This is a genomic window from Zongyangia hominis (assembly GCF_014385095.1).
GTDB classification, from domain to species: domain Bacteria; phylum Bacillota; class Clostridia; order Oscillospirales; family Ruminococcaceae; genus Zongyangia; species Zongyangia hominis.
Genome location: NZ_JACRTC010000004.1, coordinates 115,344 through 173,014, shown reverse-complemented (window position 1 = coordinate 173,014; position 57,671 = coordinate 115,344). Strand labels below are relative to the sequence as shown.

The following is a 57,671-nucleotide window of genomic DNA, read 5'->3' as shown; positions in this document are numbered from 1 at the left end:
CGAGCGTCGCGGCGGCAGTTTGTACAACATATTGGGCGCGATAACCTCCGGCTGCCGCCGGAGGCGGACGGGATTTCCACAGGGAAAAATTGCACCGTTTCCACCGCTATTTTTTCCAGCGTCTTCCCTTTCCACTTTTTAAACAGACTTTTCCCCATATTTTACACATTGCACCGCCTGTTTTTCACCGCGATGTGCAAAGTACAGGGAAAAATCAACCTCTCCACTTTTTGATCACAACCCCTTCCCCAAAAGAAAAAAGGAATTTTTGGCTTGTCCTCGGGCTTATTCTTCCTTTTCCACATTTTCACGGCCTCTACGACTATTACTATTTTATTATATTTACCTATCCTATCCTTTCTTTTGTTTTTGCGATTACGCCAAAGCAAAAAAAGCGAATACCATGAAAAAGGAGTGTCTGCGCCATGCAAATTACCTGTGATAAAAATGAACTCAACCAAGCGGTGAGTAATATCTCCCGGGCGGTCTGTTCCAAATCCTCCATCAGTGCTTTGGAAGGCATCCTCATTGAAGCAAAAACAGGAAGCGTCAAGTTTTCCGCTTACAATCTGGAAATGGGGATGACCACCACCATCGAGGCGGCGGTCAAGGAGCCGGGCTCCATTGTCTTGGGCGCCAAGATCTTCTTTTCCATGGTCAGCCGCCTGCCTGCCGACCAGGTGGAAATTAAAACCGATGAAAATTTGATGACCACCATTGTCAGCGGCGCCAGTGAGTTTTCCATTATGGGCATCACCCCGTCTGAATTTCCCGAGATGCCCAGTATTACCGACGGCAGCACCGTGCAGGTGCCCAAGTTTAAACTCAAGGGCATGATCGACCAGACCCTCTTTGCCGTGGCGCAGAATGATTCCAAGCCCGTCTATACCGGTTCCCTGTTCGAGACCCAAAACGGCGAACTGACCGTTGTCTCCGTGGACGGCTTCCGGCTTGCCATGCGCAAGGAAAAGATCGACTCCGACGAGGAGATGCATTTTATTGTTCCGGGCAAGACCTTGTCTGAAGTGAGCAAGCTCATCGACGACGGCGAAGAGGATGTGACCATCCGCTTTTCCAGAAAGCACATTATCTTTTCCATCGACAGCTATCATGTGATCTCCCGCCTTTTAGACGGGGACTTTCTCGACTATAAAGCCACCATCCCCCAGGGGGAAAAGACCACGGTCCTGGTGGAGACCAGAGCCTTCAGCGACGCCATCGAGCGGGTGAGCCTCCTCATCAGCGACCGGCTCAAGAGCCCCCTCTCCGTCAAATTTGAGGACAATCAAATCGACCTCAACTGTGTCACCGCTATCGGCAAGGCCTCCGACTCCCTCGCTTGTGAAATAGAGGGCGAGGACGTGACCATCGGATTTAATAACCGCTACCTGCTCGACGCTCTCAAAGCCACCGGCTGCGACAAGGTCAAGCTCCTCCTCTCCGGAAACCTCTCCCCCATGAAGGTGGTTTCTTTGGAGGACGACAGCTTCCTGTTCCTAGTCCTGCCTGTCCGGCTCAAAAACGCCTAGCACCTGCCGGTGCGCCGGCTGCCGCCGGAGGTTATCGCGCTCTTGGCTTCGTCCGCAACAACAGTGCGGGTGACGCGGCGATGTTGCGAATATAAACGCGAGCGCCGGCTCCCGCCGGAGGTTGTCGCGCTCTTGGCTTCAACCGCAACAACAGTGCGGGTGACGCGGCGATGTCACGAATATAAACTCGAGCGCGTCATGCTCGCCGCTAGGCGGGGAGGAGATGAGTGAAATAGAAAAACATACCATTCGTATTGAAACGCCCTTTATCCGTTTGGACCAGATGCTTAAATTCTGCGGCATGGCGGAAACCGGCGGCCACGCCAAGGAAATAGTGGAGGAAGGGGTTTGCCTGGTCAATGGGTCGATCTGTTTGCAGCGGGGTAAGAAGCTCTTCCCCGGCGACACCTTGCTGGTGGACGACATCCTCATCGAGGTCGACGGCCTGTGAGAATCGAGACGCTTTCTTTGCAGCATTTCCGCAATCTCGAAACTATGGAGATTGCCTTTGACCCTAAGGTCAATTTGATCTGTGGGGACAATGGCCAGGGAAAGACCAATCTGATCGAAGCCATCTGGCTCTTGACCGGGGCGCGGAGCTTCCGGGGGAACCGGGACGGGGACCTCGTCCGCTTTGGGGAGGAACGGGCCAAAATCGAGGCCAAGTTCTTTAGCCAAATGCGGGACCAGGAGATCAGCATCCAACTTGGACCAAAGCGGCAGAGCTCCCTCAACGGAGTGGCCGTTCAGTCGGGCGGGGAGCTCTCCGAGAATTTCGGCGCGGTGGTCTTCTCCCCCGTCCATCTGGAAATTGTCAAGGAAGGACCCCAACAGCGCCGCCGTTTTCTAGATACGGCCATTGGCCAAATCAAGGAGCGGTATCAAAAGTACCTGCAAAACTTAAACCGCATTCTCTTACAGCGCAATAACCTTCTGCGGGACGTCCCTTTTCACGGCGAACTGCGGGGACTCTTGGACGTCTATGACGAGCATCTGGCCCAAACGTCCGCCGTCATCACGGTGATGCGCCGCAGCTATATAGAAAAGCTTAAAATACAGGCGGAGGATATTTACCGGGAAATATCCGGTGGTCGGGAGGCGCTTTCCCTGCGGTATATCCCCAGCATCGACGGCCCCATTGAGGGGCTTTCGGGGGAGGAGCTCAAGGAAGTTTATCTCGCCGCCATACAAACGGCCAGGGAAAACGACATCGCCTATAAGACCACGTCCGTCGGTCCCCACCGGGACGACCTGGAAATCACCCTGGACGGCCTTTCCGCCCGCTCCTTCGGCAGTCAGGGCCAGCAGCGGTCCTGCGTCCTCGCCCTCAAGCTCAGCGAGGGGCGGATTCTCAAAGAGGTCTTGGACGACAATCCCGTTATATTGCTCGACGACGTGCTCAGCGAGCTGGATGCCAAGCGCCAGGCCTATCTTTTGCGGGAGATGACGGGCATGCAGGTGTTCATCACCTGCTGCGACCCCCATGTCCGGGAGCAGATGGAGGGCGGCGCCCTCTTCTTCATTGAGCGGGGGGCCCTCACCCGGGAACAAAAGGAAAAGGAGTAACAGCCCATGTATCTGCATTTGGGACAGGACACGGTGGTCAAGCTAAGCGATGTGGTGGCCATCTTTGATTTGGAAAACGCGTCCATTGCCAAGAGCACTAAGGGGTATCTGGCCCAGGCACAGAAAAAGGGCCGGGTGGTCAATGTGTCCACCGAGATGCCCAAGTCCTTTGTGGTGTGCGAGAATAAGGAACGGGGCATCACCGTCTATATCTCCCAAATTTCCTCAGCCACCTTAAAAAAGAGAACCAATTTCGTCAAAGAAATTTCCATATAGAGAAAGCCCTTGGGGCTTTGAATCCAACTGGAATACGGAGGTAATCATTCGTGAGCGAAAGAGAACAAACGCCTGCTTATGACGGCAGTCAGATACAGGTCCTGGAAGGGCTGGAAGCGGTCAGAAAACGGCCGGGCATGTATATCGGTTCCACCGGTCCCAAAGGGCTGCATCATCTGGTCTATGAGATCGTGGACAATTCCATCGATGAAGCGTTGGCAGGTTACTGCGACAAGATCAGCGTCGAGATTCTCCCCGGCAATATTGTCCGGGTGCGGGACGACGGACGCGGCATCCCCGTGGGCATCCAGCCCAAATTGGGCATCCCCGCGGCCACCGTCGTCTTTACCGTGCTCCACGCGGGAGGCAAGTTCGGCGGCAGCGGTTACAAGGTATCGGGCGGCCTCCACGGCGTGGGCGCCTCGGTGGTCAACGCTCTTTCCACCTGGCTGGAAGTGGAGATCTGCGATGGACAGCACCGCTATCAGCAGCGCTTTGAAAAGGGCGTCGCCGTGGGAGATCTGACCATTGTCGGGGACACCGACGCCACCGGCACCCAAGTCACCTTTGCCGCGGATCCGGAGATCTTTGAGGAGGTCGTCTACGACTACGAAACCCTCATGACCCGGATGCGGGAACAGGCCTTCCTCAACGCCGGCGTCTACATCGCTATGGAGGACAAACGCCCCGGCCAGGAGCGGGAGGACCATCTCCAATACGAAGGGGGCATCCGCTCCTTTGTGGAGCACATCCACAAGAAGCGGGGCTTAGACGTACTGCATGAGGAGATCATCTATCTCTCCGCTGTGGATGGGGACACCACCGCCGAGGTGGCGCTCCAATATAACGACAGCTATAACGAGCTGATTCTCTCCTTTGCCAACAACATTCCCACCACCGAGGGCGGCACCCATGAAATGGGCTTCAAAAACGCGCTGACCCGGGTCTTTAACGACTATGGCCGCCGCTACAACATCCTCAAGGATGGGGAGAAGCTGGCGGGCGACGACGTAAGAGAGGGCCTCACCGCCGTCATCAGCGTCAAACTCACCGACGCCCAGTTCGAGGGCCAGACCAAAGCAAAGCTGGGCAACACCGACATCCGCTCTTTGGTGGAAGGCATGGTGTATGAGAAGCTGGGGACTTTCTTTGAGGAAAACCCGGCGGTGGCCCGGTCTATTCTGGATAAATCTATCAACGCCTCTAAAGCCCGGGAGGCCGCAAGGCGGGCCAGGGAGCTCACTCGTCGGAAATCGGCGCTGGAAACCGCCGCCCTGCCCGGCAAGCTGGCCGACTGCTCTTCCAGGGACAATGTTTATACCGAAATTTACATCGTCGAGGGAGATTCCGCCGGAGGCTCGGCCAAGATGGGCCGGGACCGCCGCTTTCAGGCCATCCTTCCTTTGTGGGGCAAGATGCTCAACGTGGAGAAGGCCCGGCTCGACCGGGTCTACGGCAACGACAAGCTGATGCCGGTGGTCACAGCGCTCGGCTGCGGCATTGGGGACGACTTCGACATTGAAAAGCTCCGTTACGGCAAGGTCATCATCATGGCCGATGCCGATGTGGATGGCAGCCACATCCGCACCCTGCTGCTGACCTTCTTCTTCCGCTTCATGCGGCCCCTCGTCGAAAACGGCAATATTTATTTAGCCCAGCCTCCCCTCTTCAAGCTCTCCCGGGGCAAACAGGTGCGCTATGCCTTCTCCGATGAGGAGCGGGATGCCTACATCGCCCAGCTCGGCGGGCCCGAGGGGGCGAAAGTGGATGTCCAGCGGTACAAAGGTCTTGGCGAGATGAACCCGGAACAGCTGTGGGAGACCACCATGGACCCGGAATACCGCACCATGCTCCGGGTGAGCATGGAGGACGCCCAGCGGGCGGATGAAATTTTCACCATCCTCATGGGCGACAAGGTCCTGCCCCGCCGGGAGTTTATTGAGCAAAACGCCAAATATGTCAATAATCTGGATATTTAGTTCCTTTTTTCGCACAAAATGCCTAGATGTTCACACCTCAGAAAAAGAAAAATGTTATGATGGAAAAAAACACAGGAGGAAAGAAAAATGAAAAAGATCGTTGCACTGTTAATGGTTCTGGTCATGCTCTTTACCATGGCGAGTGTCAATGCCTTTGGCCTGGTGGCTATGGCGGAACCCGCGGAAACTGTGGAAGTGAAAGCGAACCCCGGCACCGGTGATAACAGTATTCTTCCCTGGGCCATCGGCGGCGGCGTCATCGCTGTCGGCGCGGCGGTAGCAGCCCTGGTGCTCGGCAAAAAGAAAAAATAGCCAGCTGCCGCTGGGGGACAACGCGCTGTTACGCGAAGGAAAACATGGATGCGGGTGACGCGACGATGTTGCGAAGAAGACCAAGGGCGCGATACCCCCACCGGTAGGTGGCGCGGGTGACGCGAAGGAACTATAAGTGCGGGTAACGCGGCAATGGTTTGTACAAAGACAAGGGCGCGACATGCTGACCGCAGGTCCACCGGCAGGTGGCGCGAGCGACGCGACGATGTTGCGATGAAAACGCAGTGCGCGACGTCCTCGCCGGCAGGCGCGCGGCCGGCTCTGCCGGGGGATACCGCGCTGTGACGCGAAGGAACTATAAGCGCGGGTAACGCGGCAATGGTTTGTACAAAGACAAGGGCGCGACATGCTGACCGCAGGTCCACCGGCAGGTGGCGGAAGGGAGAGAGATGCCAATGAGCGAAGAAAAAGCAGAGAAAGTGGAACAGGAGGTCCTGTTCACACTCAAGCATCACATTGATTTTGATTGCTATTTGGAATTTAACCACTTGATGGTGGAGGATATGGCCACAGTCAAGCAAAAAAAAACCACGATCATGGGTTTGATCGAGGTTATAGTCGGCGCGCTGTTTTTGTTCGGCAGCCTGTTTACGGGACAAAAGACCAGCTGGCTCTACCCCATTTTGGCGGTGATTCTCATTGTCATGGGCTCTTACGGCCTGCTTTTTTACCGGTTTATCTTCCCGGCACAGCTGAAAAAAGCGGCAAAAAAACAGTACGCGCAAAACGAGTATCTACAAAATGATGTGGAGCTCCAATTTTGTGACGACACGTTCCGCGAAATAGCGGCGGCAACGGACAATACCGTGGAGTGGAGCGAGGTCCAACGCATCAAATATACGGACCACTTGATTGCCATGATTTTGGAAAATCAGCGCTGTGTCATCATACCCAAAACCAGCATCCGCAATTTTGAGCCAGATTTTCTCAAGTATTTGGAGCGGCAGATTCAGCGATTTGAAATCACCGCGGTCCACAGAGAAAAAACCGCCGGCTAATTTCCGGTGCGGGAGGCAAAACCATGGAACCAATTGTCATCTCCTTTGCGCTGAGCGAAGAGGACATCAAACGAAGTCTCCGGGAAGTCTGGAAACGAAAGAAGCTGTGGAAGACGGCGATTTTTGCCGCGGTCTTTCTATTGCTGTGCGCGGACTTCTTCTGGGTGGGCAATTTCTTTGTGGGGGCCGTCTGCCTGGTGGCGGGCGTTGCGGTCGTTTGGGTGCCCCTTGCCGGTATCAACAAAGCCGCGGCCCAATCGGCGGCGGCGAATCTCCACTATGAGATCACCCTGCAAAAGCCGGAATGTACCATTGATGTCCGCTCCCCCTATGAGGAGGAGGCGCACCCCTATAACGTGGGCTACGAAAGCCTTTATGCCCTGTATGAGACGGATGACTTTTATATCCTTTGCATGACAAAGGAAAAAATCATCCCCTTGCCCAAAAGGGCGCTCAGTCAAGAAGAAAATGAGCGGACGGCAGCCCTCTTGGAAGCAGTCTTCAGCGATAAATGGAAGAAAAAATGATCGGTTGCGGGTGCCGGATGGAACGCGCCGGGTTTTTTGCGCGCTTTTTCGTCTCCCCTACTTTGGATACCATCGCGCACAAGCAACGAGGGGCAGCTCACGCCCCGCTGAAAAGCTGCAAGCATAAAGCGAAAGGACATAGCGCCGCGGCGGGTTTCCTAGCAGAGGAAGAAGCGCAAGGCAGCTATTTTCACAGAACCGGCGCCGCGTATGCGCCAGCAGGAGGATAAAGCATGGAAGAAAAAAAAGAGGTCGGCCAGGCGGAAGAAAAAAATTCCATTCAACTGGACGATCTTTCGGAGGAAGACAAGCAGCTTTTGGCTGAAATTGACGCCGAGGACATGAGCGAAGAGGACAAAGAGGCGGTCGCCATTCTGGGAGATAACGAATGGATTCATGCCGACTATGTTATCGATTACGACAGCGCCTTAGAAGGACTCAATTTAGCGGCAAAAATTAAATTGGGGGCACAGCGGGGCTTGCAGACCATCGGTCTAGGACTGGTCGCCTGCTGGTTTGTCTGGCCTGCCATCAAGGGATCCAAGGGCCAGGATACGGCCCTGCTCATCGTGGGCATTTTGGTCATCCTCTTGTGCGCTTACGGCATGTACGCCGTTTGGCATTTCCCCAAAAAGCACCGGCTGCAAAACGCCAAAAAATATGACGAGGAAAAGACCCCCTGCACCCTGGAAGTTTTCCGCGACCATTTGGTGGTCAGAGAGGGAGAGGAAACCACGGTGCTTGAATATGACAATAAAACACTGATGTGTTATAACTCGGATAACGTCCTGCTCATTACGTATAACCGGCTGGACATCATCATTATCCCCAAAGCCCAGCTGGGGGACCAGCTCGATCGCATCTGCGGCGTGCTCAAGGCTAAGTTGATGGCCCACTACCTGATCAAGGGAAAACAGGAAGAAAAGCCCTTTGACAAGGTCAAGAAGTGGTTTAACAAAGCAAAATAATTCCTTCCTTCTCATAGAAATAAACGAAGATTTAGGGTGAAAAAACCATGAACAACAATGACTCCAAAGTCATCACCGTTGACATCGAAAAGGAAATGAAAAAGGCCTATCTGGAATATTCTATGTCGGTCATCGTCGGACGGGCGCTTCCGGATGTCAGAGACGGGCTCAAGCCCGTCCATCGCCGGATTCTCTACACCTTCCACGAAAACGGCCTGGGCCCAGATAAGGCCTACCGCAAGTGCGCCGACACCGTCGGTTCCGTGTTGGGCCGGTACCATCCCCACGGCGACGCCTCGGTCTATGACGCCATGGTGCGTTTGGCACAGGATTTCTCCATGCGCTATCCCCTGGTGGACGGCCACGGCAACTTCGGTTCTGTGGACGGCGACCCACCGGCCGCCTACCGTTATACCGAGAGCCGCATGAGTAAAATTGCCACCAAACTCCTGACCGATATCGAAAAAGAGACGGTGGACTTTGTCCCCAACTACGACGACCGCCTCAAAGAACCGGCGGTCCTCCCCTCCCGCTTCCCCAACCTCCTGGTCAACGGCTCCACCGGTATCGCGGTGGGCATGGCCACCAATATCCCGCCCCACAACCTCAGAGAGGTCATCGACGGGGCCTGCTATCTCATCGATAACCCCGAATGTGACCTCATCGACCTCATGGAATTTATCCACGGTCCCGACTTCCCCACCGGCGGCATCATCATGGGCCGGGCCGGAATCCGGGCCGCCTATCAGACCGGCCGGGGTCGGCTGATCGTCCGGGCGAGAGCCTCCATCGAGGAGGGCAAAAAGAACCGGATGCGGATTGTGGTCACCGAGCTTCCCTATATGGTCAACAAGGCCCGGCTGATCGAATCCATCGCCAATTTGGTCAAGGAAAAACGCATCGACGGCATTTCCGATCTGCGGGACGAATCGGACCGGGAAGGCATGCGGATTGTCATTGAGCTCAAAAAGGACGCCAACGCCCAGGTGGTCCTCAATCAGCTCTATTCTTTCACCCAGCTCCAGGACACCTGCGGGGTCATCATGTTGGCGCTCCACGACGGCGCGCCCAAGGTCATGGGCCTCAAAGAGGTCCTGACCCACTACATCCACTTCCAGTTTGAAGTCATCACCCGCCGCACCGAGTACGATCTGCGCAAGGCAAGGGAACGGGCCCACATCTTGGAGGGCCTCAAAATCGCGCTGGACTTTATCGACGAGGTGGTGGCCCTCTTGCGGGCGGCCAAATCCATCGCCGAGGGAAAGGAGCAGCTCATGGAGCGCTTCGGGCTCACCGAGGTGCAGGCCGCGGCCATTGTGGCCATGCGTCTGGGACAGCTCACCGGCTTGGAGCGGCAAAAGATCGAGGATGAGCTGGCGGCGCTCAAAGAGAAGATCCAGGAACTCATGGGTATCCTGGCTGACGAAGACAAGGTCTACGCCATTGTCAAAGAGGAGCTCCAGGAGATCAGGGATAAATTCGGCGACGAACGCCGGACGGAGATCCAATCGGTGTCCGGAGAAGTGGACATCGAGGACCTCATCCCCGAAGAGGACTGCGTGGTCACCCTGACCCACTTCGGCTATATCAAGCGCCAAGCGGTGGATTCCTACCGGACCCAGCGCCGTGGCGGCCGTGGCATCTCGGGTATGACTACCCGGGAGGAAGATTTTGTGGAGGATCTCTATATCTCCTCCACCCACGATTATCTCTTGTTCTTAACCAGCAAGGGACGGATGTACCGGCTCAAATGCTATGAGATCCCGGAGAGCTCTAGGACCTCCAAGGGTGTGAATATCGTCAATCTCCTTCCCTTAGAAGGAGACGAGAAGATCGCTTCCATGATCAAATTGGATTCTCCCGATCAGGACGGGTTCTTGGTCATGGTCACCCGCCACGGCATCATCAAGCGCACGGCCATCAGCGCCTTCCGCAATATCCGTAAGTCCGGTCTCATCGCCGTCACCATCGACGAAGGCGACGAGCTGGCTTGGGTACGGCTCACCAGCGGTCAGAACGACCTCATTGTGGCCACCAAGAACGGCATGTCCATCAAATTTAACGAGAACGATGTGCGGCCCATGGGACGAAGCGCCCGGGGTGTCAAAGCCATTACCTTGGACGAAGGGGACGTGGTGGTCGGCATGGCCCGGATCCGGGAGGGCGCTACCCTCCTCACCGTCTCGGATAAGGGACTGGGCCGCCGCAGCCGTCTGGACGATTACCGGATGCAGAGCCGGGGCGGCAAGGGCATCAAGAATTATAAGGTCAGCGAACAAAAGGGCCATGTGGCAGGGGTCAAGGTGGTGGATGACGACGACGATGTGATCATGATCACCGACGGCGGCGTCATTATCCGCATCCCGGTCAGCCAAATCCCGGTTCACTCCCGGTACGGCACCGGCGTCAAGTGCATGCGTGTCACCGACGACACCAGTGTGGTCACGTTGGCCCGGGCTCCCAAGGAGATGGAGGTCGAGGAGGAGGAAGCTCCTTCCGAAGAGGCCGAAGGTTCTGAGGAAAGCGCGAGCGCCCAAACGCCCACAGAGGAAGAATAGATCAACAAAGGCCGTGTCCTTCTTGGGACACGGCCTTTTCTGCGCCTACCGGCGAGGCAGACGCGCCCTAGGTTTCCTTCGAGCCACTGCCGCGGCGCCCGCGCTTTTGTTGCCACGCCAAAAGCGCGTCATGCCCCAGCGGCAGCTGGCGCGGACCTCCGGTCGGGCAGACGCGCCCTAGGTTTCCTTCGCGCCACAGCCGCGACGCACGCGCTTTTGTTTCCAACGATGCCAAGACGCGACTTGCTCCGGCGCAGCCGGTGTTCATATTTATGACGTTTTTTTTGGGAAACACTTATGATATAATAGAATCCAATTCATCTTTATGGTCTGTGGATGGGAGGTGTTAAGCTTGGACAATCCTTATAACCAGCCGGGTTCTGGACCCAATGGGCATCCTATGCCTACTTACGGCCCTCAGGATGATGAATATACCTATGTTTCTGGTTTTGGCTTTGTTCCCACGCCCCCGGATGTGGCGGAGAAGCAGTCGCTGCGCTCCCACGGCAGTGCATTGGGCATCACCTTTGTGATTTATCTGCTCTTTTTGAGTTTTGCTCCCAGAATCATCACCCTGTTTTTTGCGGCGCTTCTTAAAAATGCTATGATTACCAGCGACGGATTGCTGGTGGCCCATCCCGCCGTCTATCAGATCATCAATATCGTCATCTCGGTGGTCGTTTATTTGGTGCCGTTCCTTTTCATCTACCGGCTGTCGGTCAAGGAAAAGAGGCACAACGTCTATCCCATGCGGGTTACCAGCCGCGGTATTATGATTCTTTCCATCCCGGTATCCCTGGCCATCGCGATGGTGTCCATGGTGGGTACCAATGTACTGATCGAACTCTCCTCTCTGCTCGGGGTCAATGCCAGCAGTGAGCTGGCCGTGGTTCCGCCGGCGGAACCGGTGGCCCTCACCCTTTTCATCATCAACATGACCGTGGTCCCCGCCGTCATGGAGGAATTGGTCTTCCGCGGCGTGATCATGCAGTCCCTGCGCAAATTTTCCGACCCCATGGCCCTGTTTGTCTCGGCTTCCCTCTTTAGCTTGGCACATATGAGCTTTGTCAAAATTCCCTATACCTTCCTGTTGGGACTGTGTCTCGGCTATTTTGTCATGCGCACGGGGAGCCTGCTCACCGGTATGCTCATCCATTTTGCCAATAATGCCTATGTCCTTGCCGTGAAACTGGTTGGCAGCAACATGCCATCGGCGGTGGTGCCCATTTTCGAAAATATCATGAGCATCGTCCTCATCATTGTGGGCTTTGTGGCCTTGCTCCTGCTCATCAACCGCTATGACAATATGTTTACGCTGCGGCCCAATCACGGCTATCTGCGGGTCTATGAACAGCTGCGGTCCTTCGCCGCCGCGCCCGCCATGGCCATTGCCGTGATCATGCTGGTCATGCTGATCAGTTATCCCTATTTTGTCGCCATAGGCTAAAGGAGTGCCCCATGGAAAGTCAAAAAGCATTGGATGAGAAATATATGCGCCTCGCCTTGGAAGAGGCGCAGAAGGCCGCAGAATTAGGCGAGGCGCCCATCGGCGCGGTAGTGGTGCGGGAGGATGAAGTCATCGCCCGGGCCCACAATTTGAGAGAGACGCAAAAAAACGCGCTGGCCCACGCGGAAATCCTGGCGATTGAAAACGCCTGCAAGGCGCTGGGCGGCTGGCGGCTGACCCGCTGCACCCTCTATGTCACTTTGGAGCCCTGCCCCATGTGTGCGGGCGCGATGGTGAATGCCCGGCTGCCCCGGGTGGTATTCGGCGCCAAGGACGCAAAGGCCGGGGTCTGCGGTTCGGTGTGTTCTCTCTTTGCCATGCCCTTTAACCACCGTCCGGCGGTGACAAGCGGCGTGCTGGAAGAGGAATGTACCGCAATTCTATCTCAATTTTTCCAAAAATTACGGGAAAAAAGACAAAAAGATAGGATAAAATGAGAAATAAAACTGTTAATGATTTTCATGATTTTTGTTTTAACTTTGTTCATCACAGTTTTCTGCAAGCTGATATAATGAAAGTGTAGAGAACATCAGATTTTATTGCTGGGTTCTCTGTCAATCCCCCTCCTTTATAATTAACTCCATACTACCTTTACTTGCGACGGGTTTTTTAACCCGTCATTTTTTTGTCCCCAGCTGCCGCTGGAGGATGGCGCGGACCTCCGGTCGGGTAGACGCGCTCGAAATTCCCTTTCAAACCACCGTCGCGTAGCTCACATTTCTATTGCCAACGCGCCACAGCGCGGTGCGGGAGCGGGCGCCGCCCGCCGCCGGCAGGCGTGGGGAACGCGGCAGCGCGAAGAAAATGAAGAGCGCGACAAGTTCCGGCGGCAGGCGGCGCCTATACTTTTTGTAAAGAGGGGGACGAAAGTCCCCCTTGATTTTTCAACTCCGCGAAATTTTTAGTTTCCACATTTTTAACAGGGGTTCTGGGGAAAATAAAAACGGATGTTCCTAGAAAAATCCTGATATTTTCAAGGTTTTTGTGGGGCAAGCCCCGCCACCTTTAAACAGTTTCCACCGAGTTATCCACGGGAAAATCTCAATTTTGAGAAAAACAGTGGAAAAGTCGGTGGAATATGTTTAAAACCCAAATTTAATACGTTGGGTAGCATATCCACTATTTCTTGATTTTTTAGAGAAAAAAACTACAAGATCTTGAAGAATGGCGGGTTTTGCAAATAGTATAATTTTTTGTGGGCGTCCTCTTGATGGCCCGCCTATAAATGGAAAAAGGATGGGCTTCCTTACAAATTAGCACTCTATTATAGCGAGTGCTAATTTTTACAGTTTGGCAATAATTTACCCACGAAATCTTCATGTCTAGCCGGTATACTTAAATTCGTGAGAAAAGCTATTCTTGACGATCAGGGCCGGCCGGCCCGCAAGGAGGGAACCATTTGATGAATGCACAAAAATTTACCCAGAAGTCCCTGGAAGCCATCCAGGAGGCGCAGCAAATTAGTATAGAGAACCAGAATATGCAGATCACCCAGGAGCACCTGCTTTCGGCGCTCTTGGGGCAGGAAAACGGCCTCATTCCTGAGCTTTTGCTCAAAATGCAGGTGGACGTGGAGGGGATGAAGTCCAGATTACAAAGCATGATCGCTTCCATGCCCCGGGTGACGGGCCCGGGCCGGGACCCGGAGAAAATCTATGTGGCTCCCGATGTGGACGCCGTCCTCATCCAGGCGGAGAAGCTGGCGGACAACATGAAGGATGAATATGTCTCGGTGGAGCACATTTTCCTCTCCCTGCTCTCCCAGGCAAACAGCAACTTGCAGCAGCTTTTTAAAGACTACCATATCCAAAAGGACCATGTCCTCAAAGTGCTGGCGGGGGTACGGGGCGCCACCCGGGTGACCAGCCAGAGCCCGGAGGAAACCTACGACGCGCTGAAAAAATACGGCGACGACCTGGTGGAACGGGCCCGCAATCAGAAGCTGGACCCCATCATCGGCCGGGACGACGAAATCCGCAACGTCATCCGCATCCTCTCCCGCAAGAGCAAAAATAACCCGGTCCTCATCGGCGAGCCGGGCGTCGGCAAGACCGCCATCGCCGAGGGCTTGGCCCAACGGATTGTGCGGGGCGACGTCCCCCATTCCCTCAAAGATAAAACCATCTTCTCCCTGGATATGGGCTCCCTCATCGCGGGCGCCAAATACCGGGGCGAGTTTGAGGAGCGCCTCAAAGCGGTGCTCGCGGAAATTAAAAAGAGCGAAGGCAAGATCATCCTCTTTATCGACGAGCTGCACACCATTGTGGGCGCGGGCAAGACCGAGGGCGCCATGGACGCGGGCAACCTGTTAAAGCCCATGCTGGCCAGGGGCGAGCTTCACTGCATCGGCGCCACCACCTTAAACGAATACCGCCAGTACATCGAAAAGGACCCGGCCCTGGAGCGCCGGTTCCAGCCGGTGCTGGTGAGTGAACCCACGGTGGAGGACACCATCGCCATCCTCCGGGGACTCAAAGAGCGGTACGAGGTCTATCACGGCGTCAAAATCCAGGACAACGCCATCATCGCCGCCGCCACCCTCTCCAACCGCTATATCACCGACCGTTTCCTCCCCGACAAGGCCATTGACCTGGTCGACGAGGCCTGCGCCATGATCCGCACCGAGATCGATTCCATGCCCACCGAGCTGGACGTCATCCAGCGCAAGATCATCCAGCATGAGATCGAGGAGGCGGCGCTCAAGAAAGAGAAGGACGCCCTCTCCCAAGAGCATCTGAAAGAGATCCAGAAGGAACTCAGCGACATGCGGGAGCGTTTTAATGCCATGAAGGCCCAGTGGGACAACGAAAAGGCCTCCATCGGCAAGGTCCAGAAGCTCCGGGAACAGCTGGAAGAACTCAATCAGCAGATCGAGAAGGCCGAGCGGGAGTATGACCTCAACAAAGCCGCCGAGCTCAAATACGGCAGGCTCCCCGCCCTCAAAAAACAGCTGGAGGAAGAGGAGGCCGCGGCCCGCACCGAGAAGAAGGACTCCCTGCTGCGGGACAAGGTCACCGAGGGAGAGATTGCCCGGATTGTGGAGCGCTGGACCGGTATCCCGGTGGCGCGGCTCATGGAGGGAGAACGGGAGAAGCTCCTGCACCTGGACGATATCCTCCACAAACGGATCATCGGCCAAAACGAGGCCGTCTCCCGGGTCACCGACGCCATCATCCGCTCCCGGGCGGGCATCCAGGACCCGGACCGGCCCATCGGCTCCTTCCTGTTCCTGGGGCCCACCGGCGTGGGCAAAACCGAGCTTGCCAAGGCGCTGGCCGAGTGTCTCTTTGACGACGAGCGCAACCTTGTGCGCATCGACATGAGCGAGTATATGGAGAAATACTCCGTCTCCCGCCTCATTGGAGCGCCTCCGGGATATGTGGGCTATGAGGAGGGCGGCCAGCTCACCGAGGCGGTGCGCCGCAAGCCCTACTCGGTCATCCTCTTTGACGAGGTGGAAAAGGCCCACCCGGACGTCTTCAACGTCCTCCTGCAAGTCCTCGACGACGGGCGCATTACCGATTCCCAGGGCCGTACGGTGGACTTTAAAAACACCATCATTATCCTGACTTCCAACCTGGGGAGCCAGTACCTCTTGGACGGCATCGACGAGGACGGCAACATCACGCTGGAAGCGGAGGAACAGGTGGAGGAGCTGCTGCGACGCTCCTTCCGGCCCGAGTTCTTAAACCGTCTTGACGAGATCGTCTTCTATAAGCCGCTGACCAAGGCCGATATCACCCAAATTATCGACCTGCTGGTGGCGGACCTGAATGGGCGGCTCTCCGACAAGCAGCTCTCCTGCGAGCTGACACAGGAAGCTAAAGACTTCATCATTGACAGCGCCTACGACCCGGTCTACGGCGCGCGGCCCCTGAGAAGGTATGTCCAGCACCATGTGGAGACCCTCATTGGCCGTCAAATCATCGGCGAGGACATCCTGCCCGGCTCCCGTCTGCGCATTGTATTAAAAGACGGCGCCTTGGCGGTGGAGGTCCTCTCCCCCGCCCCCCTGGAAACAGTGGAATAAGAAAAAAGCGCGAGCTTTAAGCTCGCGCTTTTTTTATACTTGGACCTGGGCGCAGGGTAGCCACGCCCGATGCGCAAAAGAACAGCTGTGAAAGCAGCTGTTCTTTTTATGTATCAAATCAGCCTTCGCCGCCGGCGCCCAGAAGCTTGCTCGCGGCGGTGCAGTCAACTCTCTCGACCTTCCAGGTCTTGCCGTCGGAGCCCAGGCACTTGATCATTTCCAGCGCCTTTTCCATGTAGGCCTCCTGGATATACTGCCAGATGTTGTACGCATTGGCCCCGGAGAAATCCCGTTTCGCCAGATCCTTGACGATATGATCCATAAAGTCGAAGCCCATGTTGACCTTGTTGATGCCCACGGTACTGGCCTGATGCAGGTCTTCGTGGCTAACGCCGGAGCTGCCGTGGATGACCAGGGGCAGGCCGCCCACTTTCTTCTTAATGGCCTTGATGCGGTCATAGTCCAGCTTCGGGGTGGAAGTATAGACGCCGTGGGCGGTGCCGACGGCGACGGCCAGGCAGTCGATGCCGGTGCGGTCCACGAAATCTTTGGCCAGGGCGGGGTCGGTGTACATGGAGGCGCCGTCCTCCGCATAATTGGACCCGGATCCCACATGGCCCAGCTCGGATTCCACCGTCACGCCCATGGAATGGGCAATTTTGGCGAGGATGGCGGTCTCTTTGACGTTCTCTTCATAGGGGAGGGAAGAGCGATCCACCATGACGGAAGTAAAGCCCGCTTTGATCGCGCACATAATTTCGGTGGTGACCTCTTCAAAGGATTTGTGGACATCGCCGCCGTGATCCAGATTCACAGCGACAGGGACTGCGGTCTGTTCGGCAATCTCCACCAGGTTGTGGCCGGTGACAACGATATCCTTGGTCGATCCCACGCTCAGATCGATGATCATGGGGGACCCCAGCTTTTCCGCCGCCGCAATGGCCGCCCGGGTATCCAGTTCGCTGAAAACATTGGGTGCGACCACCGCATAATTGCCGGCGCTCGCGCGGTCCAGGATTTCCTTCATGGTGACTAACATTTCTTATACCTCCTCATGTCTATGATGACCTTGCTTATACTCAGTATATCCCTGCCGCCAGCCCCCGTCAAGAATTTGGACCCGCGCATTGTAGATGGCACAAGTATTTATTTTTTCGATACGCAGACGAGACCCGCCGCAGGCGCGCCCGAGGTTTTCTTCGCGCCGCCCGCGCCACCTACCGGTGGGGGACGCCGGACAGTCGCGGCGGTCACGCCGCCTCAAAGCACACGGAGGAGAAAACAAGGCGTTGTCAGCGCCATCGTCACGCCTTGGCAGGGCCCGCTGCCATGTCGCGGTGTCCGCACTAGAATTATTGCTATCGCGTTACAGCGCGGTATCCCCCACCGGCGGGTGGGCCATCTTTTCATAGAGATCGGGGAACTTGCGCTTCATATTGATGGGCCGGAAGGTGGCGGCGTCCACCCAGGCGTGGGTGGTGGAGCCGGTGTTGCAGGGCCTCTCCTCCCCCACGTGGTAGATTTCATAGCAAAACTGGATGCGGGCCGGGGTGAGCCGCCCGATGGTCACCCGGACCACCAGCTCGTCCTCGTACCGGGTCACCCCGTGGTAGTGACAGGTAAGCTCGATGAGGGGGGTCATGACGCCCATGCGCTCCATCTCGGAATAGGTGATGCCCAGTTGCTTGATGAAGTCCGTCCGGGCCACCTCGTACCAGATGGGATACACCGCGTGATGGGTGACGCCCATCTGGTCGGTCTCCGCGTAACGGACGGTGATGCGGCTTTCAGAAATCATGGTTGCTCCTCCCCTCAGTCCTCCCCGGGAAGGACGATCTCTCCATGTTCCTTCTCGAACTCGGCAATTCTCTTTTTCATGAGTTGTTCAATCTCTTTGTTCTTTGATCGACCCTCATATTCCGCGATGAAGCCGAGTTTGTCGAGTAGCCGCCAGTTGATGCGCATGGTGTATCTGACGATTTCATTAGACATTATTTTGACTCCTCCTTGACGAAGTATTGACTAAATTATGGAGTCATATATAATGAAACTAAGGAAATGACGTCTATATGACGAATAAATGACGAACAAAGGAGAGCCAAAACTTATGAATATAGCGAAGATTGATGCCGTGGGACGCTTTGTCATTCCCAAGGAGATACGCTACAAGCTTGATATCCAGCCAGGCGATCCGGTGTCCATGGTGATGCAGGGGGAATACGTCTATGTCAAAAAAGTGCTGCCGGAATGCGTTTTCTGCGGCGAGACCCAAAATCTCACCGCGTTTCATGGAAAGCTGATTTGTGAGAAATGCATCACCATCCTCACCCAATATTATTTCTAGCACAGCCAAGTTGCAAATTTAATCTAGGGCGCGACATGTCCCGCCGCAGGCGGCAAAAAAGCCAGCCGCTCAAAAGAGCGGCTGGCTTTTGTTAAAAACGGAAGGGATTATGCTTTGGTCTCGTCTTCTTCGTCCATCTCTTCGTCTTTTCTGCCCTTGATGCTCAGAATCGCGATGACGATCTGAACCAGAGCGATCAGAGCCATGAGAAGGGTCCATCTGTCAACGAGAACCATCGGGTTTCTCATGTTTTCCGTCAGGATGAAGGCGATGACTGCGCCCAGTGCCGGAACGATGCTCAGGAGTCTCCAGAAGCCTTTGCGTTTGAGCACGTGGTTGAGCTTCGCTTCTTCATTCTCGCGGCGGATGCGCTGCTGTTCCTCGTCCTCGTCGTCCTCCTTGTTCTTCTTGCCGATGAAGTAGAAGATGAGGAGCAAGAGCATGATAATCGCTGTCGCAATGGTGAGCAGCAGGTTGATCAGTGCCCAGACGGGTGTCGGTGTCGCTGCCAGCGGCACATCCGGCTCATCAATGACGGTGCGGTCGGAGGTGACGGGCAGGCTGGCGATGGGAACATCAGGCTCGTCGATGCTGACGGTGGGAGTGGTTACCGGGGCGGCTGGCGTGGTGACGGGCGAAACCGGTGTTGTTGCCGGAGGCGCTGTGACCGGAGCCGGTCCCGGGGTGGTGGTGGCCGGAGGCGTCGGATCGGTGGTAGTGGAAGGACGGGTGGTAATCGGTCTCGACGTGGAGGCCGCCGTGATGCGCAGGACGCCGTCCACAACAGTGATGTTGTAGTTGGCATTGGGCGTGTAGGTGGCGGTGATGGCGTAGGTGCCAACCCCTTCCCCTTCCGCACGGGTGAGGGTGTATTCTAGGGTGTCGTCGCCGATGAGCCCTTCGACGGTGGCGGTGAAGTCCGGATCCGCGCTGCCCGCCACCTTAGTCTGATCGTCCACGGTGATGACGGCGTCTTTCGGGGTGATTTCCAGTTCGCCGGGTACTACCGTCAGGTCGTAGTTGCCGTTTTGACCCAGGATGACGTTGATAGCGTAGTGGTTCACATCCTCGCCGGGAGCGCGGTTAAAGGTGGTGAGGAGGGTGTCCTCGCCCACCAGCGCGCCGTCCAGACGGATGGTGAAGTCGGGATCCGCGTCGCCGTAGGTCTTGCTGGCGCTTTCCACATAAACGGTCAGTGCTTTCTGGCTGATGGTAAAGGTGGCGCCCGTGGCCGTCACGTTGTAGTTTTTGTTGGACGTGTAGGAAACGGTGATGTCACAGGGTCCCACATTCTCGCCGGGGGTACGGGAGACGGTGTAGGCGATGGATTCGCCCGGTACGAGGCCGCTTACCTTGGCGGTGAGGGCCGGATCGGGGTCGCCGTAGGTCTTGCCCGCGTTGTCGGCGGTGATGGTCACGGAGGCTTTCTCGATGACGAGGGAGCCGGGCTTTGTGGAGATGACGTAGTTTTCGGTGACGTCCGTTTTGCCGTCCATGATGACCGGTTTGCCTTTGACGTTCACTTCATAAGTGCCCGCGTTTTTCTCGGTAACGGAGGCGGAAACACCGGAAAGGGTGTGGCCTGCGAGGAGACCGGAATAGGTGTAGCCGCTGGCGGTCTTTTCAGTGCCGTCGTAGATGTTGCCGGTGCTGGAGTTGGCCGTGATGGTGAGAGCGATGGAAGCCTTCTCGATGACGAGGGTACCGGGCTTCGTGGTGATGTTGTAGTTGCCGGTGACGTTCTCCGAGCCCTTCATGAGGACCGGGGTGCCCTCGACGGTGACGTCGTAGGTGCCCACGTTCTTTTCACTGCGGGAGACGGAGATGCCGGAGAGGCTGTCGCCATCCACGAGTCCGGTCACGTCATAGCCGGAAACGGTCTTTTCGGTGCCGTCGTAGATGTTGCCGGTGCTCGACTTGGCCGTGATGGTCAGGTCCCGTTTGGCGATGGTGAAGGTGCCGTTTACAATATTAACGCTGTAATTGGCGTTTTCTTTAACCGCCGGGATGATGTCATAGAGTCCCGCGTTCTCGCCTGGCGTACGGGTGACGGTGTAATCGATGGATTCACCCGGGACAAGGCCGCTCACCTTGGCGGTGAAGGCTGCCGGGTCCGCGTCGCCGTAGGTCTTGCCCGCGTCGTCGGCGGTGATGGTGAGCGCTTTCTGGCGGATGATCAGGGAGCCGGGGACGGTCAGGATGGTGTAATTTTCACTGACGTCCGTTTTGCCGTCCATGATGACCGGGGTGCCTTCGACGCTTACGTCATAGGTGCCCGCGGCGGTCTCGGTGCGGGAAGCGGAAACACCGGAAAGGGTGTGGCCTTCTAAGAGGCCCTCCACGTCGTAACCGGAGACGGTCTTTTCAGTGCCGTCGTAGGTGTTCTCGGTGCTCGACTTGGCCGTGATGGTCAGAGTCAGGGAGGCCGGTTTGATGATGAGGGTACCGGGAACGGTGGCGATGTTGTAGTTGCCGGTGACGTTCTCCGCGCCTTTCATGATAACCGGATTGCCCTCGACGGTGACATCGTAGGTGCCCACATTCTTTTCACTGCGGGAGGCGGAGACGCCGGAGAGGGTGTCGCCGTCCACGAGTCCGGTCACGTCATAGCCGGAAACGGTCTTTTCGGTGCCGTCGTAGATGTTGCCGGTGCTCGACTTGGCCGTGATGGTCAGGTTCTTCTGGCTGATGGTAAAGGTGGCGCCCGTGGCCGTCACGTTGTAGTTTTTGTTGGACGTGTAGGAAACGGTGATGTCATAGGGTCCCACATTCTCGCCGGGGGTACGGGAGACGGTGTAGGCGATGGATTCGCCCGGTACGAGGCCGCTTACCTTGGCGGTGAGGGCCGGATCGGGGTCGCCGTAGGTCTTGCCCGCGTCGTCGGCCGTGATGGTCACGGAGGCTTTCTCGATGACGAGGGAGCCAGGCTTTGTGGAGATGACATAGTTTTCGGTGACGTCCGTTTTGCCGTCCATGATGACCGGTTTGCCTTTGACGTTCACTTCATAAGTGCTCGCGTTTTTCTCGGTGCGGGAGGCGGAAACACCGGAAAGGGTGTGGCCTTCTAGGAGACCGGAATAGGTGTAGCCGCTGGCGGTCTTTTCAGTGCCGTCGTAGGTGTTGCCGGTGCTGGAGTTGGCCGTAATGGTCAGCTGGATGGCGGCTTTCTCGATGACGAGGGTACCGGGCTTTGTAGTGATGTTGTAGTTGCCGGTGACGTTCTCCGAGCCCTTCATGAGGACCGGGGTGCCCTCGACGGTGACGTCGTAGGTGCCCACATTCTTTTCACTGCGGGAGGCGGAGACGCCGGAGAGGGTGTCGCCGTCCACAAGCCCTGCCACGTCATAGCCGGAGACGGTCTTTTCGGTGCCGTCGTAGATGTTGCCGGTGCTGGAGTTGGCCGTGATGGTCAGGTTCCGTTTGGTGATGGTGAAGGTGCCGTTCTCCGTCTTAACCTTGTAGTTGGTGGTGTCGGAGGCCGTGACCAGGATGTCATAGGGTCCCACATTCTCGCCTGGCGTACGGGTGACGGTGTAGGAGATGGATTCACCCGGGACAAGGCCGCTTACCTTGGCGGTGAGGGCCGGATCGGAGACGCCGTAGGTCTTGCCCGCGTCGTCGGCCGTGATGGTAACTTCACGCTGCTTGATGAGCATGGAGGCGGGTCTCGGAAGGATGTCGTAGTTTTCGGTGACGTCCACATCGCCATCCATGATGACCGGTTTGCCGGTAATCTGTGACAGGTAGGTGCCGGCGATGGTGCCGGTGACGGAAGCGGAGACGCCGGAGAGGGTGTGTCCCTCCAGGAGTCCTTCCACGTCGTAGCCGGAGACGGTGTGGGGCTTGCCGTCGTAGGTGAAGGTGCCGCCGTGTCCGGTGATGATCAGCGGGATGGAAGCCCTCTTGATGATGAGAGTGCCGGGCTTCGTGGTGATGTTGTAGTTTGCGGTGACGTTCTTGCCGCCCTCGGTGATGACCGGGGCGCCCTTGACGTTCACGTCATAGATGCCCGCGTTTTTCTCGGTACGGGAGGCGGAAAGCCCCGCGATCTGCTGGCCTGCCAGAAGACCGGAGTAGGTGTACCCGCTCACGGTTTTGTCCGTGCCGTCATAGATGAAGGTGTTGGAATTGCCGGTGACGGTCAGGTCCCGTTTGCTGATGGTGAAGGTGCCGCCCGTGGCCGTCACGTTATAGTTTTGGTTGGGGGTGTAGGAAACGGTGATGTCATAGGGTCCCACATCCTCACCGGGCTCACGGGAGACGGTGTAGGCGATGGATTCGCCCGGTACGAGGCCGCTTACCTTGGCGGTGAGGGCCGGATCGGGGTCGCCGTAGGTCTTGCCCGCGTCGTCGGCGGTGATGGTCACGGCTCTCTGCTCGATGAGCATGGCGCCGTCCACATAGACAAAGCGGAAATGATCGGTGATATCGGCGCCGTTTGCGTCGGTGACCTTGGGGGTCCCGATGACCTTCACCGGGTAGGTGCCCGCCATGGTGCCGGTGACGGATGCCGAAAGGCCCGTGAGGGTCTCCGTTCCCAGTCCCGTGTAGGTGTAGCCGGTGACCGTCTTGGGGGTGCCGTCATAGGTGAAGGTGTCGCCGTTGCCGAAGACGGTGACCAGGGTCTGTGCCGCGAAGTTGGCGGTATAGGTCTGGCTGGCGGTGACGGTGTCCGGGAAGGAAGGCGTCCAGCCGGTGAAGTAATAGCCGTCATTGGGGATGGGGGTCGGTACGGTGACTGCGTCTCCCCAGGCGGTGCCGCCGGGAATCTCGGTAAAGCTGGTTTCACCCTCGAGGCTGCCCCGCAGCCCTGCTACAAAGGTGACGGAAAAGGTCTGGCGTTTCCATACAGCGTAGAGATGTTCGGTGTCATTGACGATGGTAAACTCATCGCCGGGGAGATAATCGGGCTCGGTGGCCTGCTTTTTCGTGGACCAGCCGAGGAGATCATACCCTTCCCGGGTGAAGATGTCGCCCGCCAGGATGACGGTGTCGTAGCGCTCCACCATCCAGGTGAGGGTCTCGGCGGGAGAACCGTAATTGGCGTCATAGACGAGCCGCGCCACATTGGCCGGGTCCACCCATTTGGCCACCAGGACGGTGTCGCCGTTCATTTCAATCAGGCTGCCGGGGTAGTAGACGGTCCCCTGACCGTCCACCTGCCAGCCCACAAAGACTTTGTTGTCTTTGGAAAGGCCGTCGGCGCCCTTGACCCGGGCCTTGACGCCCAGCGCGTAGGTGTCGGAATCCACCGGGACTTGGCCGGTGGCGCCGCCCGCCTCATAGGTCAGGGTGAAGCCGTCGGTCCGCCACTGGCCGAAGATGGTCAGATCGGAGTGGACCGGGGTCTCCCAGCTGTAGGAGACGGCTCTGGTGGTGCCGGGCAGATACCAATACCAACCCAGGAACACGCCCAGGCCTTCGTAGAATTCGCCCTTGACATAGGTTTCCGGCTCGGTGACGTATTCGCCGTCGGCCAGACCCTGTCTGCCCACCTCTTTGCCGTCCGCCTTTTCGAGGAAGGTGGCGGTAAACTGGTTGGATTCCCACTTGGCGAAGAGCTTCAGGCTGTGCTCGGGCATGGTGGCGCCGGCGAAGTCAAAGGCTTCCCGGTATTCCGCGTCGGTGTACCAGCCCAAGAAGGTGAAGCCTTCCCGCTGGGGGTCGGCGGGCTTCTTCGAGGAGATGTCGCTACCGAATTTGAGCCCGGTGATGGAATCAATCCGGTTGCCGCCCTGGGTGTCGAAGTCGATGGAGAACGCCTGCCGGTTATAGAACAGGTATTGGTGGTAGGAGCCGTCCTCGTCTTTTTGGGGATCGCCCCTCCAGTTGGTCTTCTCCCATTTGGTCCCGGCGGCGGTCATGCCGTCGATGTTCTTCTGGTTAAACAGGGTGACGTAGCCGTTCTCCACGTATTGGGTGTAGGTGGGGTCAGAAACATAGTATTTTCCGTTATACTCCACCGCCCCGGGCACCTTGCCCTCCAGGCTTTCCATCATATATTGGAGGTAGAGGACGACGGTATCCTCGCTCCAAGAGCCATAGATGGTGCGGGAGGTGCCGGACGAGGGCATCATATCCTCGGTCATGGTCACCCGCTTGGAGGTCCAGGTAATATTGCCGGCAGACCAGCCCACAAAGTACCGGTCGGCGTACCCGGAGAGGGTGGCGATCATGCTGGGGTTGCCGGAAGCGTCATAGGAGAGCACCGGCCACAGATCGCTGATGTCCTGCTGGTATTTTGCGGTGATGGTGTACTTGGCGCCGCCGCTTGTGTAGGTACGGCCGCCAAAGTTCATGGTGGCGGTGTAGTAGAGGTAGTTGGGACGCCATTTGGTGCCGACGTTGATCGACGGAGCATTGAGATCGAAGTAGATCGTGTAGAGATCTCTGGCGAAATAGACGTTCACCACCGTGGTGCCGTTGCCGGAAATCACGGCGCTCTGGCTGTGATGGAAGGACGCGTATTTCACCGCGCTGTTATCGGTGGTGGCGTTTTGAGCGGTGATGGTAACCGTATCGCCGGCATAGGCCCGGCGGGTCTCGGTGAACGCGTACCGGTAGCTATCCCGGCTATTTAAGTCCGCCGTATTGGGGAGGTTGGGCGCCTCCAGCCAGTAGACCACGGTGTAAGTCACCCACTCTTGCTCCCATACGGCATAGAGGGTGGTGTCCGAAGAGACGCTCTGGGAGAAGTCGAAAGCCTCTCCGCCGGGCGTGAGGGACCAGTGGCTGAAACGGTAGCCGGCGCGGGTGGGGTCCTCCGGACGGGTAATGAATCCGCCCACGTCCACTAGCTGCGGCGGCACGTAAGAGCCCTGGGAATCGAAATAGACGTAGAAGAGGTCCCTAAAGTGGGGGGTGAGGGTCAGATTCGAGGTAACCGGCTGGCTGAAGTCGTAAAGGCTGCCGTCCAGATACCAGCTCTCGAACACTTGGCCCGCGGGGGCTACTACGTCCACGGTGGTGGCGGCGACGGTGCCGCCGCGTTTGACTTCCTTGGAATCAATGACCTTGCCGTCCGCGTTTAAGAACTTGACCAGATAGGTGTCCTTGAATACGGCGTGGAGGGAGATATCCCCGGTAATGGGGGTATTCTCAAAATCAAAGGGGGTATTGTCCTCTTTGAACCATCCGGCAAAGGAGGTCATATCCGCGGGAATCGGTGGGATGGCCGGCTCCACACAAAGTTTCCCCTCCGCCACCTGAGTGACGGTGTAAGTCTCGCCGCCGCCGATGAGGAAGGTAACATTGTAATACACGGTATCTTCCCCCGGCAGGGAGTTGGAGGCGGTTGTTGTGGTCGGCGCATCTTGAGGGCGCTGCCCATTGACGCTACCGGCTGGTGGACCCGACGAGGTGTCCGGGGCCGGAGTAGTGACATTCGTCCCCGAGGTGACAGCGGTTGTAACAGCCGGAGCAGATTGGCCAGGCTGCTGGGTGGTGTTGGATGCAGGCACCGTCACGTCCGAGGGGGCCAGGGCGGTGACGGGAAATGCGCTGAGGACCATCATCATTGCGAGCAGTACGGCCAAAAATCTTTTCATGAAGCAGTACCTCCTTTCTTTTGTATCAAATAGGTGGGTTTTTTTATCCATCAGTAATTCCCCCTACTAACAGTGGAATCGTGGGATACCTCCCGCGCGTCTGGCTTATACAGTGACAAAGGGAGGTATAACGCCACTGTCTGTTTATAGTATAAAGCGGCCTGGTAACAATTTGGTTAGAAAAGAGGAAATACCATACGGTTTTGTGAAAATATTAAACGGCTTGTCCAAAAAAGCTGTCTGCCGCCCTTCAGACATAAAAAAGCCCGGCGTTCCATTTCTGAAACGTCGGGCCCACCTGCCGGTGGAGGAAACCGCGCTTTGACGCATTAGGAAGCCTGGTCGCTGTGGCGCGGGGCTTTGTTAGATTAGGCTGCGGGCGCGTCGGGTCCGCCTGCCGGTGGAGGAAACCGCGCTTTGACGCATTAGGAAGCCTAGGCGCTGTGGCGCGAGGCTTTGTTAGACTAGGCCGCGGGTGCGTCGGGCCCACCTGCCGGTGGAGGAAACCGCGCTTTGACACATTAGGAAGCCTAGGCGCTGTGGCGCGAGGCTTTGTTAGACTAGGCCGCGGGTGCGTCGGGCCCGCGGCTGGGCCCAGGGAGGAGCCCCTTTTCCCTGGTAACCAGGTTCCATTCCAGGGCCATGAGGGTAAAGAATATCCAAAAATACTTGTCGTAAATATAGGTGTATCGCCCGGAAATGAGGGCATTGATAAGAAGGATACCCAGAGCGGCCCCGTAGATCAAGGAGCGGCTGGTCTTATGGCGGAGCATGCGCAAAAGGATCCAGCCGATGGAAACCCAAACAGCCAGGGATGCCGCCAATTTGAGGATGCCGCCGCTGAGGAAATCGGAGAGTAGGAAATTGTGGGGAGTCATCCAGTACTGAGGCTTGGGTTGATAGGCGGCATACAGCTCGTTGAGCCGCTCGTTGGTACGGATATCATAGAGATGGGCCTCATAGGAGGTCCCCTTCCCGACGATCATTTCTACCGGCGAATAGGAGGCCGCCTCGTCCAAAGCCAGGCTCCAGATGGCGTACCGCTTGGAGAAAATACCTTCCCCGCCCATGCTGTCGATGATGGTGTCGATACTGTTTTCCTCCATGGCGTCCCCGTTTTGAGCTACGTAGGCGTCGTACTTGTCGCCGGAGAGATCTTCGAACCCTTTTAATATAGAAGCGTTAAAGGAAAAGACGATCACGGAAACGAGCCCCATTGCCACCGCGTTTTGCAAGATTTTTTTGGTGCTGCGCTCCCGGACGGCGGTGCGGATGAGCTGATAGCAAACGATGATAAAGATGGCCGGAATCAGGGTGGCATAGGTCCTCCGAGAGCCGCATAAGTTGAGGACAGTGTAGTCGATGAGGGACACCCCGAAGATGGCCGCGTATTTTTTCAGCAGGGGGAGCTTGGAATTGAGCAGCAAAATAAGCAGCATCAAAAAGCCGGTGAATATGACGCTGGCAAACCGGTTATAGTCGGTGAGCATGGAAAGCCGCCGGTAATACGGGATAGGCAGTATTTCCACCACAAAGTAGTTAAACAGGGTAAACAGGGCCAAAAAAGTGCCGACGCAACCGATGTTGAGCAGGATGCGGTCAATTTTGGCGCGGCTGTCGCAGTAGTAGACGAGCAACACCGCAAAAACCGCCATGGGGATGACGACCGCATATTTGGTCAGCGCAATTGACTTGGCCGGGGAGTAAAGGATGCCGATTAGGTCTAAAAGGATATAAAGCCCCAAGAAGAGGATCGGCCACCGGCAGGGCCGCAGCTGCCGGAACAGCTTCCTCATTCGCTCTTTGGCCGCAGTCCAGCCGTCTTGCAGCAATAAAAAAAGAAATAGGGCGGTCGTGATGACAAAGGGCGCCTTAAATACCGAAAATGGCAGGCGCATCCCCACCTCCAACAGCATAAAAAAGAGGGTGAGATGCAAAAAGAAACCGAAGAAAAAGGGAAGGTCCCAGGACCTTGCCCGCATTTTTTGAAGTGAAATCATAATTCCCCCATTCTCCAAAATTCATGGGAAAGATATAAGAATAGTGTGCATACATTTTTTAATTTAATCCACAGATAGAAAGCAGGCATGACGAAAAAGTGAACCCTTTGTTAAGAACATCTTTCAAAATTCGAAAGGATGTACAAAGCAAAGGTTATTGTAAGGCATGGCGGGGACTTTGTCAAATCCTAGACAAGCAAAAAAAGCCCCGCAGAGGAAAGGATGGGCTACCGGACCGCGGCTTTGCGTGTGTGACGCGCAATGGACGAAAGCGGACCGGGCGTGCCGCAAAAGAAATGGCAGGGCTTTTTTGAGAAAAGCCTGGGATGGGAGGCCCTTTTTTATAAGGATACGGCGGACAATCTTTACCGGCGTCTATTATAAGAAAGCCGCCGCAAGTTTCGAAAGGAGCGGGATGGGCGAGTCTATTTGCGCGAACAGATACGGCATGCGCGCGGGCGCGGCACGCGACCTGGGAGCGGCGGCACGCCTGGGAAGCGCCGGTAAAAGAGTGATCCGCTCCAAACGCGGGCGCGAAGACGAAAGGCACCTCGCAAAACGAGGTGCCTGCCTTGGGTGCGGCAACTTGCCGCTGGGAAGCGTTGGTATAAAGGATACAACCAATTTGTTACTCCTGCACGGGTCTTATACCGAATCTTTGCTCGCAGATTGCTCTTAATGAAAAGACCAGCACTTCAATAAAATCAATATTATAAGCTTTCATTTCCTTTTTATCTTTAGGCTCGTAAAAATAACGAAATTCTTCAAAAGATCTGTCTATAGTTTTAAAATAAGGAATAAATTGGTCAGAATTAATTGTTGTTTCCTTTTTCAATTTAAAACACTCAATGACTATCGTTTCTATTTCATATGCAATAGAAGGATCTAATTTACAAAATAAATCATGATAAAGCTTATGCCCACGGGGAGGATCTATCAATAAAGACTTAAGAAATAGTTCACATGCAAATGCCCCATTTACTATTGCTGGAACCACTAATGCAAATTCTTCATAGTTTCCGGTTATCCGCGCTGACATATGTTTATGAAGTAAAAAATGAAAAGCATTAGAAAACATTAATGCCGAATCGTATGCCGAAAGGTACTTATCCATCACACCACCCTAAATTAAGAATAACACAAATCAAAATAAAGAAACCAACCTTGTTTTACACAAAATCGGTTTCTTGGACATGGCGCGCTTGAAGGGATTCGAACCCCCGGCTTCTTCCTTAGGAGGGAAGCACTCTATCCAGCTGAGTTACAAGCGCGGATATGGCTTTGCTCCGCCGATTTTCGCAGGCGGAGAGAGGATTTTGTTACCCATTCATACTACAACAAAACCGCCCTCGTGTCAATCATTGCCCGAGCGCGGTGGGCGGGGCGAAGGGTTTGAGCGCCCTTTGGAGTGGGGCGGAAATCCCGGGATATAATAAAAGAAGAAAAGAGCGGGACAAATCAGGGCAAAAAGAGAAAATGCGCTTTGCTTTCCCTGTAAAAAGTGTTATATTAATTACTGTGTAAAGACAGGGGGAAAATGGGCGGCGCTTTAATGAAAACACATGGGCCCCCCTCCCCTGATTGCGGCGCAGTAACGGCCGCCGCGCTTTGAAAAGTCATAGAAAGGAAGGAAAGCGTGTGAAACGAGAGAAATCATGCGGAGCGCTGGTTTACCGGCTCCTTGACGATAACAAGACACAGCTGCTCCTGCTCAAACACCGCTACGGCGGCCATTGGTCCTTTCCCAAGGGCCATGTGGAGCGGGGGGAAAACGAGGTCCAGACAGCCTTGCGCGAAATTAAGGAAGAGACCGGCCTGACCGTGGATTTACAAAATGGGTTTCGGGAATGCGTCTCCTATTCCCCCAAGCCCAATGTGAAAAAACAGGTGGTCTATTTCTTAGGCTATGCCGAGGACGACGAGGTCCACAAACAGGAGGAGGAAGTCAGCGAAATCCGTTGGGTGGATATCGAAGAAGCCCCCAGCCTGGTCACCTTCAAAAACGATAAAAACCTGATCAGCAAAGCCACTCGGTTCCTTTATGAGGGGCATGGCGCTGATACCGAGACGGCCCCCTCGGAGAAAGAGGCCTAAACGCCCATCCATCTCAAGGAAGGAAGTGCTCCCCATCGTGAACACTACCGCCGCGAAAAAGCGTGCGAGTTTCTTTTCCAGCCCTACCCGCGTGATCTGCGGCAGTTTCTTTCTGGTGATCACCATCGGCACCATCCTGCTGATGATGCCCTTTGCCACCCGGGCCATGGTGGCCACCCCGCTGCATGACGCGCTGTTCACCGCCACTTCGGCCACCTGTGTGACGGGGCTGATTGTCTACGATACCTATACCTATTGGTCCACCTTCGGCCAGCTGGTCATCTTGACCCTCATCCAGATCGGCGGCCTGGGACTGGTCACCATCACCACCTTTTTTAACATCGCCCTGGGACGGAAATTGGGGCTCAGGGGCCTACAACTGGCCCAGGAGTCCATCAATGTGGGCAGTATCATCGACGTCACCCGCCTGACCAAAATGGTCATGGCGGTCTCCTTTTCGGTGGAGGCGGTGGGCGCCCTGATCCTGGCCACCCAATTTGTGCCCAAATTCGGCGGGGACGGCATCTTCCTCTCCATCTTCCTCGCTATTTCCGCCTTTTGCAACGCGGGATTCGACCTTTTGGGCCGGGAGTCCCCCTTTGTCAGCCTGATGAACTATAACGGGGAGCCGGTGGTCCTCTACACCATCGCGGCCCTCATCATCATCGGCGGCCTGGGATTCGTGGTCATCCACGACCTGTATAACTACCGCAAGACCAAAAAGCTGATGCTTCACACCAAGATGGTACTGGTCATTACCGGCATTCTGATTTTGGTCGGGGCCCTGTTCTTCCTGCTCTTAGAATGGAATAACCCCCAGACCATGGGGCATTTGAGCGTTGGGGAGAAGCTGAACGCTTCCATTTTCCAGTCGGTGACCACCCGCACCGCCGGTTTTAATTCGGTGGATATGGGCGGCATGCACGGGCTGACCAAGGCCATCGCCATTGTGCTCATGTTTATCGGCGCCGCCCCCGGCTCCACCGGCGGCGGCATCAAGGTGACCACCGCCGCCGTCATCCTCATGCTGGTGGTCAGCGTCGTCCGCGGGCGGGAGGACGCGGTTATGTTCCACCGCAAGATCGCCCAGCGCTCGGTCTATAAGGCCGTTTCCGTGGTGGTTCTGGCGGTTCTGGCGGTGTGTATCTCCAGCATCATCCTTTACAGCGACGCGGGCACCGCTCCGGTGGCGGGCATCGACGCCATCTTCGAGTCGGTATCCGCTTTCGCCACCGTTGGCCTCTCCACCGGCGTTACCGGAGTGGCCACTGTCATTGGCAAGCTGGTGCTCACCTTCACCATGTTCTTAGGCCGGGTGGGCCCGGTGTCCTTTGCCCTGTCGGTAGCTGCCAGAGCGGCGGCCAGGAACAAAAAAGAGATCATTCCCGAAGCCAAAATCATGGTGGGATAGCCTTTGTTTATAAATGAAAACCCCCGGCCGCTTGAGCGGCCGGGGGTTTTTTACATCGTTCATGGTAAGAGAGGACCCCGGTAAAGCGCCCGTAGAATGGAAGTGATGGTGGGCGCCCGTCCTGCCGGGGGGAGATTCACCAATGCGGAAAGGCCTAGACTTTAGCCGCCTGGGTGATTTCCTGGAAACAGTCCTCGCACAGACGGTAGCGCCCCCGAAGGAAAACGCCCTCGCTTTTGCCGCACAGGGTGCAGACCGACTCCGGGGCCTTGCGCAACAGGATAACGTCGTCTTGTACCGTGATTTCCAGCACCTGGTCCTTCCCAAACCCCAAATGTCTCCGGACGTCCATGGGGAGTACAATGCGGCCCAGCTCATCCACTTTCCGATTGAATTTTAGTTTCATCTCTCCACCTCCTAAGGTGATTATAGCCAGAAATGTAAAATATTTCAAGCAAAATATGAAAATTATGTCGTCCGGTCTCCAAAGAGGGCGACCGAGGGGGAAAAAAGATGCAAAACGGATGAAAAACATCGGATCAATCAGGGGAAGATGGGAAAAGGGCCGCCCTTTTGGGCAGGACGGGTTACAAGGGCTGGAGTGCTCCCAGCCCGCCCAAAAACGCCGCCTAGGAACTGTACCCTGATCGGGTCCGGGCTTTTGTCCGCCAGGCGCCAGGCCACCAGCGGACACGCGGGAGTTAAAGATTTTGGCCGATGAGAGGGAAAAAGGGTAAGAATTTATGACTTGTGGCGAAAAAAAGGGCATATTTTATGAGGCGCAGCCCTATTTATTCGATCAACAAAGGGCCTTTTTTGCGCGATTATTGCCCGGGAAAAAGTGCGGGGTAGAAAAAACGGCAGAGAATTTGGAGAAAAACCACAAACAACTTTAGCGTATGATAAATTGTCATGTTCATTTACAATTAGGACGATAGGAGTGCCTTCCCCCCGTTTATGCAAATAGGGCAAAAATGAGGGGGATAAGTTTGGCATTTTGCCCTATGAATTGTAATGACATTGCATTGATGTACAAACAACTGAACACAAATATGTGGATTTCAGACGAAGAAAACGATTTTAATTGTAGGATGTTGCGTACTTGTTACGAAAATGTTATGATATCAGTAAGTCGCTTGCCACTATTCGACAGACCTGGTTTGACATCAAAAGGGCCAAAGGGGGACGTCGAAAAGGACCAAGCTATTTACTTTTCCTGGGGCGGCACCCCTGGGCAATGAAGTTGAGGAGGAAACACAAGAATGAAAAACGGTACGAAAGTACGCAGAAGCGCAAAGCGCGGCTTCTCGCTGCTCTTCGCCCTGATGGTGGCGTTTTCCAGCGTCATCCCGGGCGGACTGCTGACAGCCAGCGCGGCGGCCGGGGGACTTGACAATCTCCACGGCGACCATGTGACCACCGAGGTCACCGGCTATGAGGTAGGAAACACCGGCGGCAACAGCCACGCCCTGTCTTCCACCAGCCTTACTGCTTTTACTTATGAAGCTGACATTAAATATGTCGAAGGTAACAAGGCTACTCTGATCTTCGGCTCCGGTACCAGCGATTATACGCAGCTGGGTCAGAGCGCAGAGAAAACTTTCTTTGGCCTGGAATTCACCAAAGACGAGGCCAACAAGCAAATTAAGCTGAAAATGTTTGAGGACGGCGCAGGCGGTCTGGGTGACAATATCATCCAGGACGGGACTGTGGGCGCTTCCGATGTTGACTTCAGCAAAAACATCCATGTCAAAATCGCGGTGGACGCTGACAACAAGCTGTCCATCGAGATCGGCGGCAAACCCGTCTCTTTTGAACTGAAGAAAGATTTCGCAGGCAACTACGAGGGCGGTTACCTCGGTATGCTGACCTGGATAAGCACAGCGGTCTTCTCCAACATCAAAGTGACGGACGATACCACGGGTAGTGAAGTTGCGCTGCAGACCGTATCTGGCGCCAAGCTGACCCCTCTGGTCACCAGTGAGCTGGCAAAATTGGGCGGGAACAACCTCGCTGTTTCCGACACCAAGACGGCCTACTTTGAGTATGAGACGAACATCCTCTATAAAGAGGGCAACAAAGCCACCCTCATGTTCGGTGCGGAGAGCAATGTGCCTTCCGAGCTGGGCAATCAGCAAGGCGCCACCAAAAAGTTCTTTGCTGTGGAGTTGGAGAGAGATGGCGACGCGGCCAACGCGACGCTCAAAGCCAAGATGTTCCAGGACGGCCCTGGCGCCATCGGCGTGTTCCTCGACAGCACGGAGATTGCCACCGGCTTGGACACCACCCAGCCTGTCAATTTCAAGGTGGTTGTCAATGCCGACAAAAATATCGAGCTCTATGTCGGCGGTAAAAAAGCTGACTTGGGCGATATTAGCGCAGCCATGGGAAAATTCCAGAAAGCCTATGCCGGCGGTTATCTGGGCTTAGTCACCTATGAGACCAACGCCATCTTCTCTGACATCAAAGTCGTCAACAACGGCACTGAGGTCACCGACGGCTTCCGTACCAACCTGCCTAATCTGAAATTTGTCAACGGCACCTGGAACCGGACCGACGACGGCCTGTATTCCAACGGCAACGACATCTTCGCCATGAGCGATGTCAAGGTGAAGAACTTCTCCCTGGAAGCCACCGCCACCATCGAAGGCAACGCGGCGGCCGGCCTGGTCTTCCGTGCGGGAAGCATCGACAACCCCAAAGACCCGGGCACCTATATCGCCAACCTCCATGTGGAGAGAGGCACCGCCCGGATGTTCACCTTTGGCCAGGGCGGCGGCGATATCAGCAATGAACATCGCATCGATAAAGCCCAAAAGACCTACAAATTGAAACTGGTTGTCGTGGACAACAAAATCAACTACTATGTGGACGACGTTCTGGCCTGCGCGGTCACCAACGACAAGTTCCCGGATGCCGGTTACCTGGGTCTGATGACCTTTGGCGGCGCCGTGACCTATCAGGATGTTAATTATACTGAACTCAACGCCGGCGAAGTCCCGGCTCTGACCGGCCTGGAGGTCGAGGGCGGCACATTGGGCCTCTCCCCCGACTTTGACCCGGATGTCCTCAATTACTCTGTCTTCGCGGGCACTGCGGACAGCGTGAAAGTAATTCCTACTGCGGCCGACGGCACCACCCTGACCATTGGCGCTAGCGGCGCCAGCGGCGTAGTGCTTGAAGACACTGCTATCAACAGCGGTGAAGGCAAAGAAATCACCCTGCCGGTGGGTGAGACCACCATCAATATCAAAGCAACCAAGGGCAATTTGACCATGGGCACCGTCATCAAGGTGACCAAAAAGGCAAGCGCCGAGTTCATGGCGGCGGAGCCCTATCGTCCTCAGTTCCACTTCTCCCCGGAAATCAACTTTATGAACGACCCCAACGGCTTGGTCTTTGACCCGAGCAACGATACTTGGCACATGTACTTCCAGTACAGCCCGCAGGTAGGTCATATGGGCAGCCAGACTTGGGGCCATGCCCAGTCCAAGGACCTCGTGACTTGGGAAGAGATGCCGGTGGCCATCCCCATGGATGAGCTGGGCGCCATCTTCTCCGGTTCCGCGGTGGTGGATGAAAATAACACCTCCGGTTTCTTTACCGACAACAAAGATGGAGAGTCCAAACTGGTCGCCATCTTCACTCACGCGGGTGGCCGCGGTCAGGTTCAGTCCATCGCCTATTCCAAAGACCACGGCGTGACTTGGACCAAGTATGCAGGCAATCCGGTGCTTGACGAGAGCGACAGAAACTACGGCGGCGACTTCCGCGACCCGAAGGTTTGGTGGCAGGAAGACGCTGACGAGCCCGCAGGCGGCCTCTGGCTGATGGTCGTTGCCGGTGGACGGGGACAGCTGTTCTCCTCCCACGATCTGAAAAACTGGGAGTTCGAGCAGGCCTTCTTCCATGACGGCGGCAATGGCAATGAGCTGCACTCCGAGTGTCCCGCCCTCTTCCCCGTGAAGGTGGAAGGCACCAACGATACCAAATGGCTCTATGTAGCTTCCAGTGACTGGTACGCAGTCGGCGACCTGGTCAAACAGGCCGACGGTTGGCGCTTTGTCAACGTAACCAATTCTATCGGCTCCGCTAACGGCGGCGCTTCCAAGATGTATGCTGGACAGTTCTTCTATAACGACGGCGCCGGTCTGGACCGCAAACTGATGGTTCACTGGCTCCAGGATTATTCCGCACCCGGCACCTTCCCGGATAAACGCTGGAACGGCGTGCAGTCCATCCCCCGCACCACCGGGCTTAAAATGATCGACGGCACCTACCATATGACTGCCTATCCGGCAAAGGAAATTGATACTTACCGCGACGAGGTGATCTTCACTACCAAGAACAACAAGGTGGATGAGAACACCCCGAATATCCTGGCGGGCGCGGCCGGCCAGTATTACGACATCGAGGCTGTCTTCACTCCGGGCACTGCCAAGGAGTTCGGCTTCAAGCTCCGCACCGGCAACGGTCAGGAGACCATCGTCAAATACAACACGGAGACCGAGAAACTGATTTTCGACAAGAGCAAATCCGGTCCTGTTTACACCGAGTACTTTGATTGGACCCTCCATCCCATGGAGGACGGCAAGATCCAGCTGAGAATTCTGGTGGACAACTCTGTCTTTGAGATCTTCGGCAACTATGGCGACGCCGACATTGCCGACCTGTGCTTCCCGGATCCGGACAGCATCGGTATGGAGTTCTTTGCCGACGGCGGCGATGTCACCATCGACGAGATGAACATCTGGCAGATGAAATCCATGTTCACCGGTTCATCCGCGGGCGGCACCGATCCTGTCTTCCTGTCCCTGTCCGCGCCTGACATCGTGGACCCGGGTGCAGAGTTCACCGTGCGCGCCAGCGTACTGCCCGTCTCCGCCACCGACAAGACCGTCTCCTGGGAGATCCCCGAGGGCCTGACCGTTGTGGAGAAGACCGATACTTACCTGGTGCTCAAAGCGGATGCTGAGGGCGAGTACACTGTCAAAGCCACCAGCACGACGGGCGGTCTGGAAAAAGAGATCACCGTCAAGGTGCAAAAACGTGTCTTTAACACCAACGTTTCTGGCTGGGTAGTCAAGGGCGGCACCTGGGTCAAGACGGGAGAGGGTATGGAAGGCAAGAATGCCGGCACTGGCGACTGCTTCTACCTGTCCGAGAACATTCTGCCCAATACCCCCTTCTCCCTGGAAGCTGATGTCAAAACCATTTCCGGACAGGCGTCCTCCCTGGTCTTCGGTATCCAGGATTGGAACAATCCGGGTGCAACTTGGTACTGCTTCAATGTTGAAAACAACTCCGGTAAGTTCTTTAAGAACGTGAACGGCGCGGAGGTCATCAAGAAGACCTACAACCTGACCGACGATCAGAAGAAAAACCGCACCTTCAAGATGAAGGTCGTCTATGACGGCGCTGAGTTTGTCGCTTACCTGGACGGCGTGGAAGTCGCCAGATTCGACGATACCCAGTATAACGGCGGCTACATGGGTCTTTTGACCTATCATTCCGACACCCTCTTCAACAACGTGTACCTGACCCTAGAGGGCGAGGAGATTGTCGCTGTCGATCCCATCGCCGACATCGAAGTCCAGCTGGGAAGCGAGACCACCATGGACGATATCATCGCAAAACTCCCGGCAGAGGTCACTGTTGAGATGACTTCCGGCGCGAAAGTGTTAGCCAATGTCACCAACTGGGATACCTCCAAGGTGGACCTGACCAAGGCTGGCACCTACGAGATCACCGGCACTGTTGAGGGCACCGAGATTCCGGCTGTCATCAAAGTGGTCGTCAAAGCAGAGGCAGTGTTTGAATCCCTGACCCCGGCGGAACTGAATGTCACCGCCAAGGCTGGCTCCACTGCTGAGGAAGTCTTTGCGAAACTGAACAAAAACGTGGTTGCCAACTACTCCGATGGCAGCAAGGTCAACCTGGTCCTGGCGGATTGGGATACCACCAACGTCAACTTTAACGAGGCGGGCGTCTATGTTGCCACCGGTAAGCTGACTGTGGATGGCGAGCCCTTCGCGGAGACCATCAAGATCAACGTGACCATCACCAAGGAAAACGGCGGCACCGTCAAACCTGTCATTCCTGGCGGTAACGGCTCCGGCTCCGACTGGAAGTGGCCGGAAGGCAACGGTTCCGATTCCGACAACTCCGGCAAGAAGAACCCGAATTCCGGCGACAACGCCATGCTGCCCATCGCTCTGGCTGTTCTGGCAGCGAGCGCAGGCGCGGTTGTCCTGACCCGGAAAAAGAAATAATGCATCCATTGCTCCCGTTTTACCGCGGCGGAATGCACGGCGGCGCTCCCGCTGTGCGCCCCCGCCCGTGGTAAAAGCAGGAGGCAAGAGATAAAGAGAAGAAGAGAAAGAACGAAAAGGCTCCCGGCTTTGGCCGGGGGCCTTTTCTGTTGCCGGGAGATAGGAAAAGTTGTATGATCCAATTGAAATTGTAGGCCCTTTTTCCCCTGTTTTGTGACCGGTTGTGCAACAAACGCACAAAAGAACAGCCGTTTTTCTGGGCATGCCTATGATAATAAAAAACAAGAGTCGAAACGATTGCATAATTTTGGCAACAATGCTATGATGAGAACGATTTCTTTTTATTGCACTAACAAAACAATGCGCTAAGACAACGCTCCCCACTGCGGGGGCAAACCTCGGGCAAGCGCCGGTTTTCGCAGGGCAGGAAAGAAGGTTATGGTGGGCTTGCAAGCCCCGCCCTGGGTGGAAGATCACTTCCGGCCTTCCCTTTATCATGCGTACAAGAAAGTTTTTCTCACCGACTCATTCAATACAAGCAAACGGCCCGCCGTCAACACCGGCGGGCCGTTTGCTTTTCTTTTATATGGGCCCCGTCCGGAGTTGAAAAAGCGGCATGGCAAGGCCGTTTGTGCGCATTCGCTAGGCAGAATGGATAAGAGGACGCCCCCCTTTTTGTAGGGAAAATAGAAATCGTAAATAATTCTGATTAATTGATTGACATGCCAATTCCCGGGGTGTTATGATTACGTTACTGGAAAAAATGGGGGAAAAATTTCTGCCCATTGAAAAAAATGTAGGGAAAACCACCGAAAGATGGGCAATCCTTTGGGAATTGGCACTTTCGGGGGACGTGAGAGAAGCAAGCAGTGAGTAAACAGGAGGACATTATGAAAACAACAGGACGAATGAAACGAAGCCTGGCATTTCTCTTATGCCTGGCGATGCTCGTCACCACCCTGCTCAGCGGCCTGACGGTCTACGCGGCAGAGGGGACCCCTGACGACTTCGCCGCCATGCGTCAGAAATTTTATGACATGGCTGTGGGCGGAAGCTACGACCCCGATGACGCGAGGGTCCAGCCCATGCTCCATTCCATCAATTCCACCGCCCAGCATTACTGGGACAAGATGAACAAAAATCCCGTTTCCAACGCCGTCAACGGCAGCTACCGGGATGCAAACGACCAATTGATGGAGAATTTGGACTCCTCCCAGGACTACATCTTTGAGGAATATCCCCTGGGACGCCGCCGTCCTTCCTCCACGGTCTACATGAACGCAAACTCTATCCATTTCACCTTCCAGTATATCCGCGCCATGGCCTTGGCCTATGAGACCAAGGGGTGCGATCTCTACCACAACCAAGAGATGCTCTCGGACATCAAGAATGCGGTGAAGTTTGTCTATGACAACCATTTCCACCCCGGCATGGACCGGTACGGCAACTGGTTTTCTTGGCAGATCGGCGCCCCCATCTATCTGGGCGAGACGCTGCTGCTGCTCTACGATGAGTTTACCGCCCAAGAGATCCAGGACTACGCCAACGCTATGATCAGCTTCCTGGGCACCACCACCATGACCGGCGCCAACGCCACTTGGACCGAGCGGGTGCGGATGTACACCGGCATCCTCCTCGAGGACTCCAAATGGCTGGACTTTGTCCAGAGCAAGATGCCCGGTATGCTCACCTATACCACCAAAGGCGACGGTTATTACACCGACGGCACCTTTGTCCAGCACGACAAGATCACCTATAACGGCGGCTACGGCCTCATGTGCCTGACCGATTCCGCCTATATCCTCTACATGCTCTCCGACTCCCCCTGGGCCCTGAGCGATGACAGCGCCAACATCATCTATCAGTGGGTGTATGACACCTATGAGCCCTTTGTCTATAACGGCCTTGCCATGGACGTCTTCCGCGGCCGTGAGATCACCCGCTACGACACCACCCAGCCCCGCGGCGGCCTCGTCATCACCAACGCCATGCTCATGCTGGCGCAGTCCGCCCCGGCGGATGTGGCGGGCCAGTTTAAGGGCGTCATCAAGCAGTGGTATTCTAACGACTTCATGATCGATGAGCTCAACAACAGCGCGGACACCCCCTGGTTTAAGTTCCCGCTGGATACCGTGGTCAAGGTAAACGAAATCCTGGACGACGCGAGTATCGCGCCCATCTCTCTTGCCGGCAACAACTACCAGATGAGCGCCGGCGCTCGGACCATTCACTGGGCCGACGACTGGACCTATGCCATCTCCATGACCTCCCGGCGCATCGCCAACTGTGAAATCGGCGACTCCAACGCCAAGGGCTGGTACACCGGCTTTGGCATGACCTATCTATACAACAATGACTTAGAGCGCTACGAAGGGGTGCAGAAGGCCACCATTGACTGGCTCCGCCTCCCCGGCACCACCTCCTACCGCAAGGCCATCAACTCCGGCCAGCTCAACGAGAAGAGCTTTGTAGGCGGCGCCACCGACGGCACCTACGGCGTCACCGGCATGGACCTCGCCATGGGCAAATATAAGATCGCCATGAAAAAATCGTGGTTTATGTTCGACGACGAAGTCGTGGCCTTGGGCTCGGGGATCAGCGGCAACGACGTGATGGAAACCACCTTTGAAAACTATATGCTGGAAGAAGGCAACCGCACCTACGCGGTGGACGGCCAGCAGAAAACCATGGCTATGGACGGCCAGACCCTCACCTACCCCGGCGCCACCACCTTCCATATGCAGGGCAACGTGCCGAATTCCGATATCGGCTTCTATTTCCCCGAGGGGACCGACCTCAACATCACCAGCGAGCACCGCTCCGGCAAATGGACCGATTTGGGCGAATATAACACCGACCCCACGGTGGTGTCGGCCGATTATTTCACCGCCTGGCAGAGCCACGGCGCGAACCCCACCGATGCCGGTTATTCCTATGTGATGCTCCCGGGCAAGTCCGACGCGGAGACCGCCTCCTATGCGTCCTCCAGCGACATCGAGATCCTGCAACGGGACGAAAAGGCCCACGCGGTCTATGAAAAGACCCTGGGTACCCTGGGCGTCAACTTCTGGCAGAATGACGGCGGCATCCTGGATGTAAACGGCGTCAAAAACTATGTTTCCTCCGACAGCGCGGCCAGCATCATGGTCAGCGAAAACGACAATGTGATGGACGTCTCCATCTCCGACGCCACCCAGGAAAATAAGGGCGCCATCACCGTGGAAATCAACCGCGCGGCCAAGGGCGTTCTGGAAATGGACGAGGGCGTGGAGCTTGTCCAGTCCTCCCCCAGCATCAAGCTCAAGGTAAACGTCAAAAACTCCGCGGGCAAGAGCTTCCATGTCAAACTCTCCTATGACGAAGTGGCCCTCCAGCCCACCGAGATCCTCTCCACCGAGATGGTGGACGACGCGCTGGTCGTCACCCTCAAGGCGGTTCCCAACGCTGAGAGCTACGACGTGAAGTTCGGCACCGAGAGCGGCGTCTACACTAGTACCCTGGGCACCAAAGACACCACTCTGAGCATCTACGGCCTGACCCCGGGCGAGACTTACTACCTGGCGGCTCTGGCCAAGAACGCGGACGGGGAAAGCGCCTTAAGCGAGGAAGTTTCCATCACCCTCCCCGCCACCACCGCTTTCTTCGACGAGTTTGAAAACTACGACAAGATGCTTTCCTATACCTCCGGCTGGCTCTTTGACGCCGGCGACCCCGGCAAGTATGCCGGCGACGCCACCCGTCTCAAACGGGCGGCGCAGACCAAGGAGTCCTTTAGCTACCTGCTGCCCGGTCTTCAGGGCTTCCAACTGGAAGTTTACGGATACAGGAAGTCCATCGGCGTCATCAAACTCTACACCTCCGCCGACGGCGAAACCTGGACCGAGCAGGCCTACAAGACCTTGGGCATCGTCCCCAGCGACGGTGAGTGGTACAGGGAGGTCCTCTCCCCCGACGGCGCGGTCAACGCGGGGGCCAACTACTTCAAAGTGGAGCTCCAAAGCCATCCCGAGAAAGTGTGGGCGCCCCAGTTTACCAAGTTTAACGCCACCATGAAAAACTCCAGCGACCAAAAGACCGTCAAGGACCCGCTCTTAAACGACAGCAAAATCTACGAAACCAGCGGCGTGACGTTTGAAACCAATGACGACCCCAGCCTCTACGGCGGGGACACCGACGTGGTCAAGGCTACCGCCGGCGGCAGTATGCTTTACAGCTACACCAATCTCCAAGGCGGCAAAATCGTCACCTATGAGAGCGGCACACCCGCGCTTCGCATTCAAAGGGGCGAGTCAAAAGACATGTTGGAAGCGGTGGCCCCGCAAGTTACCGAAGAGGACGTGGGCGGCGGTGTGAAGAAGGTCACCTATGACTTTTCCGGGCTGCCCGGCGGCACCGACTATTTGTGCTTCCTGTTCGATGAGAATATGGTTGTGTCCGACGTCTCCTTCACCTATAAGCCAGACAACAGCCCCATCAGCCACATCCGCTTCGCTGACAGCGCCCTGGACGGCGTCATCAGCTACGACGCGACACCCCTTATCAAAAAAGCGCCGGCCAACGGCATCAGCGAGATCCTCTATTCCACCAGCGACCCCAACGTGGCCAAGTACATGGACGGCACCCTCCAGTTTGTGGGCACCGGTACGGCGGTAGCCAAGGCGCAAATCGCCGACACCGGCAGCACGGCGGAACTGCCGCTTGAGGTCTACAAGAACCTCTGTCTCAAAAAACCGGTGGACGTCAGCAGCGTCAACACCGTTTATGCCAAAGAAAAGGCGGTGGACGGCGACATGATCGTCTCCCGCTGGCAGTCAAATACCGATGGCCAGGAGTGGATCCAAGTGGATATGGGCCCCGGCGCCACCTTTGACGCCGTGGACATCCAGTGGTATTCCAACGGCGCCGACTACAATATCCAGACATCCGACGACGGTTCCAATTGGACCACCATCAAGGAGGTCACCGGGCAAAAGAGCGGCGGCTATGTCCGCTTCGACTTCGATACCCCCCAGACCGCCCGCTATCTGAAGGTGCAGGGCGTCACCGAGAACCAGTATTCCCTCTTTGAACTGCGGGCCCTCTCCAAGACCTCCAACGGTTCCTCCCAGGAGGTGACCAACCTGGCCATCGGCAAGAAGGCCACCGTCAGCGCCAGCGACCCCAACGACTCTTCCCTGACCCCGGCAAAGGCCATCGACGGCGATGAAGGTACCCGCTGGGCTTCGGGACGCGACAACAACCAGTGGTTCACTGTGGACCTGGGCGGCGTCTGCCAGGTGGAAGCCATCAACATCCTCTGGGAGGGTGCGGCAGGCAAGGAATACAAAGTCCAGATTTCCGACGACAATCAAAACTGGACCGACATGGTCCACGAAACCGCCAACAAAGGCGCGGGCTGGAAGAGATACAGCCTCTCCGAAATTTATACCGGGCGCTATGTGCGGATGCTGGGTATCAGCCGTGTCAATACCAAATACGGCTACTCCATGTACGAGTTTGAGATCATGGGCGTGGCTCTCTCCGAGAGCGAGCCGATGCCCATCACCGAAATCAGCCTCAACTACGCCGAGCTTGGCCTTCTCAAAGGCCAGTCCGCACAGCTGAACGCCAGCACCAAGCCCCTCTCCAACGCCGCCAGCGTGGCCTGGAAGACCTCCGACGTCTCGGTGGCCACCGTCAGCGACAAGGGAGAAGTCACCGCCCTGGGGGACAGCGGCACCGCCACCATCACCGCCTACTCGGTCCTCGACGAGAGCGTCAAAGCCGAGTGCGTGGTCACCATCACTCCCTACGCGGGCCTGCCCACCAAGGTCCAGTCCGTGAAAATTGACAACGCCCCCGCAGGCGTGCTCTATCTGGGAGAGACTTACGACCTGACCGCCACCGTGCTCCCCGAGAACGCCACCAACAAAAACGTCAACTGGGAGAGCGACGACCCCTCCGTCGCCGTTGTCAACGCCGCGGGACGGGTGACCATCCTGGGCGTGGGCAAAGCGAATATCACCGCCAAGAGCGTCTCCTCCGGTCTCTCCGACACCATCGAAATCCGCACTGAGGAGCGCACCTATGGCATGACGGTCAACCAGACAAGACCTGACGCCATGGCAGAGGCCTCCATTGTCACCGATCCCGCGGGACCGGTCAAGGCGGGCACCGCCGTCACCGTCAAGGTGTCCGGCATCGAGGAGGGCTATGTCTTACAGAGCCTCACGGCCTCCTATGGGGAGAACCAGACCGTGGTCGTGGCGGAGATCACCGAAAATGTCTCCGAGGGAGAACGTCACTTCCTCTTTAGCAGCCCCAAGGGCGACGTCAAAATCTCCGCCCTCTTTACCGCCGACAAGAGCGGCCTCACGGCGCTCATGGATGAAGCGGGCGCCAAGGTGGAAAGCGCTTACACCGCCGACTCCTGGAAGACCCTCGCCGACGCTATGGCGGCCGCGCGGGATGTCATCAGCGACGATGCCGCTTCCAAGGACGACGTGACCACCGCTGAAACTGATTTGCAGACGGCGCTGGACGGCCTCATCCTCAAAGAGGACCAGGAAGCCTATGACGCGCTGATGGAAGACGCGCAAAAGGCGCTCACTGACAACGCCGGCAACCTCTATGAGGAGGAAACCCCGGCGGATGAGCGGCCCGACGGCAGCTTTGGCAAGACGGAATACGAAGCGCTGGCGGCGGCCAAGGACGCGGCGGCGGCCGAGGCGCCCAGCAAGGACGTCATCGCGGCGCTCAAAGATGCACTGGAAGCCTTTAACGCCACCAAAGTGACCGTGGATGCGGCGAAGCTCACCGCTATCCTGGAAAGCGCGGCACAACTGAGTGAGTACGATTACACCCCCGACACCTGGAGCGCCCTTGCTACCGCGGTGACCGCGGCCGAGAAGCTCCTGGAAGACGGCGGCTATACCGAAAAGGCAGTGGAAGCGGCCTGGACCGCCATCAACGGCGCCAAAGCGGCGCTCCATCGCCAGTTCGCCATCACCGTGGACGAAAGCATGGCGCACGGCTCCATCGAGGCCGACGCCTATATCCCCCAGGGAGAAAACGCTGTCCTGACTGTGAAGGCCGACGAGGGTTACCGCCTCAAAACTCTCACCGTGGACGGTGTGGATGTCACCGGCGCGGTGGTGGACGGCAAGTTTACCGTCCAGAATGTCCAAAGCGAAGTAAAAGTCGAAGCGGTGTTTGAGAAATACCTCTCCGCCGTTGTCGACGGACGCCTCCTCGAAATGATTGGCGACAATCTGCCGGACGGCGCTACCCTGAAAGGCGAGAACCTGCCGGTTTCCGATGTGAAACTCAAAGGCTACGCCATCCAGCTGCTCACCGACATAGCGCTCAGTGACGCGGACGGCGCGGCGCTCCAGCCCACAGGTCTCGTCACACTGCGGATGGTCCTGCCCGAGGCGCTCTATGAAGCGGCCATGAACGGCGATTTGGAGGCCATCCTGATCGACGGCGATAACCAAGCGAAGCTGGAAAATGTCCAGTACCTGTTGGAGGGCGAGACCTGGGTCATCCAGGCGGAGACCGACAAGGTAGGCAAACTGGCGCTGGCTCTCAAAGCCGCCGATAAGCCCGATGATAAGCCGTTTATCCCCGGTGGAAACGGCTCCGGTTCCGATTGGCATTGGCCCGACGGTGACGCCTCCGGCGACACCACCACCAACGGCTCCGGCAATTCCGGCAAGGAGAATCCCGGTTCCGGCGACGGCAGCCAGATGCCCATCGCTCTGGCTCTGCTGGCGGCAAGCGCCGGTGTGGCAGTCCTTCTCAGCCGCAAAAAGAAATTCTAAAGGATCTTACTTTAACCTTCCCTCTTCATGAATGCAAAAGCCCCCTTTCGTAAGAAAGGGGGCTTTTGTTGTGGAAAGCGGGCCCCGTTCCTTTCATGGCCCGCTTTTAAAATAGGGAGGCGGATAGCGCGGCGCAAGACGTCTGAACGGGGCTGTATGGACATGAGGCCATCTCACGGGGGCATCAGAGGCCAGATTGCGACTTGCTGACCGCCCGTTGCCAGCTACTAGGTAGGGCCCCCTTGGCCGCTGAAAGAAGGGGATGCCGAGGGGATAGCCACTCCTTGGCACCCGGCAGAAGCGCGGCCGTCTCTCCCCAAGATTGCGCTGTGAATACGGACGTTGTAGACGCAGCGCGAGCGGGCACTGGGAGTGAGAGGGACGCTCCCCTACTCCAACTTGCGCCGTGAATACGGCCATTGTAGACGCAGCGCGAGCGGGCACTGGGAGCGGGAGGGACGCTCCCCATTGCGCGGCAAAAAGGCGGAGGCCGGACAAAAGTCCGGCCTCCGCCTTTTGCTTTTTAGCTGGGTCTTATTGAGAAGAAGAAGGATTTCGTTATTTCTTCCGCTTTCTGGAGAGGAAGACCGCTGTTCCAGCAGCGCCCGCCATGAGCAGCAGCGCTATCGGCAGCGCCGACGCGTCGCCCGACTGCGGGTTCTCTTTCCCAGTGCCAGGCTTTGTCGTCCCCTCCGGCCACTTCCAGTCGGAGCTGTGTCCGCCCGGGATAGAGGGCTTCGTGGTGGTAGGTTTCGTCGTGTCCGCGGGTTTTGCACGGGTGACGACAATCGTATAGATGTTTTCTTTTTCTCCCATGACGAGCTTCACTTCGATGGTGTTCTCTCCCACATCGAGAGCGATGGCCTCGGAGAAGGCCCCGCTTTCCACAGCCTTGCCGTTCACAGTGACTGCCATCTCGCCGGAGTAGAAGGGTTTGACCTGGATGGAGTCGGTGGCGTTGCCGACAGAGGCGGTGTAGGCGTTGACATCCTTGTCGAAGGCGGGTTTCAGCACGCCCTGGCTGAGTTCCAGGCCGTCCAGGAAGGGAGTCTCGGTAACAGGAGGTTTCTTGTCCTCTCTGGTAACCTTGATGGTGTAAGTCTTCTCTCCCGCGACGACGGTGATGGCGTTCTCGCCGACGCTCAGGGAGATATCGGCGGAGTATTCACCGGAAGCGACCTCGACGCCATTCACGGTGACAGCCGCGTCGCCGGTATAGGTGGGGAGAACTTTGATGGAGTCCACGGAGTTCGCCACAGTGGCGGTGTACTCTGTGACTTCAGTGCTAAAGTTGGGAGCTAAGGTGCCGGTGGAGAGGGCGAGGTCGGTGAGAACCGTGGGAACCGGAGCGGGCTCCTCTCTGGTGACCTTGATGGTGTAGGTCTTCTCTCCCGCGACGACGGTGATGGTGTTCTCGCCGACGCTCAGGCTGATGTCGGTGGAGTAAGCGCCGGAAGCCACTTCCGTGCCGTTCACGGTGACGGCCGCGTCGCCGGTGTAAGTGGGGAGGACCTTGATGGAGTCCATAGAGTTCGCCACGGTGGCGGTATACTCGGTCACATCGGCGGAGAAGTTGGGGGTGAGGAGGGCCGAGGACAGGGTCAGGTCGGTGAGAACCGTCGGAACCACAGGATCGGGTACGGTGCGGTCCATGGCCTTCATGGAATAAACGTCCAGATCCAGGGTGGCTGTGCCGTTTGTGAAAAATTCCATGCCGTTATTCTCAAACTCGCTGTAAATGAGTCCCGCAATAGCAGCTTCGCCGTCATTGCCGTAGACATCGAAGCAGATCTGATCTAAGAGCATCCGCAGCTTGATCTTGTTGCCGTCGAGCAGGCTCATTTCCGGCTCGTAGACGCCCAGATAACTGCCGCCGCCGGTCTTCATCTTGTCCACATAGAGCTTGCCGTCGTTTTTATTGTAGGTGATCTTGAGCTCTTGACCGCCGCCTGCCGCCCCGACGCGGAGCTTAAAGCCCACTTCGGTGGCGGTGCCCAGGGTGATGGTGGCCTCCATGTCGCAGGAGGTGGCTTTGAGGTCTTTGAGAACGTTCTCACTGCTCTCGTCCACCTGGACGCCCTTGAGGGACAAAATCTTCTCATCCCGCATGTCCTTTACTTCCGCGGCGGGGTAGCTGAAGAGCTTCACCTTCCCGTCCACGGTGCGCAGGGAATGCTCCATGGGGATGCTTTGCGCGGAATTCCAGTTTTTGTCCTTCCACTGCATGGAGGGGTCTCTGAGCCAGCTGATGGAGATGGTGCGGCCCAGTTTCTCATTGTTAAAGGTCTGGGTGGCGTAGGTCTCGGGAGCCGGGTTGCCAGGGCCCTGGTCGGCGATGCCGTTGAGGGCGTAGAGCTTGTCGGTCTCGGGGACAAACATGACGGTGTCCTCCCCTGTCACCTCCATGTGGCCCAGCACATAGAAGATGCCGCCGCCAGTGTAGACCCATTTGATATTGTCCGGGTCGCCGTCCACGGGGAGCGGATAGAGGTCGGGACACTCGGAGTCAAAGACCTGGCCGTTGATCTGGGGACGTCCGCAATGCTTCCAGTCAATCAGGTTCGGAGAGGTGAAGATGTGTAAGTCTCCCACCGTGACCATGACCCAGATGCCGCCGTCTTTAAGACTGGCGTCCTCATACCAGAAGACCTTGGGGTCGCGCATGCCGCCGCCATACATATTGCCCGGGTTTTTGACCACCGGATTGCCCGGGTATTTGATAAAGGTGCGGCCGCCGTCGGCGGAATAAGCCATGCTCTGTTTGGCGTAGCCGTAGGTGGTATCCCCAGCCACGCTGGCGTAGAAGACCACGATTCTCGAGCCCGGCGGGGTGTAGTTCGGGTCGGCGGGGTCATCTACAAAGAGCCCGGAGGTGTTATTGCGGTCGATGACGCCCGAGCCGGAATAGGCAAAGCCCAGCTCGTCGGGCGTGATGGCCAGGGGCAGCTCCTCCCAGTTGACCATGTCCTTGGAAACGGCGTGGCCCCAGCAGGTGGTGCCGTTTAAGCCCTCTACGCCGGTGTCAAAGGGACGGTTGCACTGGAAGAACAGGTGGTATTCCCCTCTGGCGTCGTCGTAGACAAGGCCGTTGGGGTCGTTCATCTGATACATATAGGGGGTAAAGTGGAACTGGGGACGGGCCGTCTCTTTATAGAGGGTGTCGGGGTTGGGTTCCCTTGTGATATTAACGGTGTAGGTGTCGGAGAGATCGGAACCCGGGTCTCTGACAATGACCCGCACGGCGTTGAGGCCGTCGGCAAGGCCCACGTTCACTTCAACGCCGGGGTTTGCCTTCTGGCCGGCCACGGTCACTTCGTAGAGGGCGCTGTCAAACTGGGTCTTGACCTTGACGGCGTCCACGCTGTGGCCGACTTCGGCCCAGTAGGAGTGATCGCCCGCGTCAAAGGGGGTATCCATCTCGGCGCCGATGAGCTCCAAGCCCTGGAGCTTGGGGGTGACCGCGGGATAGTAATTGACGTTGTCAAAGGTGGCGGTGGTGCCGCCGGATACCATGGCGCCGAAGAAGCCGCCCTCAAATTTGGGGATGGCAACGGTCTTATAAAGGGTGCCGTTGACATAGAAATTGGCGGTCTTGGATTCCAGGTATTCGATGCGCAGGTGGAAAATATCGGCGGCTTTGTCGGCCGCGGTCATATCAGCCACCTCAATCCACTCGGCGGAGCCGTCTTTGTGGGTGAAGGCCATGACTTTGCCCTCATCCTTGATGGCGAGGAGGCTGTAAAGCCTGCTGGGCCGTCCGGCCGGGTCCGCGGGGTCCCGCACGCCGAAGATGAGGCCCGCGGCGTGGTTGCCGGATTTGATCTGCACATCGGCTTCGTAAATAAAGCCCTCGTCGGCGGTGATCTCTTTGTCCTTGGCGTAGGACCAGGTGTCGCCGCCGCCGGTGACGCCCTTGTAGCCATTGGACTCCACGCTCCAGGTGCCGTTGATAGGAGTCCACCCGGTCAGGTTGGAGGTGAAGGCGGCGTCGGAGCCGTTGATGGTGTAGTTGACATGATTGAAGGTGGCGGCGGCATTGCAGGTCATGACGCCGAAATAGCCGCCTTCAAAGGTGGTGAGCTCTTTTTCCAAGAGAAGGCGCTCGCCCAGATAGAATTTGACCGGGCCGTCCTTCACCTCTCTGACCACCTTCAGGTGATAGGAGGTGAGGTCTTTCTCCTCATCGGTCAGCGGATAGTCCAGAATGAAGTCGGGATTGCCGTTTGTCTGGGCAAAAATGCGGGACAATGGACCGCCCCGGTCCACGTTCATGCAAAACCACTTGGCGGAGGGGTTCGTGGGATCCTTGACGCCGAAGGTGATGCCGCCGGCGGTCTGATCCAGGGGGAGCTCCATGTCGGCCTCATAGGTGAACGGGTCGTGGGAGTTGACCGCCTTGGAGGACATGGCAAAGACGTTGCCGCTGCCTTCGCCATGGTAGCCGTTGTCGGTCTCGCCCCAGGAGCCGTTCACACCGCGCCATCCGGAAAGATTCGAGACAAAGCCTTCCCCGGCCACCTTGCCGTTGTCGGTAAAGTTGACTTGGTTAAAGATGCCGTTGCCGGTGCTCATGATGCCGAAAGCGCCGCCGGCAAAGCCGTCGAGGGTCTCGGTGAAGATGAGGCGCTCGTCCAGATAGAACTTAAAGGTGGACTTGTCCTCCCGGACTACCTTCATGTGGTAGGTGGCTTTGGCCTTTTCGTCCTCGGTGAGGGCGCTGGCCTTGATGCTGCCGCCCGGGTCGCCGTTTGTCTGGTTAAAGATCATGGAAATGTCGTTGCCCGCAGCGTCCCGCACTACATTGAAGCAGTACCAGCGGGTGACGGGGTCGGCGGGGTTGAGGACGCCGAAGACGATGCCCGAGGCGGCGCTCTTGGGGGTCATGTCCGCCTCGTAGGTGAAGAGGGTGTCGGCGTCGATGCGCTTCTCACTCATGGCGAAGTGGTTGCCGGAGCACACGCCTTCATAGCCCTGTTCGGTGAAGGTCCAGGTCCCAGACACCTGATGCCAGCCGGTGATATTGGACTGGAAGCCCTCGATGGAGGTGCCCTCCTCGGTGAGATTGGCGTTTTGGAAGGCGGCCTTGACGGTGCACAGAAGACCGAAGGTGCCGCCGGAATAACCGGCGAAAGTGGCGGTGTGGACCAGCCGGTCGCCGATATAAAACGCAAAGGTCGCGGCGTCCTTGCGCACCACCTTGAGATGGTGGGTGGTCTGGGCCTTTTCTTCGTCGGTCAGCGCCACGAAGGTGGGCAGTCCCCCCACCGCCTCGCCGTTGACCTGCTCGAAGACCAGCCCCACGTTGCCCTTGACCACCGAGAAGCAGTACCAGTGCTTTGTGGGATTGGCGGGGTCCTCGATGCCGAAGGCAAGGCCCGCGTTGTCCTCAAGCGGGGTGACGTCGGCCTCATAGGTGAACAGATCGTCTGCGCCCAGGGTTTTATCCGAGATGAGGAAGTTGTTGCCGCCCGCGTTCTCGCTTTTATAGCCCTGGGACGTCTCGGTCCAGGTCCCACTTTGGGCCTTCCAGCCGGTGAGGTTGGAGACAAAGCCCTGGGTGGAACCGTCGATGGTGAGGCGTACGTTCTGATAGGTGCCCACATCGTTAGTCATCATGCCCACATAACCGCCCTCAAAGCCGGGCAGGTCCATTTTGAGGATGGAGGCGTTGTCGATAAAAAACTCAAACTCCGTCTGGCTCGAGCGGACGATTTTGAGCTGATAGCTGTCCTTGACTTCCGCCAGAGCGCTCGCCTGGAGGCTGTTGGAGGAAAGCTCTCCATTGATTTGGTCAAAGCGGATATAGCGGTTGCTGCCCGTCATAATACCGAAGTCGTAAAAGCGCTCCGCAGGGTTCTGCGGGTTTTTGAGCCCGAAGATGAGGGAGGCGTTAAAGTCGGGATTGGTGCTGGTGGAGGAAACCTGCGCCTCGTAGGTGAACAGGTCGTCTTTGCCCACCTGCTCATCGGCGATGGCGAAGGAGTTGCCGCCGGGGCCGTAGGCCACGCCGTGGTAGCCGTCGGCCGTCTCGCTCCAGGTGCCGGAGAGGCCGTGGAGATTGGTCAAATTCGTCTCAAAGGTTCCAGCCGCCAGGGCGGTCAGAGAACCGGGAAGCGCCATGGATAAGCCCATGGACAGGGACAGGATGGCGGGAAGCACACGTTTTTTTAAAAAGGCGCGCATCCGTCCTTTGCCGCGTTTTGGATTCATACTTCTTCTCCTTTTTTCTTCTCGAATAAAATGCGGATACAAAGCGGGCTTTTCCCGCTTTTAGCGAAGGTGTACCACCTCTTTTCTTATGTAACAAAGTGCTTTGTTATCTTATTATAAAATGGGATTCATTTCCATGCAAACGAAAATGGCCCTTTTCCCATAGGTTCGTATGATATGACAAAAGGGACTGCCCAAAATGCATGAACAGATGCAAGAGTTGTATGGTTGCATCGCGCCGGGCCACCCGCCCCATCTGGAATGTAAGGACAGGCCTTTACCTATGGAAAAGACCCGGCCCTGGGGGCCGGGTCTTATGTGCGGAGCTATTCAAATTTGACGCCGCAGTTCCAACAGGTCGGACGGCCGGGAAACTGTTTTTTCCCGCAGTTGGGGCAGAAGAAATATTCCTCCTGGGGGGAGATGCCCGACGTGGTGACTGAAACGCTTTGGCCTGCCGCCGCCGCGTCATTGGGGGGAACAGGAGCCTGCGGGGGCGCGGAGGGCGCGGGCGGCTGGCTCGGCCCGGAAGACGGGGTGTGCGGTTCGGCCGGGTTTGGCGGGGCGGGAGGAACCGGCGCCTGTGCGCTTGGCGGTGCGGGAGGCGTGGACGGAGATGCCCCGACTGCCGGCTGTACCGGCCGCTGGGGCGGCGTAAAGGGCTGGGCCGAAGGGGCGGGGCGCGTGGGCGGCGGGCTGGCGGGAGCGGATCTCGGCTGGGTCAGGGGCTGGACGCCCTTGCCGCGCGTAGGTCTGGAGGGATTGGGAGCGGGGGCGTTGGGGTCATAGCCCGTCTTGCCCTGGGCCACCAGCTCTTCCAAGAGCTTCTCGATTTCGGCGCAATGCAGGTTTAAATTGGTCTCGGTGAGATTGAGATAGTCGATGATCTCCGCAAGCCCCAGGAAGATGAGGCCCGACATGAGTCCGGAGAAGATACAGATCAGAAAGATGTAGAGACTTTTCAACGTAACCGCGCAGATGAGGCCTGCAAGTATGCAGAGGACGATAATGATCGTGCCGGTCACCTTGAGCGCATTGGCGGTGCTATTGTTGACTTCCATAAAATTTCAACTCCTGTACGCCGCCGCGCCGGCAGATTTTTTAAAAGCGGGCCCCGCCCAGGGCGCGGGTCCCGGGCCAATCCGCAAGGAAACCGAGGAAAAGAAATGGCAGGATTCGACCAATCCTTTCCTCTTTTGACAACAGTATACCAGGTTATCCCCCCATTTAAAATGGGCGGACGGCGGGAAGGATGGAGAATAATTCGGGGATATTTGCACATATCTGACAATTCCCGCCTTAGGATGAGGCAGGCGCTCCCCTCCCCTTCTTGCAGAACGGCCGGGTCCGGCGGCGGGCGGCGGATTTTGCCGGGAAACCCACGCTTGCGGTACGCTGACAGGGACTCCGGGGTGTCCCGCCAGGGCGCTGCAAACGCCGGAGAATGGAGATGGGGAAAGTGAGACAAAAAGATACAACGGGAAAGAAAATCCAAGGGAAAGGAGAGAAGGAACTTCCCTTCACTAACAAAAGGCGGTGTAAAGAATGCGGATAGAAGTGCATGACCGGAAAATACGATGTGACGGTCAACCATTGGGACTCCAGCACGACAATAAAGTGGAAACGGTTGCCTTTGTCCTCCCCCAAACCATGGGGGGGACCGATCTTTCCCAGGGGGTGGCCTACCTCACCTTCTGCCGGGCGGACGGCAAAAAGGGCGTCGTCCCGCTGGACAAGGCGCTGGAGGGGGACCGGATGGTCCTATCCTGGCAGGTGGGGCGGCAGATGACCGAAGCGCCGGGGCTCTTGCAGGTGCAGCTGAAAATCAGCGGGCTGGAGGACGTCCTCTGGCACAGCGAGATTGCGGGCTTTGCGGTGGGGAAAAGTATCAGTGAGGACAGCGGGCAAAGCATACTGCCCCTGGAGCCGGAAGCCTGCCTCCCCATCACGGTGGCCGAGCGGCGGCTCCAGATCCCGTCCGCCTACCGGCGCATAGCGGCCCAAAACGACCAAAATTCCCAGCAGGTTCCCCTGCGCCTGCCCCGCTATTTCAGCGGCCGGGATCTGTCGGAATACGACATCTTTTTAAAGACGGTTTCCAGCGGCGGACGGGACGATGTGGCGCTCATACCCACCCGGGTGGACGCCACCCAGATCGAATGCCTATGGACCCTCGGTCCGCCCCAGACTTCCTATGCGGGCAGCCTCTCCCTCCAGCTGCGCATCACCGGCGAGGGCTTTCGGTGGGAGAGCGAGGCCGCCAGCGTAGAAATTATTCCCTCCTTGGACGGGGAACCGGCGGTGCCCGGCACCCCCTCTTACCTGGACGGGATGCTGGAAAAGACCCAGCAGGCGGCCGGGGAGGCCAAGCGGTGGGCGGCGGCCTCTGCGACGGCGGCACAGAAGGGCCCTGTCATCGGGGAGGACGGATGCTGGCACCTCTGGGACGCTCAGACGGCGTCTTATCAGTCCACCGGGCGCAGGGCGGAGGCGGATCTGCGCCTTTGCACCTTTTCGATCAAAGAGGAAACCGGGGAATTGCAGATTGAATTTCCAGAGGGGAAAGGAAGGACAGAATGATCACACTGGGAAAGGTATCCATCACGCCCCAGGGGGCGTTTGACCCACAGCGCAGCTATGAGCGGCTGGATATGGTCTTTGATGAGGCAACAGGGCTCTCCTATCTGGCCCGGAAGGACGGCGCTGGCGCGCCACTGAGCGATACCGCCGTTTGGATGCGGCTGGGAACGGGCGCCACCGGCCCCAAAGGGGACAAGGGCGACCCGGGCGAGGCAGGTCCGGCAGGGCCCAAAGGAGACGCCGGCGACGTCGGCCTGACGGGGCCCGCCGGCCCCCAGGGAGAGAAAGGCGACGCAGGCCCCACCGGGCCGATAGGTCCGGCAGGCCCGAAGGGGGACACGGGCGCTACCGGTCTCGCGGGACCCCGGGGAGAACCGGGCCCCCAGGGGGAAAAAGGCCCCAAGGGAGATAAGGGTGATCCGGGAGAAACGGGCCCGGCAGGGCCCAAGGGAGAACCAGGCCCCAAGGGCGACAAGGGCGATCCGGGCGAGACGGGCCCGGCGGGTCCCAAGGGGGAACCAGGCCCCAAGGGGGAGGATGGGACCTCCTTCCGTATCCTGGGCACCTTTGCCACCTTGGAGGAGCTTCAATCCACCGCCACCGATCCGGGACTGGGGGACGCCTATATCGTGGGCGGTTTTGTCTATGCATGGTCGGGGGCACAGTGGCAGAATTTGGGGGAAATCAAAGGCCCCAAAGGAGACAAGGGCGATCCGGGCGATCCGGGCCCGGCGGGACCCAAGGGGGACACCGGAGCCACCGGTTTGCGAGGCCCCCAAGGGGAACCGGGCCCCAAAGGGGACAAGGGCGATCCGGGAGAGACGGGCCCAGCGGGACCCAAGGGGGATACCGGAGCCACCGGTTTGCCAGGCCCTCAAGGGGAACCGGGCCCCAAGGGAGATAAGGGCGATCCGGGAGAAACGGGCCCGGCGGGACCCAAGGGGGACACCGGAGCCACCGGTGAGGTAGGCCCTCAAGGGGAACCGGGCCCCAAGGGAGATAAGGGCGATCCGGGCGAGACGGGCCCAGCGGGCCCCAAGGGGGACACCGGAGCCACCGGTTTGCCAGGCCCCCAAGGGGAACCGGGGCCCAAAGGAGACAAAGGCGATCCGGGAGAAACGGGCCCAGCGGGACCCAAGGGGGACACCGGAGCCACCGGTTTGCGAGGCCTCCAAGGGGAACCGGGCCCGGCAGGCCGCACTCCCGTCAAGGGGGTGGACTACTTTACCACGGCGGATATCGCGGCAGTGGCCACACAGGCTGCCGGACAGGTGGATATTTCCGGCAAGGTGGATAAGCTGACGGGAACCGGTTCCGGTCTGCCCGTATTTACAGGCGCCAATGGGACCCTGGCCGCCAAGACGGCGTCCGACGCCCTCACTTCCCTGGGCGGGGCCCTAGGGGACGCGTCGGGCAACGCCGTCAACGCCAATATGCTTGGCAACCAGCCGGCCAGTTTCTATGCCCAGCCCCTGCCCAACCTGGTGACCAACGGCTACTTAAAAAAAGGGGTCATCAACCAGCGGGGCAAAACCACCTACTCCACTTCCGATTTCGATCAATATACCGTTGATGACTGGAAATTTACCGGCAACTGCTCCATGACCGTGGGAGACAATGGCTGTACCATCAGGCCGACCGCCAATTATCATGGAATTTGCCAGTATATCGAAAATCCCCAACAGTTTATCGGCAAACAGTTGGCGCTGACGGTAAAAGCCTTCAATAGCGTCAGTACAGCCATCTATATCCGGTTAAACTATGTCAAAGGCGGGAACAAAACCCAGATTTCCTATCTCCAACAGGGATTTACCGGGGAAAAGGATCTGTTCATGACCTGCACGGTGCCCGATGCGGACATGGATTACCTTTTGGTCCAGATTGACACCTATTCGGGTGAATTCACCACCATCCAGCGGGTAAAACTGGAGGAAGGGGCGCAGTTCACCGGCTGGAACCTTTTTGATCCGGGAGTGGAAACCGCCCGCTGTATGCGGTATTACCGCAAAATGCGGGTGGAAGGGGTAGCCACGTCGGCCAAATCGCTTTCTCTGTGCATGAACTTCTTCCCCATGCGGGTGGTTCCCAGCGTCTCGACCGCTTCCACCTCCTTCGCCATTGCCCAGGTGAGCATTACCGCCATGACGGGGACCTTGACTTGGGTGGATATGAGCAATAAGAGCCTTTTGGCCGTCACAACGGAAAACAACGTGTTTACTGCGGGAAAAGCGTACAATAAGGAAATTGATTTTGATGCTTGCATCTATTATTAGGAGGATGTCCATGATTCAGGTCTATGCCAGATGCAATGAGGAGGGAAAGGTGCTGGCCATTTTGGACAGCGCTCACCACATGAGGGAGATTACGGACCGCGATGTACTGATCGCTGAGGGATATGGGGATGACTGCGCCTACTTCCCGCTGCGCTATCAGCTGCTGGATGAACAGATGTGCCACCGCTTTCAGATTGTGGATGGAAAGCTCGTGGAGTGCACTCCAGAGGAAAGGGAGGACGAGCTGCGAAGGCTCCTGGAATTGTAGGAGCGGGAATGCGCCTCTTTTATCGGAAAGGCGTTCCAGCCATTGGCGCACAAAAAAGGAGGGGCGGCCCTATGGGGCCGCCCCTCCTTTATTAAAATCCGATGGCGGAAAGTCCGCCGAATTTTGGCGCGATGATTTGAGTTTTCAATTACCGCACCGGCTCGTAATCGAGCTCGGAGACCTCATCGGTGGCTTCCAGCTTGAAAATCACCGGCCGCAGTCCGTCGTTGCAGCTACAGATGGCGACGCCGGGCTTGCGAATCCAGTCGCCGTAATAAAACAGCTCCTCCCCCATGCCGTGGGCCAGGGCGAACGCGTACTGATAGACGGCCTTCCACGCCTCGTCGCAAAAGCCCTCGGGCTTGGCGTAGTCCGCGTAAAAGATCTGGCCCGCCTTCATCATGGGGCAGGGCCCCAGCCCCTCCGCCCCATACTCCTTTGCGAGCTGCTGGTCCAAGGTGGTTTTGAGCACGGTGATTTTGACTTTTTTCATGGTGAAATTCCCTCCCATGTGGCAGTTATGGCAAAGAGCCCGCTTTTGCGGCGGGCATACACGACAAAAGATGATACCGCAAGAGAACGAAGCGTCCCGCGCCTCT

The 57,671-nt window shown here is 57.1% G+C and carries 32 protein-coding genes and 1 tRNA gene; 22 read left to right on the top strand and 11 right to left on the bottom strand.

Annotated elements, in window-relative coordinates; translation table 11 throughout:
- Positions 1-425 precede the first annotated feature (425 nt).
- The 14 genes from dnaN (at position 426) to clpB (ending at position 16,271) form a co-directional block, all read left to right on the top strand.
- Positions 426-1,529 carry a DNA polymerase III subunit beta gene (gene dnaN / locus H8709_RS07355; RefSeq protein ID WP_262397736.1) on the top strand — a complete coding sequence of 368 codons (1,104 nt, stop codon included), beginning with the start codon at positions 426-428 and terminating at the stop codon, positions 1,527-1,529.
- 223 nt (positions 1,530-1,752) lie between these two features.
- Entirely contained in the window at positions 1,753-1,980 is a 228-nt protein-coding gene (locus tag H8709_RS07350) for an RNA-binding S4 domain-containing protein (protein WP_262397735.1), read from the top strand.
- Entirely contained in the window at positions 1,977-3,095 is a 1,119-nt protein-coding gene (gene recF / locus H8709_RS07345) for a DNA replication/repair protein RecF (protein WP_262397734.1), read from the top strand. The genes H8709_RS07350 and recF overlap by 4 nt, the downstream gene beginning before the upstream one ends.
- Before the next feature lie 6 nt (positions 3,096-3,101).
- On the top strand, positions 3,102-3,371 hold the full coding sequence (gene remB / locus H8709_RS07340; protein ID WP_262397733.1) for an extracellular matrix regulator RemB: 270 nt from the start codon (positions 3,102-3,104) through the stop codon (positions 3,369-3,371).
- A 50-nt stretch (positions 3,372-3,421) separates the two neighbouring features.
- Positions 3,422-5,350: a DNA topoisomerase (ATP-hydrolyzing) subunit B gene (gene gyrB, locus H8709_RS07335; protein WP_262397732.1), complete on the top strand. Its 1,929-nt coding sequence runs from the start codon at positions 3,422-3,424 to the stop codon at positions 5,348-5,350.
- An 87-nt stretch (positions 5,351-5,437) separates the two neighbouring features.
- Complete coding sequence (locus H8709_RS07330; RefSeq protein WP_262397731.1) at positions 5,438-5,662, top strand: hypothetical protein; 225 nt, start codon at positions 5,438-5,440, stop codon at positions 5,660-5,662.
- A gap of 416 nt (positions 5,663-6,078) precedes the next feature.
- Positions 6,079-6,681 carry a YcxB family protein gene (locus H8709_RS07325; RefSeq protein ID WP_262397730.1) on the top strand — a complete coding sequence of 201 codons (603 nt, stop codon included), beginning with the start codon at positions 6,079-6,081 and terminating at the stop codon, positions 6,679-6,681.
- Positions 6,682-6,704: 23 nt separating this feature from the next.
- Positions 6,705-7,208 carry a YcxB family protein gene (locus H8709_RS07320; protein ID WP_262397729.1) on the top strand — a complete coding sequence of 168 codons (504 nt, stop codon included), beginning with the start codon at positions 6,705-6,707 and terminating at the stop codon, positions 7,206-7,208.
- On the top strand, positions 7,193-7,438 hold the full coding sequence (locus H8709_RS07315) for a hypothetical protein (protein ID WP_262397728.1): 246 nt from the start codon (positions 7,193-7,195) through the stop codon (positions 7,436-7,438). Before H8709_RS07320 ends, H8709_RS07315 begins: the two co-directional genes overlap by 16 nt.
- Positions 7,439-7,441: 3 nt before the next feature.
- Positions 7,442-8,176, top strand: coding sequence for a hypothetical protein (locus tag H8709_RS07310; RefSeq protein ID WP_262397727.1), 735 nt, complete (start codon positions 7,442-7,444; stop codon positions 8,174-8,176).
- 47 nt (positions 8,177-8,223) lie between these two features.
- Entirely contained in the window at positions 8,224-10,734 is a 2,511-nt protein-coding gene (gene gyrA, locus H8709_RS07305) for a DNA gyrase subunit A (protein ID WP_262397726.1), read from the top strand.
- A gap of 352 nt (positions 10,735-11,086) precedes the next feature.
- Complete coding sequence (locus H8709_RS07300; protein WP_262397725.1) at positions 11,087-12,181, top strand: CPBP family intramembrane glutamic endopeptidase; 1,095 nt, start codon at positions 11,087-11,089, stop codon at positions 12,179-12,181.
- A gap of 11 nt (positions 12,182-12,192) precedes the next feature.
- Positions 12,193-12,678 carry a tRNA adenosine(34) deaminase TadA gene (gene tadA, locus H8709_RS07295; protein WP_262397724.1) on the top strand — a complete coding sequence of 162 codons (486 nt, stop codon included), beginning with the start codon at positions 12,193-12,195 and terminating at the stop codon, positions 12,676-12,678.
- A 965-nt stretch (positions 12,679-13,643) separates the two neighbouring features.
- A complete protein-coding gene (clpB, locus tag H8709_RS07290; protein WP_262397723.1) occupies positions 13,644-16,271 on the top strand; it encodes an ATP-dependent chaperone ClpB in 2,628 nt (875 codons plus the stop codon).
- 118 nt (positions 16,272-16,389) lie between these two features.
- Here clpB and H8709_RS07285 read toward each other — a convergent pair whose 3' ends face one another.
- From H8709_RS07285 to H8709_RS07275, 3 genes are all read right to left on the bottom strand, one after another.
- Entirely contained in the window at positions 16,390-17,310 is a 921-nt protein-coding gene (locus tag H8709_RS07285; protein WP_262397722.1) for a class II fructose-bisphosphate aldolase, read from the bottom strand.
- Positions 17,311-17,637: 327 nt separating this feature from the next.
- On the bottom strand, positions 17,638-18,069 hold the full coding sequence (locus H8709_RS07280; protein ID WP_262397721.1) for an acyl-CoA thioesterase: 432 nt from the start codon (positions 18,067-18,069) through the stop codon (positions 17,638-17,640).
- A gap of 14 nt (positions 18,070-18,083) precedes the next feature.
- Positions 18,084-18,263 carry a hypothetical protein gene (locus tag H8709_RS07275; protein ID WP_262397720.1) on the bottom strand — a complete coding sequence of 60 codons (180 nt, stop codon included), beginning with the start codon at positions 18,261-18,263 and terminating at the stop codon, positions 18,084-18,086.
- A 115-nt stretch (positions 18,264-18,378) separates the two neighbouring features.
- On the opposite strand from H8709_RS07275, the gene H8709_RS07270 reads away from it, so the two are divergent.
- Positions 18,379-18,615 carry an AbrB/MazE/SpoVT family DNA-binding domain-containing protein gene (locus H8709_RS07270; protein ID WP_262397719.1) on the top strand — a complete coding sequence of 79 codons (237 nt, stop codon included), beginning with the start codon at positions 18,379-18,381 and terminating at the stop codon, positions 18,613-18,615.
- Between the two features lie 107 nt (positions 18,616-18,722).
- Here the strand turns inward: H8709_RS07270 and H8709_RS07265 are convergent, their stop codons facing one another.
- The 4 genes from H8709_RS07265 to H8709_RS07250 all read right to left on the bottom strand — a co-directional run bounded on the left by H8709_RS07265 (position 18,723) and on the right by H8709_RS07250 (position 29,433).
- A complete protein-coding gene (locus H8709_RS07265; protein WP_262397718.1) occupies positions 18,723-26,162 on the bottom strand; it encodes an MBG domain-containing protein in 7,440 nt (2,479 codons plus the stop codon).
- A 560-nt stretch (positions 26,163-26,722) separates the two neighbouring features.
- Positions 26,723-27,958, bottom strand: a complete 1,236-nt coding sequence (locus tag H8709_RS07260) for an O-antigen ligase family protein (RefSeq protein WP_262397717.1) — start codon at positions 27,956-27,958, stop codon at positions 26,723-26,725.
- Between the two features lie 832 nt (positions 27,959-28,790).
- Entirely contained in the window at positions 28,791-29,276 is a 486-nt protein-coding gene (locus H8709_RS07255; protein ID WP_262397716.1) for a hypothetical protein, read from the bottom strand.
- An 80-nt stretch (positions 29,277-29,356) separates the two neighbouring features.
- A tRNA-Arg gene (locus H8709_RS07250) sits at positions 29,357-29,433 on the bottom strand.
- A 367-nt stretch (positions 29,434-29,800) separates the two neighbouring features.
- On the opposite strand from H8709_RS07250, the gene H8709_RS07245 reads away from it, so the two are divergent.
- Positions 29,801-30,256, top strand: coding sequence for a bis(5'-nucleosyl)-tetraphosphatase (locus tag H8709_RS07245; protein WP_262397715.1), 456 nt, complete (start codon positions 29,801-29,803; stop codon positions 30,254-30,256).
- Between the two features lie 91 nt (positions 30,257-30,347).
- On the top strand, positions 30,348-31,667 hold the full coding sequence (locus tag H8709_RS07240) for a TrkH family potassium uptake protein (protein WP_262397714.1): 1,320 nt from the start codon (positions 30,348-30,350) through the stop codon (positions 31,665-31,667).
- Positions 31,668-31,821: 154 nt separating this feature from the next.
- Here the strand turns inward: H8709_RS07240 and H8709_RS07235 are convergent, their stop codons facing one another.
- Positions 31,822-32,073 (bottom strand): AbrB/MazE/SpoVT family DNA-binding domain-containing protein, encoded by a 252-nt coding sequence (locus H8709_RS07235; RefSeq protein ID WP_262397713.1) that lies wholly within the window; start codon positions 32,071-32,073, stop codon positions 31,822-31,824.
- A gap of 856 nt (positions 32,074-32,929) precedes the next feature.
- Between H8709_RS07235 and H8709_RS07230 the strand changes: the two genes are divergently transcribed.
- On the top strand, positions 32,930-37,939 hold the full coding sequence (locus H8709_RS07230; RefSeq protein ID WP_262397712.1) for a GH32 C-terminal domain-containing protein: 5,010 nt from the start codon (positions 32,930-32,932) through the stop codon (positions 37,937-37,939).
- An 890-nt stretch (positions 37,940-38,829) separates the two neighbouring features.
- Positions 38,830-45,741, top strand: coding sequence for a polysaccharide lyase family 8 super-sandwich domain-containing protein (locus tag H8709_RS07225; protein WP_262397711.1), 6,912 nt, complete (start codon positions 38,830-38,832; stop codon positions 45,739-45,741).
- A 558-nt stretch (positions 45,742-46,299) separates the two neighbouring features.
- Here the strand turns inward: H8709_RS07225 and H8709_RS07220 are convergent.
- Entirely contained in the window at positions 46,300-51,951 is a 5,652-nt protein-coding gene (locus H8709_RS07220; RefSeq protein WP_262397710.1) for a cadherin-like beta sandwich domain-containing protein, read from the bottom strand.
- A 326-nt stretch (positions 51,952-52,277) separates the two neighbouring features.
- On the bottom strand, positions 52,278-53,012 hold the full coding sequence (locus tag H8709_RS07215; protein WP_262397709.1) for a hypothetical protein: 735 nt from the start codon (positions 53,010-53,012) through the stop codon (positions 52,278-52,280).
- Between the two features lie 484 nt (positions 53,013-53,496).
- Here H8709_RS07215 and H8709_RS07210 point away from each other — a divergent pair, with 484 nt between their 5' ends.
- The 3 genes from H8709_RS07210 to H8709_RS07200 are packed head-to-tail and all read left to right on the top strand — an operon-like array spanning position 53,497 to position 57,072.
- A complete protein-coding gene (locus H8709_RS07210) occupies positions 53,497-54,531 on the top strand; it encodes a hypothetical protein (protein WP_262397708.1) in 1,035 nt (344 codons plus the stop codon).
- Positions 54,528-56,804, top strand: coding sequence for a hypothetical protein (locus H8709_RS07205; RefSeq protein WP_262397707.1), 2,277 nt, complete (start codon positions 54,528-54,530; stop codon positions 56,802-56,804). Before H8709_RS07210 ends, H8709_RS07205 begins: the two co-directional genes overlap by 4 nt.
- Before the next feature lie 10 nt (positions 56,805-56,814).
- Positions 56,815-57,072 (top strand): cephalosporin hydroxylase family protein, encoded by a 258-nt coding sequence (locus H8709_RS07200; RefSeq protein ID WP_262397706.1) that lies wholly within the window; start codon positions 56,815-56,817, stop codon positions 57,070-57,072.
- Between the two features lie 148 nt (positions 57,073-57,220).
- Here H8709_RS07200 and H8709_RS07195 read toward each other — a convergent pair whose 3' ends face one another.
- Positions 57,221-57,565 (bottom strand): TIGR04076 family protein, encoded by a 345-nt coding sequence (locus tag H8709_RS07195; protein WP_262397705.1) that lies wholly within the window; start codon positions 57,563-57,565, stop codon positions 57,221-57,223.
- Positions 57,566-57,671 lie beyond the last annotated feature (106 nt).

What these genes read in the sequence shown, in the direction of transcription:
- dnaN (WP_262397736.1), top strand. Translation starts at nt 426, where the DNA reads ATGCAAATTACCTGTGATAAAAATGAACTCAACCAAGCGGTGAGTAAT.
- H8709_RS07350 (WP_262397735.1), top strand. Translation starts at nt 1,753, where the DNA reads ATGAGTGAAATAGAAAAACATACCATTCGTATTGAAACGCCCTTTATC.
- remB (WP_262397733.1), top strand. Translation starts at nt 3,102, where the DNA reads ATGTATCTGCATTTGGGACAGGACACGGTGGTCAAGCTAAGCGATGTG.
- H8709_RS07330 (WP_262397731.1), top strand. Translation starts at nt 5,438, where the DNA reads ATGAAAAAGATCGTTGCACTGTTAATGGTTCTGGTCATGCTCTTTACC.
- H8709_RS07325 (WP_262397730.1), top strand. Translation starts at nt 6,079, where the DNA reads ATGAGCGAAGAAAAAGCAGAGAAAGTGGAACAGGAGGTCCTGTTCACA.
- H8709_RS07320 (WP_262397729.1), top strand. Translation starts at nt 6,705, where the DNA reads ATGGAACCAATTGTCATCTCCTTTGCGCTGAGCGAAGAGGACATCAAA.
- H8709_RS07315 (WP_262397728.1), top strand. Translation starts at nt 7,193, where the DNA reads ATGGAAGAAAAAATGATCGGTTGCGGGTGCCGGATGGAACGCGCCGGG.
- H8709_RS07310 (WP_262397727.1), top strand. Translation starts at nt 7,442, where the DNA reads ATGGAAGAAAAAAAAGAGGTCGGCCAGGCGGAAGAAAAAAATTCCATT.
- gyrA (WP_262397726.1), top strand. Translation starts at nt 8,224, where the DNA reads ATGAACAACAATGACTCCAAAGTCATCACCGTTGACATCGAAAAGGAA.
- tadA (WP_262397724.1), top strand. Translation starts at nt 12,193, where the DNA reads ATGGAAAGTCAAAAAGCATTGGATGAGAAATATATGCGCCTCGCCTTG.
- clpB (WP_262397723.1), top strand. Translation starts at nt 13,644, where the DNA reads ATGAATGCACAAAAATTTACCCAGAAGTCCCTGGAAGCCATCCAGGAG.
- H8709_RS07285 (WP_262397722.1), bottom strand. Translation starts at nt 17,310, where the DNA reads ATGTTAGTCACCATGAAGGAAATCCTGGACCGCGCGAGCGCCGGCAAT.
- H8709_RS07280 (WP_262397721.1), bottom strand. Translation starts at nt 18,069, where the DNA reads ATGATTTCTGAAAGCCGCATCACCGTCCGTTACGCGGAGACCGACCAG.
- H8709_RS07275 (WP_262397720.1), bottom strand. Translation starts at nt 18,263, where the DNA reads ATGTCTAATGAAATCGTCAGATACACCATGCGCATCAACTGGCGGCTA.
- H8709_RS07270 (WP_262397719.1), top strand. Translation starts at nt 18,379, where the DNA reads ATGAATATAGCGAAGATTGATGCCGTGGGACGCTTTGTCATTCCCAAG.
- H8709_RS07265 (WP_262397718.1), bottom strand. Translation starts at nt 26,162, where the DNA reads ATGAAAAGATTTTTGGCCGTACTGCTCGCAATGATGATGGTCCTCAGC.
- H8709_RS07260 (WP_262397717.1), bottom strand. Translation starts at nt 27,958, where the DNA reads ATGAGGAAGCTGTTCCGGCAGCTGCGGCCCTGCCGGTGGCCGATCCTC.
- H8709_RS07255 (WP_262397716.1), bottom strand. Translation starts at nt 29,276, where the DNA reads ATGGATAAGTACCTTTCGGCATACGATTCGGCATTAATGTTTTCTAAT.
- H8709_RS07235 (WP_262397713.1), bottom strand. Translation starts at nt 32,073, where the DNA reads ATGAAACTAAAATTCAATCGGAAAGTGGATGAGCTGGGCCGCATTGTA.
- H8709_RS07230 (WP_262397712.1), top strand. Translation starts at nt 32,930, where the DNA reads ATGAAAAACGGTACGAAAGTACGCAGAAGCGCAAAGCGCGGCTTCTCG.
- H8709_RS07225 (WP_262397711.1), top strand. Translation starts at nt 38,830, where the DNA reads ATGAAAACAACAGGACGAATGAAACGAAGCCTGGCATTTCTCTTATGC.
- H8709_RS07220 (WP_262397710.1), bottom strand. Translation starts at nt 51,951, where the DNA reads ATGAATCCAAAACGCGGCAAAGGACGGATGCGCGCCTTTTTAAAAAAA.
- H8709_RS07215 (WP_262397709.1), bottom strand. Translation starts at nt 53,012, where the DNA reads ATGGAAGTCAACAATAGCACCGCCAATGCGCTCAAGGTGACCGGCACG.
- H8709_RS07210 (WP_262397708.1), top strand. Translation starts at nt 53,497, where the DNA reads ATGCGGATAGAAGTGCATGACCGGAAAATACGATGTGACGGTCAACCA.
- H8709_RS07205 (WP_262397707.1), top strand. Translation starts at nt 54,528, where the DNA reads ATGATCACACTGGGAAAGGTATCCATCACGCCCCAGGGGGCGTTTGAC.
- H8709_RS07200 (WP_262397706.1), top strand. Translation starts at nt 56,815, where the DNA reads ATGATTCAGGTCTATGCCAGATGCAATGAGGAGGGAAAGGTGCTGGCC.
- H8709_RS07195 (WP_262397705.1), bottom strand. Translation starts at nt 57,565, where the DNA reads ATGAAAAAAGTCAAAATCACCGTGCTCAAAACCACCTTGGACCAGCAG.